The following is a 54,939-nucleotide window of genomic DNA, read 5'->3' as shown; positions in this document are numbered from 1 at the left end:
GGTTGCTGTGCTCGAAGCGCTATCGGGGGCGCTGCGAGTGGCTCATCAAGGATGACGAGATGCTGTGGCGCAAAGGAAGCTACGGCGTGTGCTCACATCGTGGCGAGTTGTTTCGCCAGCGTATCCTGTCGTTGGTGGAGACAGCCAAACGACTGGGACGTTGTCCTCAGGAGTGGCTGCGCGCCATCGTCAAAGCCTGCATCGAGAAAACGGATTACCCCATCCCTGCCGAATTGTGTGCGTCAAGCCCCTGCCGGTGAACGGTTACGAATAAACTAGCGCCGTGTCGACAGAGCACTGTATACAGACCGGCTTTCAGCTTGGGCAGTGGCATGCTTATATGACATTCGATAACCACATGATTGCTGGGCGGGAAAGTGCGTAACCAAAGGGTTGCGAATCACAAAAGCAGTATCATCTTAGAGCAACCGCGTGCAAAACCCCGAGGCAACCTCAATCACCTGCTGGCCGATGCACAAGACGATCGCTCGTTCAACTTGGGTCTTCATAAATTGGCCAATGGTGGGCAGACTCAGGCAAAAGAAACAGAGACGGGCAATAGGCTCAATCTCGGCGGGAGCGGGCCGTTGATTGAGAGAATAGTTGGCATGAATCATCGTCATGACTTCGGGCGTGGCGGTTTTGTTTGGCGGTACAGCCAGATCACAAACAAAGCCGTTTTTATTTCAATATCTTGCTGCTACAAATCCCGAATATGAGCATGCTTGTGCGAGGTGAGACCTGATGAGCGAAACGTCATCAGATGATCGCACCAACTGTCGGCTGACAACCTAGCGTTATCTCTTTTCCAATCACAACCAGACAGCCTGCTAAATAATCGGTGTTCCAATCCATTATTTTCGCGTTTAGCTGAAATAAAAAAGCGCCACTTCACTGACGTTGGTGGCGCGAAACACATTCAGATGACAGACGAAGGCTAAATCGATCCCGATTTAACCTTTTTCCTGTATGACAGGAATACAACACCACGATTCGGAGTATGAAACACACATCCCAGAAACACATCACACGGTAGCGACCGATGACATGAGTCATATGACGACGAGTTGCGGGGCGCATTATGTTTATTCACTGGTCGACCTGCAACCGACAAATTATAATGCGCGTCATTAGAAAAACTCATCATTGGTTGCTGTCATGTCTCGTCGTTTACCGCCGCTTAATGCACTCAAAGCGTTTGAAACTGCGGCTCGTCACTTAAGTTTTACTCGTGCTGCTGAGGAGCTGTTTGTGACGCAGGCAGCCATTAGCCATCAAATCAAAGCGCTTGAGGAGTATCTTGGTATTAAGCTATTTCGTCGCAAAAATCGTTCTTTATTGCTGACGGAAGAGGGGCAAAACTACTTCCTCGATATCAAAGATATTTTTACCTCTATTTCTGAGGCGACCGATAAGCTGCTGGCCCGTAGTGCCAAGGGGGCCTTGACTGTCAGCCTGCAGCCCAGTTTCGCCATCCAGTGGCTAGTACCGCGGCTGGTCAAATTCAGCGAGCGTCACCCCGATATCGATGTACGAATTAAGGCTGTCGATCTGGACGAGGGATCACTTACCGATGATGTGGATGTGGCCATTTATTACGGGCGCGGTAACTGGCCGGGTCTGCGCTCGGACAAGCTACATACCGAATACCTGATCCCAGTCTGTTCCCCCTTGCTGCTGAGCGGGCCCAAACCGCTGCGTACGCCGCAAGATTTGACTCTTCATACCCTGCTGCACGATACCTCCCGCCGTGACTGGAAGGCTTGGTTCCGCCAGCTCGATATCGATGCCCCCAACGTCAATCAGGGGCCCATCTTCAGCCACTCGACCATGGTGATCCAAGCGGCGATCCACGGCCAAGGGGTGGCACTTGGTCACAGCGTGCTGGCACAACCTGAAATTGAAGCGGGCCGCCTTATCTGCCCGTTCGAGCAGGTGTTGGTAAGCAAAAATGCCTTCCATCTGGTGTGCCAAGAGCTGCAATCGGATCAGGGTAAGATAGTGGCCTTCCGCGACTGGATGCTGGCGCTGGTGGAGCAGGAAGAGGCACGCCGCAAGGCCAGGATCGCCGATGCTTGAGGTGATCCGTGAGGGGGCAGTGGATGCCCCCGTTCGTATTTTGCTGGCCCATGGTGCAGGCGCGGGGATGGATCACGCCTTTCTTGCTGAGCTGTCACGCCTGCTAGCTGGCCCCGACATCGAAGTGGTGCGCTTTAACTTTCCCTACATGACCAGGCGGGCACAGGATGGCAAGCGCCGACCGCCGGACAGGGCGCCTGTGCTGCTCGCCCATTGGCACGCCATGATCCGCGCGTTTTCTCATCCACGGCTGTTTTTAGCGGGCAAGTCGATGGGCGGGCGGATGGCGGCGGAGCTCTATCATGACGGCGCGGGTGAGATGAATGCTGCAGGATTGCTCATTCTCGGGTATCCTTTCCGCCCTCCTGCCAAGCCCGACAGTTGGCGAGGCGAGGTACTCAAACATATTGCAGTGCCAACCCTGCTGTTGCAGGGGGAGCGCGATAGCTTCGGTAGTCGCGCCGAACTGGCCGATTTCCCCTTCTCACCCGCCGTATCGGTCCATTGGTTGACCGATGGTGATCATGGTTTCAAACCGCGTAAAGCCAGTGGCGTGAGTGAGCAGGAAAATATGCAGCATGCGGCGGCGGCCATCAGCCACTTTGTCGCCCAGTACGGATAGCAAGAGTGGACTGGCCTAGTTGCCAGCCGCGATGAGAGAGGGAGAGTGAGGATGCAGATCCATCGACATTGGCTGATACTGGCCAGTCTCTTCGGGTTGACGGCCACCATGCTGGGGGCTTATGGCGCCCATGGATTGGCGGCGACCGGCATTACGCCCGAGCGTCTGGCGGCGTTCAATACCGCCGTGCAATATCAGTTTTTTCACGCATTGGCCCTGCTGGTTCTGGGCTGGTGTGGTGTGCACAGCAAGGTGATCCACCTGGCTGGCACCGCTTTTGTGCTGGGGATCATCGGATTCTGCGGCAGTATTTACGCCATGGTGCTGCTTGGCAGCAAGGGGCTGGGGCTGATTACCCCGGCCGGTGGCCTCTGTTTTATGTTGGGATGGGCGGCCCTCTGCTGGGCTGGCTGTCGTCTTGGAGGAAAAAATGAATAATCTGCTGCTTTATTGCCGCCCCGGTTTTGAGAAAGAGGCGGCGGCAGAGATCACCGAGCGTGCCGGTAACATGCAGTGCTACGGTTTCGCCCGGGTCAAGGACGACAGCGGTTATGTGATCTTCGAACTGTATGACGAGGAGCAGGCGGACCTGCTGGCGCGCAAGCTGCCGTTCCGGGAGCTCATCTTCATCCGTCAGATGCTGGTGGTGACCCACGAGCTGAAGGATCTGGATGTCGCGGACAGGATCTCCCCCATCATCGAGGCGGTTCGCGAATACACCATTTGTGGCGATTTGCGAGTCGAGACCGCTGATACCAACGAAGCGAAAGAGCTGTCGGCCTTCTGCCGCAAGTTCACCGTGCCGCTTCGTCAGGCGCTGCGCAGCAACGAGATCCTGACCAAGAAGGAGACGCCGAACCGTCCGGTGTTCCACGCCTTCTTCCTGGCCAATGACCACGTGTTGCTGGGTTACTCCTATTCGTTCAACAACTCCGGATTCCACATGGGGATCCCGCGCCTGCGCTTCCCGGCCGATGCGCCGAGCCGCTCCAGCCTCAAGCTGGAAGAGGCGTTTTACGTGTTCGTGCCGCGTGAAGAGTGGGATGTGCGTCTGTGCTCCGGCATGAAGGCGGTGGATCTGGGCGCCTGCCCGGGTGGCTGGACCTATCAGCTGGTGCGTCGTGGCATGATGGTCACGGCGGTCGACAACGGCATGATGGCCCAATCCCTGATGGATACCGGCCAGGTCAAGCATATCCGGGATGACGGTTTCGTCTGGCGGCCGAGCAAGAAGAACACCTACTGGCTGGTGTGCGACATGGTCGATAAACCAGCACGGGTCGTTCACATGATTGCGGACTGGTTCCGTGAGGGCGACTGTCAAGAGGCGATGTTCAACCTCAAGCTGCCGATGAAGAAGCGGTATGCCGAGTCGGTGCACAATATCGAGGTATTGCGCGAGATGCTCAAGGAGATCGACAACGCGTTCGTGATCCAAGCCAAGCAGCTCTATCACGATCGGGAAGAGATCACCGTGCATGTTTACAACAAGTACTGGGTCTCCAAGCTCGAACCCAAGGCGTGATGTAAGCGTGCAGCCCGTACGATAAATGCCAATACCGACAGGGAAACCTGTCGGTATTGGTTTGCAGGCAACGACAGTATGCCGATCCGAGAGGGTGACCTCACTGCTGCATGGTCAATAAATGGAGGGCACTATGCTAAGAGAGAGCACACTCCAGCAACGTAAACATAAGATGGCTGCGTCCGACGAGGTCGCCCCCTAAGACCACCTCTTGCGTAACATCGCCCCTCATCACCTTGGAGCTTATCCGCGATAAGTGTGCGCTGTTTAGTCGAACCGATAAGCCCCCATATAGAGGCTGCCGCAATCCCAGCTATCGTGTAATCGGGTCGGACTAACCCCATCAGCAGCCCCGAGAGCGACGAACAGAGGGCGCAGATGATCATCATAAGGGTGAGATTCCATCGCTCCCGGTGCTATCTTGCGATAGTTGAGTAACATCTCTTGCTCTCCTGCCGCCATCTTCCCCTCCAACCAGTTGACAAACTGACTGGCCCAACGTGGTACTGATGATCCCTGCGGGCCCAGCTCACGCAGGTTATGAATGATGGCGCCAGAGGCGAGAATGCCAACCCCCTGACTGCGTAGCGGAGCAAGTGCCTCACCAAGCTGCCACAGTTCGAGAGGGGTAAAGCGCGAGGGGATGGATATCTGGACTAACGGGATTTCGCTATCTGGATCTATCAGGGAGAGTGGCGACCACACCCCGTGATCCAGTTCACGCCGTATTGATGCAACCATTAACCCCGCCTGTACCAGTTGATCACTGACCATCTGTTGCAGCCACCGAGGACTGCTGGCTGGCCAGCGCATTTGGTAAAGAGACTCAGGAAAACCGTAAAAATCATACATTAATGATGGATTAGGCTCGACGTTAAGCTCGAGTCGATGACTAAACCAATGAGCTGAAATAACAACCAATCCTTTCACGTCTTGCAAACGTAGGGAACGTAAAAAGTGGGCAGCACTTTGATCGCGCAAGACGAGGTCGGGAGCGCCGTGAGAAATAAACCAGACAGGGGCGGAAGACATAAGACAACACCGAAAGCCACAGGATAATGTGCAGATGATTAAATAAAGGCGAATTATCTGCTGCTGTAACTGAGTTAACAATCTCTGCTTTTGGATAAAAATTATCAACCTATGGTTGGTAATCTAGGTCGGTATTTTGCTGGATAGGCTTTTGTTTAGACTAGCTATAGTGGCCGTAGGGATGACTTGCACTGGATGGGGTCAAGGTGCGTGAAGGGACCAGATAGTTTTGGCTATATTTGCTGCTAGTAAGCCGAATCAACAACTTACAACCTATTGAGCCAATAGTGGTTTGCTGGCCATACATTGGTGGGTATCATTTGGGCTGTTATTAGCGTTGCGATCAACAACAACAGCCAAAGACCTAGCCAGCGCGAATGGGTCATGTTGGCCCCTAATGTGCATATCATGGCCTGATATTTTTATCTGGTGAGATGACAGCAAGATGACAGGGGTTATTAGTTGTCATTTTACAACATCTGTTGCCCGTCACGAGTCATCCCTCTTGTAATGAGGAGGAGGGTTAAAATGATAAAAACCTGCATTTATGACTGAAAAAACGCCTATAAAGAAAACGTTATTCCTAAAAAGAAAACGTTACCGAGCCAAAACGTTGTTTCTGGATCATAAAAAGAATCCAAAAACTGGTGTATATTGCACGACGGAAACTCCTTAACCATGAAGACTGACATGAAAAAGACCAAAATCGTCTGCACCATCGGTCCTAAGACCGAATCCAAAGAAATGCTGGCCAAAATGCTCGATGCTGGCATGAACGTCATGCGCCTTAACTTCTCTCACGGCGATTACGCTGAACATGGTGGCCGGATTAGCAACCTGCGCGCGGTGATGGCAGAGACTGGCCAACAAGCGGCCATTCTGTTGGATACCAAGGGTCCTGAGATCCGCACCATGAAGCTGGAAGGTGGCAATGATGTCACGCTGGTTGCTGGCCAAACTTTCACGTTCACTACCGATCAGACGGTGGTGGGTAACAAGGACCAAGTGGCAGTGACTTACCCTGGGTTTGCTAATGACCTACGAGTTGGCAACCGAGTATTAGTCGATGATGGCCTGATCGGACTAGATGTAGTCGCTATCACCGAGCGCGAAGTAGTTTGCAAAGTATTAAATAACGGTGACTTGGGCGAAAACAAAGGTATCAACCTGCCGGGCGTCTCCATCAAGTTGCCAGCGTTAGCTGAAAAAGATAAGCGCGATTTGATCTTTGGTTGCGAGCAAGGTGTTGATTTTGTTGCAGCCTCTTTCATCCGTAAGAAAGAAGATGTACTGGAAATTCGTGAACACCTCAAAGCCCACGGTGGTGAGAACATCCAGATCATCTCCAAGATCGAAAACCAGGAAGGTTTGGATAACTTCGACGACATCTTAGCTGTTTCCGACGGCATCATGGTTGCTCGTGGCGACATGGGGGTCGAGATCCCAGTTGAAGAGGTGATTTTTGCCCAGAAGATGATCATCGCCAAGTGCAACAAAGCCCGCAAAGTGGTTATCACTGCCACCCAGATGCTGGACTCGATGATCAAGAACCCACGTCCGACCCGCGCCGAAGCTGGCGACGTGGCTAACGCTGTGTTAGATGGCACTGACGCTGTGATGCTGTCTGGTGAGTCTGCTAAGGGCAAATACCCGCTGGAAGCTGTCACCATCATGGCCACCATCTGTGAGCGTACTGACGCCGTCATGCCTTCTAACTTGTCTGCTGCTAACGACAGCAACAAGCTGCGGATCACTGAAGCTGTGTGTAAAGGTGCCGTAGAGACCTCCGAGAAGCTTGATGCTCCGCTCATCGTAGTAGCGACTGAAGGCGGCAAATCTGCCAAGGCGATCCGCAAATACTTCCCGAAGGCCTGGATTTTGGCCATCACTACCAACAAAAAGACCGCTGCTCAGCTGGTATTGACCAAAGGTGTGGTTGCTCATGTGGTTGATAGCATTGCTTCTACCGACGATTTCTATCGCATCGGTAAAGAAGCCGCGCTGGAGATTGGGATGGGTATGAAAGGCGACATCGTGGTGATGGTGTCTGGTGCGCTAGTGCCTAGTGGCACCACCAATACTGCATCGGTTCACGTTCTGTAACTGATGAAATAAAACTGTAAACAGTGTTAACAGCGGCTTTCTTTGGAAAGCCGCTTTATACCGCTGACCGCCCTAAAAGCACCTGACCAAAAACCCATTGCGGCATGGCCAATGAATGGCCAGCATCATGCTCATAGTCCCTGCAATGTCAGGTCGAAGTGGCTACCCTCGACAAACTCCCCTAAGACAACCTCCAGCGTAAAATAAACTCAATCACATCCTTATCTTCATTCATGGCAAGGTGCACCACTGCTATTGCCCCGACAAGGGCTCGGGAGCTCACGCCACGATCGGCCACCATGGTAGTAAATATACCCGCTGGCAGACATGCGTTGAGGTGGATGAGTAAACGATGCTCATGCGCATGACGGCTGTCTTTGAGTAAGGATTTTTGGTGCGTATCCCACCGCAGCGGGGCGTTGCGCTCATGGCTTATTTGTAAGCTGGGTTGCTGCATGCAGTGATTATTCTCATCAAGCTCGGTTCAATCCATGGGGTAGCAAACGAACCAGACTCGATAACCCCTTGAGTAGCATTGGCAGAGAACACATCTGGCATATATGTCGTAACCAACTACGTTATCAATGTGCTGAAGAATAGTGGGCTGGTCGAGTATGCTTGACCATGGTGAAGTATTTGCGTGTCAATGGCGACGCTCTTATCCCAGAAGCTACGCCATCCCTCGCTCATATGGGGGAGCTCTAAGGTTAAGGCCCCCTTAGATCGACACTGGTTTTAACCGCCATCGTGCCAGGGTCATTTAACACAGGGTCTGTGGGATATAAGATTAACGCCTTATCCCTCAATTCATTAGCCTCTTGATGCCTTGCTAGGGCATGTAAGGCTGTCACCATATTGGCGTAGATAGTGGCACGGGGTGTATGCCGAATAAACGCTTCGCCCCAGGCAACATACGCCTCTAATTCTTTTTTATCTTTATGTTGTAAACCCACCATCAGGCGAATCGAGTTGATATTAAATTCCACTCTGGTTAACCACGCTAATGGATTGACAATATCGAGTAATAACCTGGGTTCCTGATATCCTCCTCGCTCATATTTGTTGACGATCCAAGCGGTATGGATCGCCGTTAGCATAAAAGGCACGACACCTAATGGAATAAAAATAGCGATAAAACGTAGTAATAACCCATGCGGGTAGTGGTAAATACGCCACGATGCGATATATCCCAATGCTATTTTGGTCGCCTCCACTTCACAATCTACAATATAGATAAGAATCAGCAGCAGCCACCATATTACGATGGCATGATAAAAAGGATATTCGGTTTGGGTATGCAGTAAAATAGGTGTCAGTAATGCAAGCAGGGTCAGTGCATTAGGTAGTGATAGTTGCATTACACGCCATAATAATATCATTGCAAATAATATAATGCCGATGATGGAGATAAGCCCCCCCTCTACTCCCCAATATAAAATTTCATTATGAGGATGATCAAGGTTGTACTCTATTTGCACCATGGCAGGTTGCAGCATTTTATCTGCCATATATTGCTGTAAAAATACCGATTCAAAACTACCGTATCCCCAACCACTCCATGGTGCTTGGCTAATTAATTTGAGTGCATACGACCAGTAGGTTAAGCGGATTCCTCCTGACTGATAAATTTCTAGGCCCCGAGATACGCCAGCCATGAGATGTTGCGAGACAAGCCCGATGATAATAGCCAGCAGAAGTAGCAATAGCACCGACCATAATTGCCGTTGCTGATAAAGCCGTGGTGCTAAGAAAAAAATAACCAACAGACCACCTAATTGGCCAACTCTAGATTGCAGCACCACTAACAGTATCGTGCAAGCAATGATCACAACCCGACAAAATAGTCGAAGTAGCCCATGAACCGGCTGATGTAACAGTAAAAATATGGCCATCGCCAAGCCGGAGGCCATAAAGGTAGCCATCACATTGGGTTGTTGAAATATACCATATGGGCGATTGACGGTATTGTCATAACCAATCCAATTCCCTTTTGTTAGCAAGTAATATTGCACTAAGCCAAGCAGCGCCTCAATAAAGACGGCCATTAGTATGATATAAAGCCATCGTTCACGCTGTGCACTATTTAATCTAAGCTGATATAGACTAAATAAAAACAGTAATCCTGAAAATAAACCGAGTAAACGTGGTATTGCATAGTCCTTAAGCATAAAACCAGGGTACAACATGGGTAATAATAAGAGCGCCCCTGCAAGCCATAACCCTACTTGTAATGGTGTGCATGTCAGACGTTGTGTCAGTGTTGCTTGCCATAGTCCTAAACAGATCATTAATGAGGCAAAAATCCATCCCCAGGCATTAAATGGTAAATAGAGTCCTGCGCCGCCGGGATTATGCATGAAAAAATGCATACCAATTAACCAGTAGCCTAGGTTAACTCCCCAGAATATCGTTGCCACGCAGCGCCTCCATGCTTTTATAACGTCCGATTATAAGGTCCGATGGGATATATCGACTATCGCCTAGCTTACCCTCATTTTAAAAAGCGTGACGCACAATTATCTCTCTGTTGTGCTGAGATCAGCCTATGGCGATCAAAAAACCATTGGTAAATTTGGCAAAATTTATCACGCTACCGTCACCTCACTAAATATGAGAAAACTGACGAGATCGGGTTTTACAACGCGTTCATGCGAGCTATCGCACGCCGCATGACGCTGATCCAAATCAGGGCATTTTGATACTCAGCGGGTTACCATTGGGCTTTCGTTTAGTTCAAGAGGCCTTTTATCCCATGCCGATGGATTTCACTGGTCTACTGCGCCGTCTGTTGACCGATAGTCATATCTATTTTGCTCTTAAGGTCTTGCTGGCCATGCTTGGCCTACTTGCCTTTACTGTCGCAACCGGTGATATCCAGCTTACCGTTTTACTCTCCCTTGGGGTGGTGGCGGGCGCCATTGCAGAAACCGATGACAATCTGTGGGGGCGAGTGAAAAACCTCGCCATGACGTTAGTCTGTTTTCTGTTTGCCTCTTTGTGTGTGCAATACCTCTATCCAACTCCGTGGCTATTTGCAATTGGGCTGGCCAGCTCGACCTTTATTTTTGTCATGGTGGGAGCGTTTGGTCCTCGCTACGCCACGATCAGTTTTGGTGCCTTATTGAGCGCCATCTACACCATGTTGGGGGCAGCCAAAGCACCGGATCTTTTCTATCAACCGCTGGCACTCAGCGCCGGAGCCCTTTGGTACGGGTTAATCTCTCTGCTTTGGCTCTGGCTGCTGCCTTATAAAACGCTGCATGAGCAGCTGGCTCAGAGCTATTTTGCCCTAGGCCGTTACCTCCTTGAAAAAGCGCGTTTCTTTCCGGCTGATGAGCACGGTGCTCAGGCTATTCGCCACAACTTGGCGCAACTGAATATTGATCTGGTGAATGCCCTGAGTCTCACTAAATCAGCGCTTAACGCACGCTTGGGCCAACGGCGCCATCGGGTTAACCACGAGCTGGCCGGCTTACTACGCATTTACCTATTGGCCCTAGAGATCCATGAACGAGCCACCTCCAGTCATTACCCCTACAGCAAATTGGAAGCAGAACTCAAACAGGGGATGGTATTAGATGGCTTTCAAGAGGTGTTTTTACAACTGTCCGAAGCGTGTCAACGGCTTGGTTACGCGATCTTAGTGCATAAGCCTTATGCTCATAACACCCGTATTCACTGGACCTTAGAGGCATTAGGCGATCAGCTCGCCTTTACCCATCTCAAACAGCACTACCCGAAAAGCTTGCTGACACCGATGAAGTTTTTGCGCCGTAATCTGGCCAATATCAATCAGTTACTGGCCAGTGCCGAAGGGCTACAAAACCCGGCGCAATCCCCGTTACCACTCCCGGAACTGGCAAGCCCTCCCCGCTTACCACTGCTGACCCAGCTCAAGCAGCATCTTAGTTTGCACTCCATGGTGTTTCGCCACGCACTGCGCCTCTCTTTGGGGCTGCTGCTTGGCTATGGCCTGTTGCAGGCATTGAGCTTAGATAAGGGGTATTGGATTTTACTGACCCTGCTGTTTGTCTGTCAGCCAAGTTATAGCGCCACCCGACGGCGGCTAGTGCAGCGGATGCTCGGGACGGTAGTTGGGATATTGGTCGGTATTCCGGTGCTGTGGTTATCCCCCCCACTAGATGTGCAGTTAGTGATCATGGGACTGGCCGCGTTCTTGTTTTTCACTCAGGTCAGGAGCAACTACAGCGCGGCGGTCTGTTTTATCACCCTATACGTACTAATGGCATTCAACCTATTAGATGGCGTCGGGTTTGCTATTTTAGGGCCACGGTTACTGGATACCCTCCTTGGCTGCGCCATCGCTTACGCCTTGGTTGCCTGGCTCTGGCCAGACTGGCAATACAAGCGGCTACCGAGCTTGATTGCCAACTCCCTCTCGGCCAACGCCCGCTACTTGTCCGCCGTGCTAGCTCGTCTTAAGCCACAGCGTGACGAGTCAATTGATTATCGGGTTGCGCGTAAAAGTGCTCATCTTGCTGACAGTGAGCTTGCCACTGCTTGGCAGAGCATGTTGGTGGAACCACAGCAACGGCGGCGCTTCCTTGATCTTTGTTTTACCCTCACATGGCGTAATCATGCCCTGCTCTCCTACATCTCTGCGTTAGGGGCACACCGTGACAAGTTAATCGCAATCAAGGGGCTGGATGAGGTGCGCTATCACATCTGTCATACCTTAGAGCAAGCAGCAAGCCATTTAGCCGGTCATCCCTCTAGTGTGATCAGCGGTCAACCCCCCTTGGCTATCGGTGCCGCAGGCCCCGATAGCAGTGAGGAGCAGTTAATGTTAACCCAGCAGCTGAACCTGATTAGTGAGCTGTCTGATCAACTGCTTACCCTGGCGGATGAGAGTCGGTTGCTGGCAGCCAGCCAAGGCGCTACCATGCCCGCCCAATCGTGATCGGACCATGTGTAAGGAGCCCTTATGGCTGAACAATCTGGCACACATCAGCTGGCATTTAATGGTCAATGGATCAAGACCGATGCCAACGGTTATCTGCTCAATAGCAGTGACTGGAACGAGGCGCTAGCACTGGTGCTGGCAGAACAAGAAGGCCTAGTATTGGACGCGCCACATTGGGAAGTGGTGCGTTTTGTGCGGGCTTTTTATCTCGAATTTAACACCTCACCCGCGATCAGAGCGCTGGTCAAGGCCATGGAAAAACAGTTTGGCCCCGAGAAAGGCAATAGCCGCTATCTCTATAAGCTATTTCCTGAAGGGCCTGCCAAGCAGGCAACCAAGATTGCAGGCCTGCCCAAACCGGTGAAATGTATTTAGACCCAACGAGCCGCTCATATTGAAGCATCATGTGAGTCACAAGCAATGAGACTCTCATGGTGGCGCTTAGATGGTTTCTGATGGCTATCAAGCTCCCCTCGTAGCAAGGTGTGACGGTGGCGTCGGGCCATACGACAAGGTTAACGAGGCGTGGTTATTCGCCGTGTCAGCAACATGGTGCATGGTGCACCCCAGCTGCACGCTCGCTGATAAGAAGAAGCAGCCCGTCTACCCTGCCCCAGCCCCACCCTCAACATTGCCACTCATGGTCAAGCATATTTGACCTCAATAACCTGACGGGTTGCCTCTATCTCTGGTATCGCTAGCCCAAGCGCCGATGAAGGCTCAAGTTCGCTCGCTTGGAAATAAGGCGCTAACTTGCTCTGGGGGGCGGTCATTTTGCTATTGGTGGTGGCAGGGCTACCTACCGTCAGCAATCATGTTGATCTCACGCTCACCCCGCAATCAAGGACGAGCGTCAGGGCATTGACTAGGTCAAGTATTGTGAACTGGTGTAATTGGGCACCGCTTACGCAAACAGCGATTGGCTTCTTAGGAGGCCATTTTTACTTGTGTATAGGCTACAATCGCGGGATAACAGGGTGACCAAGATGTTCGGGTTGAATGTTTAAATAGAAAAAATAGAGTGCAAAATCATATACAAGGATAAATCCAGTGGCTGAAAACAAACCGCGGGTCCTGTTGGTAGAAGATACCCAGAGTCTGGCTGTTGTCTATGAGCAATACCTGCTCCAAGATGGCTATGAAGTGCTACGCGCTGACCGTGGCCAGCAGGCGTTGGCTCAGTTACTGACAAGCCCTCCCCCCGTGGTACTGCTGGATCTCGAACTGCCCGATATGTCGGGCATGACCATTTTGCAACAAATCACCGAACAGCAGTTACCTTGCGCGGTAGTGGTGATTACTGCACATGGCTCCGTTGATATTGCGGTCGAAGCAATGAGGTTAGGTGCCTTTGATTTTTTGACCAAACCCTTTGATAACAAACGACTCTGTGCCACCGTCCGCAATGCCTTGAAACATCAGCAACTCAGCTCACTCGTTGCACAATATAAAGAGAACTTCGACCGCCATTCATTTGCTGGTTTTATCGGTGCATCCATGCCGATGCAAGCGGTCTATCGCATCATCGAGAGCGCAGCCCCGAGTAAAGCAACCGTCTTTATTACTGGTGAGAGCGGCACGGGTAAAGAGGTCTGTGCCGAGGCCATCCATCAGTGCAGCCCACGTCGAGAGCGGCCCTTTATTGCCCTTAACTGCGCCGCGATTCCCCATGATCTGATGGAGAGTGAGATCTTCGGCCATGTCAAAGGATCGTTTACCGGCGCTCATGGCGACCGCAAGGGCGCGGCCAGTCTAGCCGATGGTGGCACCCTTTTTCTGGATGAGATCTGCGAGATGGATCTTGATTTACAAAGCAAGTTACTGCGATTTATCCAAACAGGCACCCTGCAACGGGTGGGAAGCGGCAAGCTCGAAACGGTGGATGTTCGCTTCGTGTGTGCAACCAACCGAGATCCCCTCGCGGAGGTAAAAGCGGGGCGCTTTCGAGAAGATCTTTATTATCGTCTCCACGTTATTCCCCTCCCTTTACCACCGTTGCGCGAGCGCGGTGAAGATATCCTGCTGCTGGCGCGCAACTTATTGCAAAGTTATGCCAAAGAAGAGCACAAGCGTTTTAAAGACTTTGATCCATCGACGGTGCAAGTGATGCTCGATTATCCGTGGCCTGGCAACGTCCGTGAATTACAAAACGTGATCCGCAACATTGTGGTGCTCAATGATCGGGAGTTAGTCAGTACCGATATTCTGCCCCCTCCCCTCAATGGCGGGCGTTTCTTAGCAAGCACGGCGCCAGCCTCACCAGCGCCGACCCCTGATGCGCCTGAATGTGGTGCAGGTAGCGCCATCCGCCCACTTTGGGTAGTAGAAAAAGAGGTCATAGAGCACGCGATAGCACGCTGTGATGGCAACATTCCCAAGGCTGCCGCGCTGCTAGAGATCAGTCCCTCTACCATTTATCGTAAAAAACAGGGATGGGAAGATGCTATCTCTGTGTAGCCACTTGGCGTGCACCAGCGCACCCCACTACACCATGGCCCAGCTCATGAGCATTAACCCCAGTGCGGCAAACGCGCCTTCATGAACGGCAAGCCGTGGCACAAACGCCTTGGGTAAGGCGGGCAATAAACTCAACGCAAATCCAAAACCAGGCATTAGCCAATGAAAAACAGGGTCGCGCGAAGAGGGTTCAACCCCGCTATTGATCACAATCAGTAGCATAAACAAGGTAAACGCCGGCAACAAAAACCAACGAACATGGCCGGAAGCCACCGCCTGCAGCGGCGAAATGCGATACAGCAACATAGCCAACAAGCAGCAGATAAAAGGGGCAAGCAAATAAAGAGGGGCTGGATTCATCGCATCGCTCCTGACCATAACAACCACGACCAAGCCGTGCTCGCACGACCAAGATCCCACCCCATCGGGGTTAAACGCCCAGTTGTGGCATCACCATTGGCAACCATCACCAAGGCACCCAGCCCGGCGGCGGCTTTCACGCCCGAACAACCGCTGATCACTGCAACCATAGCCAAAGCCCCCCAGCCAGCCAACTGAGTACCAGCAAAACCCAGGGCAGCGGATGCTGGCGCGTGACTTCCAGCACCTCTACTGGCTCATCGAGCGCGTCAATCTCCCCATCGAGTGGGGCCGACTTCGCTTTAGCTTGTAACTTTTTCTGGCGACTTGCCTCACGAGCGCGCGCCTTCATCTGTTTTTTATATTCATCAATCCCTTTTTGAATACCCTGTGCGATGAGCTGAGTCTGCTCTTTACTCTGGCCAGGTTTCTGATTGGCTCGCGCAATCTTGAGCGCGTCTTGCTGCGTTTGAGGGGAGATTTTGTGGTACTTGCTCATCGATAAGCTCCTCGGACCAAGTTAGGCGGCGAGTATGCCATAACGGTGCCCGAAATGGGGGTGATACAGCGCAGAACAGACGTAATTGAGCCATTGATTAGCATTACGTTTGGCAAATGAATCGAAAATAAGATGTTGCGTCTAGGATCACAATTAACCAGAAATTATGACTATTCGATCAAAAATCACCGCAGGTTATTGGTATATTCTCCCCTCTGCAGAGGCAGGCAGAGAATAAATAACAATATTATCAAGGTGATATAACATGATACATCGCTTTATCCAAGGTGGCGTTGCCCTCACGGTACTGGCCGCATTGACCGGCTGTAACAGCTCAACCAACGACAACACATCCTGCACTGACAATGTCTGCAAGCTGACGATTTTGCATACCAACGATACCCATGGTCGGTTTTGGCATAACGTCGATGGCGAATATGGCATGGCAGCGCAGAAAACCTTGGTGGAACGGTTGAGGACTGAGGCAAAAGCGGCCGGCAGTGAGGTCTTGGTGCTCTCTGGCGGCGACGTCAATACCGGGGTGCCAGAGTCCGATATGCAAGACGCTGAACCTGACTTCGTTGGCATGAACAGCATACGGTACGATGCCATGGCGGTAGGTAATCACGAGTTTGATAAGCCGCTCAGTGTGTTAGAAAAACAGCGTAAATGGGCGCGTTTCCCGATGTTGTCCGCCAACATCTATGAGAAAGCCAGCGGCAACCACTATTTTGATCCTTACAAAGTATTCAAGCTGGACAATGGCCTCAAGGTTGCGGTGCTGGGCTTAACCACAGAAGACACCGCCCAACTGGTTGATCCTACTCACGTGCAAACCTTGGAGTTTCGTGATCCGACCAACGAAGCGGCCAAACTCGGTCAGCAGATCCGCAATAAAAAAGAGGCCGACCTTATCCTCGCCATCACCCACATGGGCCACTACGCCGATGGCCAGCACGGCAGCAATGCACCAGGCGATGTTGAAATGGCGCGTAACCTGCCCGCTGGCACACTCGATGCCATTATTGGCGGCCACTCCCAAAATCCTGTCTGTATGGAACCTGGGGCAGCCAACCAATATGCCGATTTCAAGCCAGGTGATAACTGCCAACCGGATCAACAAAACGGCACCTGGATCATGCAGGCTCACGAGTGGGGCAAATATGTCGGGCGTGCCCAATTCGATTATCAAAATGGCAAGCTGACCCTGACCTCGTATGAACTGATCCCCGTCAATCTGGTGAAGCGGGATAGTCGAAATACAGTGATTAAAGACGACAGTGGTAAGGCTCAGTTTATCCAAGACGAGATCACCAAAGATCCCGAGTTATATTCCACCTTACAAGTATTTCAAGAGCGGGGCGAAGCGGAGCTCAGTGTCAGAATCGCGGCAACTGATGATCTGTTACTGGGAGAACGGCGCTTTGTGCGATATACCCAAACCAACCTTGGCCGTCTGATTACCACCGCCACTGCCGAGAAATTGGGGGCCGACTTTGCCATCGTCAATTCTGGTGGGGTGCGCGCCTCGATTCGAACCGGTGATATCACCTATCGTGATGTGCTAACCGTCCATCCTTTCGGTAATACCGTGAATAAAGCCACCATGAAAGGAGATGAATTAGTAACCTATCTGGGTAAAGTCGCCAGCCTAACGGGGGGCGGTTATCCGCAATTTGGCGGCATCAGCATGGAAGTAAACTGCAGCGCCCAGCGAGTCACCATCCGTTCGATTGCCGGCAAACCCTTTGATATCAATGCTACCTATAGCTTTGCGTTGCCCAGTTTCAGTGCCGCAGGGGGCGATAACTACCCCGTCATCAATACTATCAATGCCGGCTTGGTCGATGCAGGAGTATTAAAAGAGTACCTAGAGGCACAACAGACCATCAGTGCGGCGGATTATCAACCCACTGGCGAGGTGACCTTTCTCAATAACCAGATCAACCCAGCCAATACCAGTAACTGTGGCAGAGAGATATTAGGTAATTAAATTACCACCTGAGTGAAATAAGGCTGAGCGCTCCTCTCAGCCTTATTTTTATGTGTTAAATTGGGCAATATCACAATAAAGAATAGCAACCCTATTATTTACAAATGGAATCACTCGCCATCCCATCAGTTATTAAGCAAGATGATTTAAACGTTAGCAATAACAATCAGACGATAGGCTGGCAAGCCATCGACAAGTTGCAGAGCGTTAAATCAAACAGGAGCGAGTAGGGTCGATTAGCGAAGCATCATCGGTCGCGAGCAGGCAAAAGAGAAAGGACGTAGGGTGCAATAAGCGAAGCGCATTGCACCGGCAACCTCGCGGGGTCAATCACGGTGCAATTCACCTTGTTCATTGCACCCTACGGTTACCTCCCTTCACCCTAGCCCTCTCCCAAAGGGAGAGGGGAAAAGTGCCTGCCAACCTCGGGCCGTGGTGGTCACGACCATACCACGGTTGCTATGAATGGCTGCGATCCGGGCTCCCTTCTCCCCTTGTGGGAGAAGGGTCGGGGATGAGGGGGCGCAAAAAAATCAGCGACTAAATTGATATCTAAATGATTTTACTACTCGATATGTTATTTTTTGATTATCAGCAGAAATGACTTCAACAACAGCACCTTTATAGCCAATTTCTTGTGATTCACCTAAGTCATATTCAACATCATTATTAAATGCAGGGCGAGCCATGTCATGGCTGGTCTCACGATAGCCGATATTTATTTTATTTCCAACTTTGCCACTATAAATCAAAGTTTGCTGAAATGATGCTGAATTAAAAGAAGAGACTTTCTTTATTTCAAAATTTGCAGCATAGCAAGAATACATACCAAAAACCGTAACAACACATAATTCATTTGGATTGTTTTTCTTCACTCCAAGTGCTTGGTACGGATCGGCGAAAGGATTTTGTATAACAATTTGCCCTTCTCTTGTCGCTGTTTTAAATACATCAGCAGTATTGTTAGACCCTAGCTTGTCGTAAGTTCCACTTGGTATGTCATAGGCTACACCATCTATAGAGTTTTTAAGCACAACGGCTTCACCCTCAACAAGAATTCCTTTTGACATCATACTGTCACCTACATATACCGTACTAACCTGACCAAGCGGAGGAAAATCCACCTGTGTGGCTTTTGATGACGTACTTGGATCATAAGATACAGCACAACCACTAATAAAAGATATTAACATGATAACAAGTAAACATTTTCTCATCTTGTACTTACTCGATTTAATTACAAACCACAAAAATAACACACTTATCAGTTGCGATGTGTGATAAAGATCATTTTATTACCTCAAACGTAGCCGGAAATACTTATCATTAACACCTGTAGGATAAATTATTTAAGTCATAGAATCTCATCATTTAACTATGATAATATTACCAAGGCATATCAAATACATAAATCTAGCTTAGGCATTTTTTATTATTCATGAAAAAACAATTATATTTTTATCAAGTATCGTTCTACTCATCTTCCCTGCCTACGCAAAAAACTGTAAAAAGGGGCAGCTATGTGGAAATTCATGTATCTCATGGAGCAAAACTTGCCATAAAAACACCTATAGCTATCCATCTCCGATACAAGAGCAGATTGCAAACAAAAAACCTGCGCCTGTATCCATAAACGTATTGATAAGGTACGTCATTCCTAAAAAATTGAACGTCCGTACATCACCCACTATCAGAGCTAATATAAACACATCTCTTAAAAAAGGGGACTTTGTTTTATTGCACCATCAAGAAAATAACTGGGTATATATTAGCAATAATGGTGTATATGGATGGGTCAGCAAAAAATATATCTCTTCATCTCCCGTGAAATAATTCAATCTAAATAGAAAGGGCGCTTTCGCGCCCTTCTATATTAATTACCCTTCCTGATTTCCCTCGGCTACCAGCTCAGCACCGGCGGCGGGTTCAATCTCGATACGATCGACCCGCTGCAAACCACGGGGCAGCTTGGCGCCACGGCGGCCACGCTCGCCACGGTAGAAGTCCAGATCAGCGGGTTTCAGCATATGCTTGCGCTTACCAGAGAACAGCGTGACTGACCGCCCTTGGGGAATGATGGCCACCATCACCATAAACTCTTCCCGCGCCTTCACGCGAGCCGACGGTATGCTGATCAGCTTGTTGCCCTTGCCCTTGCCGAGTACCGGCAGGGTGCTCAGCGGGAACAACAGCATGCGCCCTTCGTTGGAGATGGCCATGCAGAGATCGGTCTCTGGCGAGCCGATCTTCTGGGGCGCCATCACCTGTCCCCCTTCCGGCACGGTGAGCAGCGCCTTGCCATTCTTGTTCTTGCCGATCAGATCGTCATAGGTGCAGACAAAGCCGTAACCGGCATCCGAGCAGATCAGATACGGCTCGCCTTCGCTCCCCATCACCAGATGGCGCACCTCTTCCCCTGCCCCCAGCGCAAAGCGGCCAGTGAGCGGCTCGCCCTGACTGCGGGCAGATGGCAGGGTGTGGGATTCGAGGGCATAGGTTCTCCCCAACGTGGAGAGGAACACCGCCTGCTGGTTGCTGCGGCCGCAGGCGTGAGCCAGATAGTTATCCCCGGCCTTGTAGGAGAGGCCCGCCACATCCACGTCGTGGCCCTTGGCGGCGCGCACCCAGCCCGCGCCAGACAAGATCACGGTAACAGGTTCGCTGGGCACCAGCTCTTTCTCGGTCAGCGCCACGGCGGTGGCCCGCTCCACCAGCGGGGTGCGGCGATCGCCGCCGTACTTCTCGGCATCGGCCAGCAGCTCTTTTTTAAGCAGGGTGTTGAGGCGACGCTCGGAGCCCAAAATCAGCTCCAACTTGTCGCGCTCTTCGGCCAATTCGCTTTGTTCGGCACGCAGCTTGAACTCTTCAAGCTTGGCCAGATGGCGCAGTTTCAGCTCCAAAATCGCTTCGGCTTGGGTTTCGCTGATATTGAAACGCGCCACCATCACCTTGCCCGGCTCATCCTCGGTGCGGATGATCTCGATCACCTCGTCGATGTTGAGGTAGGCCACCAGCAAGCCTTCGAGGATGTGCAGGCGAGCTAGCACCTTATCAAGGCGATACTGCAGACGGCGCCGCACTGTCTCGCGACGGAAGATGATCCACTCGGAGAGGATCATCTTAAGGGTCTTCACCTGCGGCCGGTTGTCGAGGCCGAGGATGTTGAGGTTGACCCGATAGTTCTTCTCCAGATCCGTGGTGGCGAACAGGTGGGCCATCAGCCCCTCCACATCCACTCGGTTGGAGCGGGGGATGATCACCAGCCGAGTCGGGTTTTCGTGGTCCGATTCATCGCGCAGATCACTGACCATCGGCAGCTTTTTGGCCACCATCTGGGCGGCGATCTGCTCCATGATCTTGGCGCCGGAGGCCTGATGGGGCAGCGCGGTGATGACGATGTCGCCATCCTCCTCGCTCCAGACCGCCCGCTGTTTAATGGAGCCCTTGCCGGTCTCGTAGATTTTGCGGATATCGTCGCGCGGGGTGATGATCTCGGCGTTGGTCGGGTAGTCCGGCCCCTGAATGTGCTGCATCAACACATCAAGCCCCGCATTGGGGTTGTCGAGCAGCTCGGCACAGGCGTAGGCCACTTCCCGCGCGTTGTGAGGCGGGATGTCGGTTGCCATGCCCACCGCGATGCCGGTAATACCGTTGAGCAGGATATGGGGCAGGCGGGCGGGCAGCACCACCGGCTCTTTCATGGTGCCGTCAAAGTTCGGCGTCCACTCCACCGTGCCTTGCCCCAGTTCGGAGAGCAGCAGCTCGGAGAAGCGCGACAGGCGCGCCTCGGTATAACGCATGGCGGCGAAGGATTTGGGATCATCCGGCGCACCCCAGTTACCCTGACCATCCACCAGCGGGTAGCGGTAGGAGAAGGGCTGGGCCATCAGCACCATGGCTTCATAACAGGCGCTGTCGCCGTGGGGGTGGTACTTACCCAGCACGTCACCCACGGTACGGGCGGACTTCTTGTGCTTGGACAGCGCAGACAGCCCCAGCTCGCTCATGGCGTAGATGATGCGCCGCTGCACCGGTTTGAGGCCATCGCCAATATGCGGCAAGGCCCGATCCATGATGACGTACATGGAGTAGTTCAAGTAAGCCTGTTCGGTAAAGGTGCGCATTGGCTGGCGCTCTACCCCGTCCAGACTCATTAATTGTTCATTCATCATTGCGCCCCCTCTATGGGCTCATCCGATGTAACCAACCAGAAGACTTGTTTGCTCGGGCGAGCCATCGACATAACGATAGGATTGCGATCAATATCTCTAAGCCTTTGCTTTAATGCACTTTTTATGTCTGCCAGATGTTCTGGCGCAGGGCAAAGGTTAGGCGTTTTAATATGAGGCTCGATATGAAACACAGCTCTTTTTTGTGCCTTCGCCAAAACATCTTGTGCAAATAACTGCTGCGCTTGTGGCGCGTTCACTTTTGCAGCATCGAGTAATACCAGTGAATCTTTTATCTTCTTTTCGAACTCATCGACCAAGACACTCGGTTTATTGACTTTGTCGATGGCGCGCTGATTGGCAAAAATACGGTAATCAGTCGCCTCTATCAGCCAGCAACTCTCATGCTCAGGATGTAAAGCAATAAGATCAACCGCCTTAGTGCCCTGATGTTGATTCTGAAAATTTTTAACAAATACCCAGCCGTCAAATTTTTCGACGCTTGCTTCATCTGGAAAATAAAACGTTAAGTTTCGTTCTTTAAAATCTGCCATCAGAGTCTAATCCATTTCCAGATAACGATCCGCTTGCAATATCGACTCATCCAATACAACAATCTGGCTAAGATCGTATATTTCATCTCCTTGCTCAACCTTTACTCCGTCACTGGTAATATTCAAACCAAAGTAACGCGGCGATAAAGTTCTGTATTCCTCATCTTTTTGCAAAATTTCTAGCTCACGTAGTAAAAATAGAGAGTGAGTCGCGATAAAAACCTGAATTCCCTGCTTACACATGTCCAATATGACTTTAGCTAGTGTTTTAATTAGTTTAGGGTTGAGATTAGCCTCTGGTTCATCCCAGAATAGATATCCCTTATCCAGCAGAGAGCCGTTGGCGATAAGGCGTGCCAACATGGCAAATTTGCGCAACCCTTCTGCTACGAGTGGCATCTCGATGCGCTTCTTACCCTGTTGCAGATAAAAACGCCCGTTGCTATCGAGAATAACCTCCCCGCCCATCGCCTCTTCAATTGGCTTTAACAGCTCCTTTGCATATACTTCCCGCTCTCCTTTCAGAGCTGGCAAACCCAATAGCAAGCAGGTATCGCGGTAGGTTTCCTCAAATTCCAGATAGTGGTTGTCATAGGTAGAGACAAACCCGGGATAGAGCGTCAATAGCTCACGAGTCGGGAAAAATACTGGTTTTTCTCGGATCCAGCTTTGTGGTAACGACTCGACCTGAACCCCCGATTGGCTGTTGGCTGAGAAGCTGATGCCAATATCGGTGCGCTCATCATCATTGCTGATAAACAACTTGGCTCGCCGATCATCATCCCCAATCACATGATGTGAGGTTAGATTTCCCAGCCTCTCTGGACGTAGCACATTGTTTAACTTCTCGGCACAGCCTTTTTCTAAAAAAGCTTTTGTTGGTTTATTTATTGACCCTTCAATTTCTTTAATTAAATCTTCTCGTTGCCTTTTAAGGCTAAGGCCATAATTATTTTTTGACTGTTCTAAGTGTTCCTTAGTTGAGAGGCTGTCTGCTATCGGTAGCGAAGAAACTATTTGTTCAAACTCCATGATTTGAAAAAATTTTAATTTTGCATCAATTATGTTTATTTTTTCTGCAAGATTATGGTCTGTTATTTTTCGCCCCTGATCCGCACTCACTGCTACTAAGGAATAAAGCGCCTTTAATAGATGTGACTTGCCACAACCATTTTCACCGATGATGACATTCAGATTGGGAGAAAGATGCAGTTCCTCCTCGCGGAACAGCGTAAAGTTTTTTAAGCGAAAACTTTTAATCATCTCATCTCCCCCCATTAATTAATAAAGTTAACATCTTAAAGCACCTGGGCTAGGTTGCCCTTCTCTTCCAGCCACTCACGGCGATCACCAGAGCGTTTCTTGGCCAGCAGCATGTCCATCAGTTGCAGGGTCTCGTCCCCCTCCTCCATCTCGCCCATGGTGAGCTGCACCAAACGGCGGGTATTGGGGTCCATGGTGGTTTCCCGCAGCTGTTTCGGGTTCATCTCACCCAAGCCCTTGAATCGGGTCACCATCACCTTGCCCTTCTTCTTCTCGGCCTCGACCCGCTGCAGCACGCCGTTCTTCTCATCCTCATCGAGGGCGTAGTAGACCTCTTTACCAATATCGATCCGGTAGAGCGGCGGCATGGCCACATAGACGTGGCCCTTGTTGACCAGGGTGCGGAAGTGCCTCACGAACAGGGCACAGAGCAGGGTGGCGATGTGCAGACCGTCTGAGTCCGCATCCGCGAGAATGCACACCTTGCCGTAGCGCAGGCCGCTGAGATCCTCGGAATCGGGATCGAGCCCGATGGCCACCGAGATATCGTGCACCTCCTGGGAGGCGAGCACCTGACCGGCTTCCACTTCCCAGGTGTTCAGGATCTTGCCGCGCAGCGGCATGATGGCCTGAAACTCGCGATCCCGCGCCTGCTTGGCGCTGCCGCCCGCAGAATCCCCCTCCACCAGAAACAGTTCACCCTGCATGGGGTCGGCGCAGTTACAGTCGGTCAGCTTGCCGGGCAGGGCGGGGCCTTGGGTGATCTTCTTGCGCACCACCGTTTTGGCGGCCCGCATCCGGCGCTGGGCGCTGGCAATACAAAGCTCGGCTAGCTGCTCCGCCAGTTCGGTGTTGCTGTTTAAGTAAAGGCTGAAGGCATCTTTTACTACGCCGGAGACAAACGCCGAGCTCTGACGCGACGAGAGCCGCTCCTTGGTCTGCCCAGCAAACTGCGGGTCTTGCATCTTGACCGAGAGGATGTAGGCGCAGCGATCCCAGATATCTTCTGGGGTCAGCTTGACCCCGCGCGGCAGCAGGTTGCGGAACTCGCAGAACTCGCGCATGGCGTCGAGCAGGCCCTGACGCAGACCGTTGACGTGAGTACCGCCCTGGGCAGTGGGGATGAGGTTGACATAGGATTCGGCGAGGCATTCGCCCCCTTCCGGCAGCCAACACAGTGCCCAGTCCACCGCCGACTGTTCGGTGCTAAACGCGCCGATAAAGGGCTGCTCCGGCAGGCAGGTGAACTGCTTGACGGCGTCGATCAGGTAATCCTTGAGGCCGTCTTCGTAGCACCACTCCAGCTTGATGCCGGTGTTCTTGTCGAGGAATTTGATGGTGAGGCCGGGGCAGAGCACCGCCTTGGCTTTGAGCAGGTGCTCCAGCTTGGTGACCGAGAAGCGGGGCGAGTCAAAGTAGCTCGCCTGCGGCCAGAAGCGCACCCGGGTGCCGGTGTTGCGACGGCCACAAGTGCCAGTGATGGTCAGCTCCTGCACCTTGTCGCCCCGCTCGAAGGCGATGTCATAGACCTGGCCGTCCCGGCGCACCGTCACCTCGACCCGATCGGAGAGGGCGTTTACTACCGAAATACCCACCCCGTGCAGACCGCCGGAGAACTGGTAGTTCTTGTTGGAGAATTTGCCGCCTGCGTGCAACTTGCAGAGGATCAGTTCCACCCCGCACACCCCTTCCTCTGGGTGGATATCGACCGGCATGCCGCGGCCGTCATCGATCACTTCGAGGGACTGGTCTTCATGGAGGATCACGTCCAAGGTGCGAGCGTGGCCCGCCAGCGCTTCATCGACACTGTTATCGATGACCTCCTGGCCGAGGTGATTAGGCCGAGTGGTGTCGGTATACATGCCGGGGCGACGACGCACCGGTTCAAGGCCATTGAGGACCTCAATGGCATCCGCATTGTATTGAGTAGACATGGGGGGCCTTGCGAATTGACGTTTGGGGAGAATCTTAACTGCTAGGCGGGGGTAGAACAAACTCCCCGCACCGAAAGCTTGATCTGGAGAAGAACAAGCAGGGCGAGACCACCCTTATTGACTCAAACCTGACTATAACCCGAGAAACCGGACGATCTGGGCGGGGTAGCGCTCGAACGCCACAAAGGCGTGGTTGCCGCCGCACTCCAGCGAGAGGTGGGCGAAGCAGTATTCATCGCGCGCCTTGCGATAGTCGAGCACCTCATCCCCTTGCTGCTGTAAGACCCAAAGCCGCTCGGGGGCCGTCACCGGCACGGCCAGCATCGTTAGCTCCTCAATATGCTCAGGCAGCAGATCGTACTGTTCGCCGCTGTAGGGATTGGTTTGGGGGCCAAGGTAGTCGCAGAGCAGCTCGTGCGGACGCACTGCCGGATTGATCAACACAGCGCGACAACCGTACCGCTCACTGACCCTCGTCGCCATAAACCCGCCGAGGGAGCTGCCCACAGCGCCGAGTTTGAACCCGCTGCTATAACGTTCTTGCAGATTGGCAATGGTCTGCTCGATGGCCGCCCAGGTCGCCGCTGGCGTATTGGGCTGGGCGGGAATGATCGCCTCGATATCGGGCCGATTAGCCGCCACCCAAGCCGCCATCTGCTGCGCCTTGGCGGAGCCCGGTGAAGAGTTGAAACCGTGCAGATAAAGGAGAACCGACGTCATGCAATGCGCTCCTCAATACCCGGTGGCGTTGGGGTCGGGCACAAACTGCCCCACTGGCAGTCGCCATACCTCGCTGGCGATCCGGCCATCGGGATGAAGCGTGAGATAACGCCAGCCGGGACCTGACTCATCCAAGGTGAAACCGTCACACAGCGGTTTGAACTGGATGCAAGTGGAGGGGCTGGCAATCAGTCTTACCCCTTGATGTACCTCGTCAAATTCCTGATGAACGTGACCAAACAGGATGGTCTTCTGTTGCGGATGGCGCGCCAGCACCGCAAACAGCTCATCGGCATTCTTGAGATTGTGTTGATCGAGCCAAGCACACCCCACCGGCACCGCCTGATGGTGCAACGCGATCAGTACATGGCGATCCGGATACTGGCGTAGCGCCTGATCCAGTGCTGCTAATTGATGGTCACCCAGCACGCCATGGGGCTTACCGCGCACTTGGGTATCAAGCAGCAACACTTGCCAGTGATCTCCCACCAGTTGCTTGGCTTCGCTGATCCCCACCGCATGCATAGAGGCTGTCATCAAGGGGGCATCGTCGTGATTACCGGGTAACCAATAGATGGAGCGAGCCAGTGGCAACATCATGCTGGCAAAACGCTGATAAGACTCTGCGCTGTGATCCTGCGACAGATCACCGGTCGCCAAGATCAAGTCATACGGATGATCGTTAATCTGCACCTGCGCTAAGACGGCCGCCAAGCTATCGGCAGTACGGACAGCCAGCAGTTGCCCATCGGCACTGGCGAAGAGGTGGGTATCGGTTATTTGTAACAGGCGCACACTGCCGTCTTGCGCCTGAGGGAGCTTTGTTTCCAAAATCACGCTTCTTTATATCTAGTTAGCCGGAGATATTGATGGGACTGGTGCCATGCCTGAGACAAAATTTCAGCCACTCGGCTAAGAACAAGTTGACCTGCTCTTTTTCATCTCGCTGATGCATCTCTTTATTGGGGTAATCATACCTTGGTTTCAAACGGGAAATCTGTTGCGCCGCACACACTTCCGCCATTCGCACATCATGGTATAGGCGAATCTCTATCCTTGTTTGCAGGTAATCCGGTAACTCAGGATTGTGCTGACTTAACAACACTTGGCTGGTGAAACGGCTATCTGCACTGATCGTCAGTTCAAACTGCAACTCATTACCTACCCGATAACGACGAACCGCCCCCACGTCCCCCTCAGGCGGTAACAACTTCATCAGCGTCATATAGTTGACCTCACAGGTACGCTGCAAGGAGAGCAGGTTGGGAACATAGCGTTTGCTGTAAGGCAGCGACATCGCCATGTTAGCGGTTCGCCAACCAGCGGGCCCGTAGCTCACCTTGATTGAGCGCCAGCCACTGCAGGGCAATCACCGAGGCGGCATTGTCGATGCGCCCCTCTTTGAGCCAAGTGAACGCCTGCTCGCGGCTCACCACGTGTACTCGAATATCCTCCCCCTCTTCCGCTAGACCGTGTAGCCCGTGGGCTAAGCTGGCATCGACTTCGCCGACATAGACCTCGATCCGCTCGGTGCTGCCACCCGGGCTCACCAGATAGCTGATAGCGTGTTCACAGCGACCGACCACAATCCCAGCCTCCTCGACGGCCTCACGGCGCACCACCGTTTCAGCTGTTTCACCAGCATCAATGATGCCAGCCACTAGCTCCAGTAACCACGGGGTCGCGCTGGTTTCGATGGCACCAATACGAAACTGTTCCACCAGCACGATCTGGTCGCGCACCGGATCATAAGGCAGCAGCGCGGCCGCATGACCGCGTTCGAACAGCTCCCGCACGATCGGTCCATTCCAGCCACCGGCAAATAGTTTATGCTGCAAGCGATACCGATTAACTTTGAAAAAACCGTCATATCCAACTGACTTTTCGATGATTTTTACATCATCAGCGGTATAGTGCCGATCATCTGGCAAAGGGGAATGCGACATATTGCGACTCCTGTCTGTTGGCCTTGACGCAGCGAGATAGTCAACGCGAAGAAACACCGACTGGCACGTGATGTGACTGGGCACCAGCTGATAACAAGGGGGGGATTTTAGCAGCCAGTGGCCATTTAGCTAGGCAGAGAGGGAGAAAACTGCACCTAGTTCTTGACCTTCCTCTTGCATCACCAGAGACTCTTAGCGGTAAATTTTTCTTATAGTAGCGCGATTAAGCTGCAATCAAGCTTGGTCGGTGACAATACTTGCCCTCTTCATTTTGTAACAATATGTTGGGTCACTACATAAGGTTAAAACGATCTATGAACAGAACTCTTTTGTCCGTCCTCGTGTTAGTGGGCGTCAGCACACATAGCCAAGCCGAAAACCTGCTTGAAATTTATCAACAGGCTCAGCTTAAAGACCCACAGTTGCAGCAAGCCAAGGCCGTTCGTGATCAAGCGTTTGAGAAGATCAATGAGTCGCGTGCCGCCTTGCTGCCCCAGATCAATCTGGGCGCGGGCCTGAACTATCTTGCCAATAAAAATGACACGCAAACGGGCACCACGGCCAGCGGTAACCTCTCGTTAGATCAGTCCATTTACCGCCGCAGTAACTGGCTCAATCTGGATATTACCGAGAAACAGGCCACTCAATCAGATGTGACCTACAACCTTGAACAACAGAGCTTAATGCTGCGCAGTGCTCAGGCTTATTTCAACGTGCTCAAAGCGATGGACACCTTGGCGTTTGTCCGTGCCAATAAAGTGGCCGTAGAGCGGCAGTTGGAGCAAACCCAACAGCGCTTTGAAGTGGGCTTGACCGCTATCACCGATGTTCATGAAGCGGAAGCTTCGCGGGATCAAGCGCTGGCCGATGAAATCAATGCCGAAAACACCCTAGATAACAGTTATGAGCTGCTGCGCGAACTCACTGGCATCGACCATCGTCAGCTGGATATTTTGAATACCGACCGCTTCAGCCCGCAAAAGACCACGTTTGGTTCCGACAAGTGGTTGGAGCTGGCGCTGGATAAAAACCTGCAGCTGCACAGTGCTCGCATCGCTAAAGATATCGCCAAAGAGCAGATCGATCTGGCCAAGACCGGCCACGAGCCGACCCTGGATCTGGGGGCCGGCTTATCGACCAGTAACACCGATTACAAAAATGATAATGGGCTAGAGAGCAATGCCAACCAAGGCAACATTGGTCTGAATTTAAGACTGCCGCTCTACAGCGGTGGTGCCACCAGCTCACGGGTCAAGCAGTCACAGTTCAACTATGTGGCCGCCAGCGAGCAGTTGGAAAAAAGCTTTCGCTCGGTGCAAAGCGCCGTTCGTTCCTCTTACAATAACGTGAATGCCAACATTGGCTCAGTACGCGCCTACAGCCAATCAGTGATCTCCGCCGACAGCGCACTCAAAGCCACCGAGGCGGGTTATGAAGTGGGCACCCGCACTATCGTCGATGTGTTGGACTCCACCCGCAAGCTCTATGATGCCAAACAAAAACTCTCGGAAGCACGCTACAACTACATTCTCAGCATTCTTAGCCTAAAACAGGCGGCAGGGGTGTTGGAGCAGCAAGATCTGGTTGAAGTCAACCAAGGGCTGACCGCCGCCAGTGGTCAGAGCAACAGCTAACCGTTATCGATAGCTCAGGGTTAAGTGGCCACGCTTATCCCGACCAAAAGCCCCGCTTGCTTTGCAAGCGGGGCTTTTTACTTAAGACATGCACCGCCGTTGACTTGGCAGGCCCGCAGCAGATGAGGCACAACCGTGACGGCTGGTGCGCCACGGGTGAGCTGGGTATTATCGAGACACATTTGCCACCAACGTAGGATGCTGAGGATGCCAACCCAAAAGCAGCAAGCCCGTCAAGAGCACACCGCCTCATATTACGCGGCGACCCGTAACGACTTACAGCAATGGCCTGCCCTGAGCGGCGAACTGCGCGCCGATGTGTGTATCATCGGCGGCGGCTTTACTGGCCTTAACTGCGCCATCAATCTAGCCGATGCGGGTTATCGGGTGATCGTGTTGGAGGCCAACCGCATCGGTTGGGGCGCCTCGGGCCGCAATGGCGGCCAGCTGATTCGAGGCATTGGTCACGACACCGCTCAGTTTGCGCGCTGGATAGGCGAGCAGGGAGTCCGTGAACTGGATCTGATGGGGATCGAGGCGGTGCAACTGGTGCGCGAGCGGATCGAGCGCTTTCAGATCGATTGTGACCTTACGTGGGGTTATTGCGACCTGGCGACCCGCCCCCGCCATCTGGCCGACTTCGAGACTGAACTCACCCATCTAACACACCTTGGCTATCAGCATGAACTGAGGCAAGTCGCGCGGGAGGATATCCATACCGTGGTCGGTTCGGATCGCTACCTCGGCGGGTTGATCGACATGGGCTCCGGCCACCTGCATCCCCTCAATCTGGCACTGGGAGAAGCCCGAGCAGCAGCCAGTCTTGGTGTGGCGCTGTTCGAGCACTCCCAGGTCACCCACATCAACTATGGCAAACAGGTGGATGTCACCACCGCCCATGGTCGGGTTAGCTGCGACTATCTGGTGATCGGCTGTAATGCCCATCTCAATGATCTCAATCCCGAGCTTGGCGGCAAGGTGCTACCGGCTGGCTCCTATATCTTGGCGACAGAGGTACTCGATAGGCGACTACGTCAGCGCCTATTGCCGCAAAACATGGCGGTGTGCGACCAGAATGTAGCGCTCGACTACTATCGGCTCTCTGCCGATGGTCGCCTGCTGTTTGGCGGCGCCTGTAACTACTCGGGGCGCGATCCCAAAGACATTAAAGCCTTTATGTTGCCCAAGCTGCTGCGGGTATTTCCCGAATTGGCACACACAGCCATCGAATTTCAATGGGGCGGCATGATTGGCATTGGTGCCAACCGCTTGCCACAAATTGGCCGCCTCGCCGCCCATCCGAATGTGCTGTATGCCCAGGCTTACTCCGGCCATGGCCTCAACGCCACTCACCTAGCTGGCAAGTTAGTCGCAGAGGCGATCGTCGGCGAGAGCCGGGGCTTTGATCTGTTCAACCAAGTGCCTCACCTCACCTTCCCAGGAGGCCCCACCCTGCGCTCGCCCCTGCTGGCATTGGGGATGCTCTGGTATCGGATGAAAGACCTGCTGTAACGGCAGGTATTAGCAACCCGCTGGCTTTTTACTCACGCGCAATGGCGGCGTAATGCCCGATCGTTTGCCCCGTGCTGGCCAATGCTTGCCACGCATACCGCTGTCTATCGCACTAACATGAATCGCTGAAAAGCACGGCTAAATCCCCCTATTACACTGGCCTTGATGCTGATATTAGCGGGTTAGCCTATATCGATATTTATGCACAGAATTATCAAGCAAAGGCTTGCCTGTGCATTTTTTTAGCGTATTCTTGCGCCCGTTTAGACGGGCATCGGCATGAATATGCAGGTTGACCGGGTTGGGAAATGTCATGTTAAGGCTGTTACATCATGTTGGAAAAAAGTCTGGCCACACCTGCGGTGCATACCCGCCGTAACCTGTTGATGTTCTTGGTCCCGTCTCTGATCGGGATCTTGTTGTTTATGACTCCAGTACTCTATGACGGCAATATCACCATTCCCGTCGCCGTGTTGGCCAAGTTAGTGCAAGTGGTGTTTGCCGACTATTTGGTCGCCGCCGTCACCGCCATCATTACCACCACCATGCTGATGACGCTGGTGGCTTGGCTGTTCAAGCCCGCGCTGCTCGTTCGCCGCCCTTTCCTCAATAGCCTGTTTAATGTCTCCCCTTTTTGGGCCTGCGTGCGGGTGTTGGGCGGCTTTTTCGTGCTGCTGACCTTCTTTCGGGTCGGGCCTGAAGCGCTGTTTTCGGGCGCCACCGGGGGGTTAGTGCTCAATGACCTGCTGCCAGTGCTGTTTTCGGTGTTTATTTTTGCCGGTCTGCTGCTGCCTTTGTTACTCGATTTTGGCCTGCTGGAGTTTGTCGGCACCATGATGACGCGGATCATGCGGCCCGTGTTTCAGTTACCCGGACGCTCTGCGGTTGACTGTTTTGCCTCCTGGCTGGGGGATGGCAGTGTCGGCATCCTGCTGACCAGCAAGCAGTATGAAGGCAAGTTTTACACCCAGCGGGAAGCTGCGGTGATCGGCACCACCTTCTCGGCGGTCTCCATCACCTTCTGTCTGGTGGTGATCTCTCAGGTCAAACTGGAGCACATGTTTGTTCCCTTCTACCTGACCGTCTGCCTAGCTGGCGTAGTCGCCGCTATCGTGGTGCCACGTTTGCCCCCCCTGAGTTGGAAGCAAGATGTCTATCTCGATGGCACCCCCCTGTGTCGCCAGCAAGAAGCGGTGCCAGACCAGCACAGTGTGCTGAGCTATGGCTATCAGCGCGCACTGGCCAAAGCCGATACCATGACTGATTTGGGTGCAGTCGCCCGCGAAGGGGTAAAAAATGCGCTGGATATGGTATTTGGCGTATTGCCGGTGGTAATGGCAATTGGTACCTGCGCCTTGATGTTGGCCGAACACACTCCCGTGTTCAACTGGCTAGGTGCCCCCTTTGTTCCCTTGCTGGAGCTGCTGCAACTGCCTGAAGCCGACGCTGCAGCCAAGACCATCATGGTCGGCTTTGCCGATATGTTTATCCCTGCGGTGCTGGCCTCGACCATCGAGAGCGAGATGACCCGTTTTGTGATTGCCGCCATGTCGGTGACCCAGCTGATCTATATGTCGGAAGTGGGCGCCCTGCTACTGGGCAGCAAGATCCCAGTCAAACTGTGGGAACTGTTCGTGATCTTCCTGCTGCGCACGCTGGTCACCTTGCCGGTTATCGCGGGGGTTGCCCACTTGCTGTTCTGATCACGCCGTCATACTGAACAAGGCCATCCCGCTTGCGGGGTGGCCTTGTTACATTTGAAACCCTTTAACCCGAGCTCTACCCCATTGAAAAATCGGGATATTCCGAGCGCCTGCCCCCATGATAGAGTGCTCCTCTGTTAGCAAATGGTGATGCAATGGAGCGTCTTTATGTCTGCCATCCCCTATTCCGTGCTCGATTTGGTGCCTGTTGCCGAAGGTTCTGTGCCTGCCGAGTCGTTTCGCCGTTCGCGGGATCTTGCCCGCCATGCCGAGGGCTGGGGTTACCAGCGCTACTGGCTGGCCGAGCATCACAACATGCCGGGCATTGCCAGTGCCGCCACCTCGGTGCTGATCGGCCATCTGGCCGAAGCCACCACCACTCTGCGGATCGGGGCCGGTGGCATCATGTTGCCGAACCACTCGCCGCTGGTGATTGCCGAGCAGTTTGGCACGTTAGCTTCTCTCTATCCCGACCGCATCGACCTGGGCCTTGGCCGGGCGCCCGGGACCGATCAGCGCACCATGCGGGCGCTGCGGCGTATGCGCAGTGGCGAGGTGGATGATTTCCCGGCCGATGTGCGCGAGCTGATGAGCTACTTTGGCGACGAGATCGGCGCGGTGCAGGCGGTGCCCGGTCAGGGGCTACATCTGCCCATCTGGCTGCTCGGCTCCAGCCTCTACAGTGCACAACTGGCGGCAGCAATGGGCTTGCCGTTCGGCTTTGCCTCCCATTTCGCCCCTGCCATGTTGCTGCAAGCGCTGGAGATCTACCGCAGCCAGTATCGCCCCTCCGCTCACTGGCCCAAGCCCTATGCGGTGGTCTGCATCAACATGATCGTCGCCGACAGCGAGCGGGAGGCCCGCTTCCAGTTTACCACCGTGCAGCAGCAGTTCTTGCGGCTGCATCGCGGTGATGCGGGCAAACTGCCCGCGCCGGTCGTCCAGCTTGGCGATGAGTGGGCACCCCGTGAGCTGATGGCAATGGAGCAGACCCTTGCCCGCTCTCTGGTGGGTGACCCGGATCAGGTTCGTCACGGTCTCAAGACGCTACTGGCGCAAACCCGTGCCGATGAGCTGATGTTCAACGGCCCTATCGTCGATCATCAGGCCCGGCTGCGCTCTTTCGAGATTGCCGCCGAGCTGATGCAGAGCCTGTAAGCCATGACGAAGCCAACTGTTGCGGTGGATGAGGTGTATTGGAATCCCATGGTACCGGAGCTGTCGGTTACCGATCTGGCTCGATCTCTGGTTTTCTATACCGGTTTGTTGGGCTTCTCGGTCCGCTATCAGCGCGATGACCCTCCTTTTGCTTATCTTGAGCAGCAACAGGTACAACTGATGCTGGAGCAGGTACATCCGGCGGGTTGGCAGGTCGGGGCGCTGGAGCCACCGTTCGGCCGGGGAATCAATCTGCAGATGGAGCTGACCGAGATCCAGCCGCTACTAGACCGCTTGCAGGCCGCCGAGATTGCACTTTTCCGGCAGCCCACTGAGGTCTGGTATCCAGTGGGCGAGATGCTGGCTGGGCAGCGTGAATGCTTGCTGCAAGACCCTGACGGTTATCTGCTACGGTTTGTGCAATATCTGGGGGAACGACCCGCGGATTGATCACGCTGGCGAGCACGACGTAGGATCACGCTAGCAAGTAAAATAGCGTTCATGGGATAGGCTGTTAACCGTACGCAAATAAAGAGGCCCAGCACTTTGCTGGGCCTCTTTATTTGCGGAGCGGGGTAAACCGCTCAATCACGACGCTCTATCTAGCAGGCATAAGTGGGGCAAGGGGTGGCGATCAGGGCATCATCCTCGAAACGCCACAGGGTGAGGCTATTACCCCAGACGCAGCCGGTGTCGAGCCCCTTGATGTCGCTACGCCCCGTATTTCCCATCAATGCTGCCCAGTGACCGAACACCAAGATAGGATCACCTCGATGGTGCTCCCGTTGTTCGAACCAAGGTCGCAACCCTGGGGTCGACTCTTTTGGGCTCTTTTTGCATTTAAAATCAAGCCGACCATCGAAATAACAGAAACGCATTCGGGTGAAGGTGTTGATGATGTAGCGGTAACGCTCAATGCCCATCAAATCATCGCGCCAGCCATCAGGTTGATCGCCATACATGTTATGGAGCAGCCAGCTGTATTGATCACTGCGCAGCAGGCTCTCTACCTCACGGGCGCAATTGCGGGCAGTGCGGGCGTCCCACGCGGGTGAAATGCCAGCATGGATCATCATGATGGGCAGTTCAGGGTGCTCCGCCAGAAGTGGGCGATGGCGCAGCCACTCCAACAGCTCATCTCGATCTGGCGCATCCATTAGCGCCTGCAACCGATCTTTCTTTTTCAGTGGGGCAACCCCGTCGGCAACCGCTAATAGGTGCAGATCGTGGTTACCAAGCACCGTGACGGCGCGATCCCCTAACCCTTTAATAAAACGCAACGTATTCAACGAATCTGGGCCGCGCGCGACCAAATCGCCACAGAGCCAGAGTTGGTCGTGTTCAGGGTTGAACTCGGCAAGATCGAGCAGACGGCGCAGGTCGTCGTAACAGCCCTGGATGTCACCGACAAAACAGTTCGCCATGAAACCTCAGTTGATAATATTGGGAATGGCCAGTGTGAAGGGGGCGATAGGTGCCTCAAACTGCTGGCCTGACTCATGTTGCAGGATATAACACCCTTCCATCACCCCGAGCGGGGTAGCCAATGGCACACCACTTTGGTAGCGAAAGGTCTCTCCTGGCGCAATGACAGGCTGCTCGCCCAGCACACCGGGTCCTTCAACTTCCAGCATCTTGCCGTTGGCATCGGTAATGAGCCAGCGCCGACGCAGCAGCTGTACTGACCCCGGTCCCAGATTCTCAATCTCAATCAGATAGTGAAACAGGTATGGATTTTGGGAGCCCGTCATATAGCTGGGGTATGCTCGGATGAGGATTTGCCGGGATGACACCACCATCAAGCCTGCTGTTGATCTGCCAACCAGTTCGCAATCAGCACGAACTGAGCAAGAGAGAGGTTCTCTGGACGCAAGTTGCCATCAATGCCAAGCGCCGTGAGCTGCGCATCGGTAATAAAGTTGGCAAAGCTATTACGGATGGTTTTGCGACGTTGGCCAAAGCCTTCGGTGCAGACCCGGTTTAGGCAACGAATATCTTTGGCAACGAGGGTCGGGTTCTTGTGCGGGATCAAACGCACCACGGCGGAATCCACTTTCGGCGCGGGTTTGAAAGCCCCCGGCCCCACTTCCAGCACAGGGACAACTTGGCAGTAGTACTGAGTCATCACGCTCAAACGGCCATAGGCTTTGCTACCCGGCCCCGCCGCCAGCCGCAATACCACCTCTTTTTGTAGCATAAAGTGCATGTCGTCGACTCGATCGGCAAACTCGCACAGGTGAAAAATCAGCGGGGTAGAGATGTTGTAAGGCAGGTTGCCGAAGATCCGCAGTGGGCCTTTGCCCTCGCCCATTAGGGTGCCAAAGTCAAAGCGCATGGCATCCGCTTCGATGACGGTCAGTTTATCCTTGAGGGTCGGGTGCTCACGCAGGCGTGCGGCCAGATCACGATCCAGCTCGACCACGGTCATTTTGTCCATCTGCGATGCGACCGGCTCGGTCAATGCGGCCAGACCTGGGCCGATTTCAACCAGATTTTGTCCTGGCTGCGGATTGATCGCCGCGACGATTTGGTCGATCACATAGCGATCATGCAAGAAGTTCTGTCCGAAACGCTTACGGGCCGTGTGGCCCATATGCACCTTGCTGTTTTGTGCCTTACTGCTCATGTCTTTTTTTCTCTACCATCTGGATGGCGTGGTTAATCGCGGTGAACAAGCTGCCCGGATCAGCGAGGCCCTGGCCAGCCAGATCCAGTGCGGTGCCGTGATCCACCGAAGTGCGGATAAAGGGAAGCCCCAGGGTAATATTGACCGAACGACCGAAACCCTTGTATTTGAGCACCGGCAGCCCCTGGTCGTGGTACATGGCCAGTACCGCATCCGCATCCTTGAGGTATTTTTCCTGAAACAGGGTATCAGCCGGTAACGGGCCTACTAGATCGATCCCCTCTTGCCGTAACGCGGCGAGGGCTGGCTCGATGACGTCAAGCTCCTCGCGTCCAAGATGCCCCCCTTCCCCGGCATGGGGATTGAGGCCACAAACGTAAATGCGAGGCTGGGCAATCGCAAACTTAGTACGCAGATCCGCATTCAAAATACGGATCACTTTGCCCAAGCGATCCTCGGTGATAGCCATCGCCACATAGGCCAGCGGGATGTGAGTGGTCGCCAGCGCGACCCGCAGCCCCTCGGTGGCCAGCAGCATCACCACATCGGCAGTGCCCGACTGCTGGGCAAAGAACTCGGTGTGGCCGCTGAACGAGACACCGGCCTGATTGATGATCCCCTTATGCACCGGCCCGGTCACCACGGCAGCAAATTCGCCACTGAGGTTACCGTCACAGGCCCGTTGCAGGGTTGCCAGCACATAGGCGCCATTGCCTTCATTGAGCTCACCGGGCACCACGGGGGCGCCGAGCGTGACTGGACAGAGGGTGAGGGTGCCCGCTCGCTGCGGATAGGCTGGCGCCTTAGCATCATAGGGCTCCAGTGCAATGGTGAGCCCCAGCAGGGCGGCACGCTCGCGCAGCAGCACTGGGTCTGCGATCACCACCAACTGGTGTGGCCAATCCTGCTGGGCAATTTGCAGCACCAGATCCGGGCCGATCCCAGCCGGTTCGCCCGGGGTGATGGCAAGGCGACGGCAGCTCATTAGCTACCTGCTCCTTCGATCTGGATGTAGGCCTCGTCACGCAGCTCATCTAGCCATGTTTGCGACTCTTCCACAAAGCGGCGGTTGTAGATCAGCTGGTAAGCGCGCTGCTCTTGGGCCTTGTCGGTGGCATCTTGGCTACGGCGATCTTCTAACTGGACAATGTGCCAACCGTGAGTGGTGCGGAACGGGGCACTGATCTGACCCGGTTGCAGACGATTGACCATGTCGCGAAACTCCGGCACATAGGCGTTGGGGTCAGACCAACCCAGCTCACCCCCCTGCACCGCTGAACCGGGATCTTCCGAGTGTTTCTCCGCCATGCTGGCAAAGCTGGCCTTGCCACTCTTGATCTCTTGCAAAATGCCATCCAGCATCCCCTTGGCTTTATCTTCGCTGAGGATGATGGAGGGTTTGATCAAAATGTGGCGCGCCTTGACCTCGGTTTGCATCACCTGCTGCTGGCCCTTGGTATCGAATACCTTGATGATGTGCAAGCCAGCCCCAGAGCGCAGCGGACCAATAATGTCATCTTTATTGGCGCCTTGTACGGCCTCCGCCATCAGGGTTGGCATCTCTTGCGGGCTCATCCAGCCCCAATCCCCCCCTTCCAGCGCTTTCGGACCATTACTCTCGGCAATGGCCAGCTGACGAAAGTCTGCACCTTGCTTCAAGGCAGCAAGGATGCGCTCAATTTTAGCTTTGGCTTCATTCAGTTGAGCGGCATTGGGATTGTCAGGCAGTGAGATTTGAATATGACCAATGTGGTACTCGTTCTGCTGTTGTCCCTGCTTTTGCAGCAGTTCGACCACCTGTTTTACCTCCTGCTCAGAGATATTGATGCGGCGACGAACCTGATTGCGGCGCACTTCATTCATCAAGATTTCGCGGCGGATCTCTTCGCGGTATTGGGCATAGGTCAGCCCTTCACTGGCTAATTGAGCTCTTAACTGCTCTACCGTCATCCGGTTATCCGCAGCAATCCCCTGAATGGCTTGCTCTAGTTGGTTATCACTGATTTTTAGGCCTTGACGGTCAGCCAGCTGCAGTTGCAGGCTCTCTTGGATCAGGCGATCCAGTGCTTGCCTGCGCAAAGTGGCATCGTCTGGGAGCGATTGACCGCTTTGCTGAGCAGAGAGTTTGACTTTGTTGACCAAGGCGTCCTGCTGGCTGGCCAGCACGACATCCTTGTTGACCACCGCTAATACCTTGTCCATCAACTCCGGTGCGGCCATCGCTGCGTGGCTCATGGCACCGAACATTCCCGCCGTCAGCAGGGCAATCAGGGTCTTTTTCATATCCATCTCTCAAGGCTGAACCAGTGTCATTACTGGTCTTTCAGATTAAACGGGCGAACATAGGGTAACAGCTCGGTATCCAATGTGACGTTACGGCCACCGGTCCCCACGCTGCCAAGCCCTTTCATCTCAAACTGCAAGCCAATGATCTTCTCAGAAGTGGGGGCCAACGTGACGTTGTCTGGCTGGTTATGCCACTCTAGGCTTAGGTTAATGCTCCAGCAGCAGGAGTCATATTTGACACCGACTTTACGGTCGATGTTCACATCTTGTCTGATATCGCGATAATACCCCGCGTACATCAGCCACTGATCGGCCAACGGCGCCATCATCACCAAGCCTGCTTGGCTGAGGTTTTGTGCCAAGGCAACGTTAGTTGGATTGCGATAATCCAGATTGCCATCCTCGATATAGCGGTAATTCAGCTGGGTAATCAGCTTATCCTTCCGATACTCCACCGCGCCATTGCCTGAACTAAAAGAGCCTGCAGCGGTATCGAATTGAGTGCCCGCATGAGCAAACCACTGATCCGTAATACGGGTATCCCCTTCAAACGAGAGCAAAGAACGCGAGTTAGTATTGGCAGAGTCAGAAGGGTATAAACGAGTCTTTGGTGGGGTTACCTCAAAGGCTTGTGCCAACGCCAGCCGTAACCGTTCATCGCCCACATTGTCGTAAACTCGGCTGGTTAACCCTAAGGTCACTCGATTCGCATCACTGATCCGATCAAGACCGGCAAAACGGCGATCGCTGAACAGGCTGTAGTAGTCTTGACGGGTAGTGGTGGCGTCATAAATACCAATATCATCCTGATTTTTATAAGGAATGTAGAGATATTGAAACTCAGGCTCAAGGGTCTGAGTTCCTTTACCATCATACCAACCCACCGCGCGATCAAAATTGACGCCACCTTTTAACCGAAACGAAGGTAAAACCCGATTAATGGTGCCCTCTTTGAGGGATAAACGACCACTACCTTGGTCGGTAAAACGCACTTCATCGGTTCTCACCAAATTGGTGGGTACCTCTTGGTTGTAGGTGGTCGCCATCAACTTGTATTGGCTGGTGAGATAGTAAGCGGGCGTGTCTACTAGCGGCACCGTTAGAATGGGGGTCATATGTAAGCGGGTGGCCGTGTAGCGCTCCCCTTGCTGAAACCGCGTTGCATTCGCACTGTCATAACCAAACTTGATCAGCTCGCCATGCCAAGCCAGATCAAACCAGTTACCTTGCTGATAGAAGTTGTAGTTGATGCGCGGCAACATCTGATGGGGCAGCAAGGCGTATGGGCTTAAGATCTGGTAACGACGCATCTCAGCGCTGAGGTTCCAGTCCGTTTGGTAGTAACCTGCGGTCAGTGATTGCTGTAACTGGCTATCGACTTGCGTGCCTACCGTGGGGCTAAAATCGTTGAAATAGTTGTAATCGTTGTCGCGCACATGGGTGTAGTCGATGCCAAAGCGCAGTGCGCCGTCCAGCAACGTCGAGCCATGGCGCAAGTTTACTAGGTAGCGATGACCATCTGACAGATAGGGTGAACCTGTCCCCGGGTTGTTGAAACTGGGATTACCCGCATCAAATTGCTTATCGTTGGCCAGATTCTCAAGGTAGAAGGTGCCGACATGGGCGGGGTCCGGCATATAGCGGAACTCCACCTGCTCCATCAACCCACGGCGGTCCATGAACCGAGACGTGATGGTGGCATCGTAATTGGGGGCAATATTCCAGTAAAAGGGCTGGAAAATCTCCATGCCATTGCTGGAACTTTGTTGATACCCGGGATAAAGCAGGCCGGTTTTACGCTCATCTTTAATCGGAAAGTTGATATAGGGGAAATAAAACACCGGATAGTCATAGAGCCACAGGCTGGCGTTCCATGCCTCACCAAAGATCTCTTTTTGGTCGATGTCGATACTGCCTGCTTTGAGGGTCCACACTTCCTGACCGGGGGGACACGTGGTGTATTGGGCGCCTTCCAAGGTAATGTTCTGATTATTGTTGGTCATGGTGACCCGCTCGGCAGAGCCACGCACCGGTGAACCATGTACCTGATAGCGCCCCTCTTCTAGCTCGGAGTCTTTGGTCTTGAGGTTAGACTTGAGGGTCTTGTCACTGGTCACCGTGACTTGGCCGTCATTGTAATAGATGTTGCCAATGGCAATCACATCACGGCTCTTTTGATCAAGCTGCGCATAGTCGGAATCAAATTTACGCACCCCTTGGCGTACCTTCACATCCCCTTCATAAGTGGCCGTTCCACCTTGGCTTGCTTCCAAACGCTTAGCACCCACTTCGATAGGGGCAGCATTGGCATCGGGTGCTGACGCTTCCACTTTGGGTACGTAGTCATAGCAGAGGCTATCGAGAATACCGGTAGCTGGCGGCGGATTGAATGGGGCCGCCTGTGCCATGGTAGAGGTCAGTGCGGGAACCAAGCTGATAGTCAGGGCGATAGGATAGCGGTATCCCAGAGACCATTTTGTCATGTGAAAGACTCGTGCAATCCGTAATAGAGAGGGTTGGCTCAAAGCATGCATTTTACGACAGCTTTCATCGAGTTGACATTGCATATTCGGAAATAGAGAAGGCATCGCTTTGATAGTCAATAGCTTCATTTTTATTCAACTGGCATGGCAGGCCGTGCATGACCATTCACAATTGCCAGCGGGCGAGCCTACCACACTCAAGCTGGCTTGTCGCTGATAGCTAGGCGTTGGATTAGCCAAGCAGGATGGCGTGAGGCTAATCGATAGGGGGTTGGACATCATGGTCACTGCTGGGCGTTGCACACGGGTGCTGGCGTGCGATGGTGCCTTAGCGTTGGTGAGTTGAGGCAACACACACCACCGACCCGCGTTAGATGGGGCTCTCCTTGTGGAGCTCGCCGACACAGTCGGCCAGCGCCAGCACCAGAGCGGATCGCACCATCTGCTCGAGCCGATTGAGCTGCATCTGGTAGCAGGCCCAATCCTCTTCGCTGGCAGGGGGCTCCAGCTTCATCATGCCGCCCAGATTAACCCCGTGCAGGCGGTCGAGCAGATCGCGGACTGGCTTGTCGCTGAAGCGGTAATCCTTGGGGTCGCGCACCAGAAAGTCACGGATCTTGATAGAGGCTTCGATATCCTGATAGCGCTCGACGGAGATGAGGCCGAGGGCGAAGATGAGCTTGAGGCGCACCTCTAGCTGGCCGAGGGGGCCGCTCTGGTTGAGCAGGGGTTCGATGGCGTATTTGACGGCATACTCCTCCTGACGAAACGCGCGTCGCATCAGGGAGTCGACCGCCTCTTCCAGGATGGTCACGGCTTCGAGAAAGAAGCCGCGGGGGCCATCCTGCTCGTTCAGTCGTTCCAGTACTTCATCTTCCTGGTGTGTGGTCATAGGTGCATTGGGTCCAGCTGACAGGGAGAGAGCGGGCCTCTCTCCCGGTTTTTATCATATGGGGCATATTCCCTTGCCATTCAAGCGCTTGGCGCGCTCTCAGTGGTGGCTGAATGCGCCGCAAGCAGGGTCATTACAGGGTTTCGTAACGGGCGACGATGGCGCGAACCACCTCGCTCTCTTCATCCAGTCCGGTGACGTGTGCCAGCGCTTTGGCCGGGCCCAGCTCCGCCAGCAGGGCTTGCAGCTCCACCGCCTGCGGGTCATCGGCATTGCGATAGTGGAGCGCTGCAGCGATCCCCTCCTGCAACTGCTCGTTTGGCAGGCCGTATTCCAGGGTGCCGAGCAGCGGCTTCACCAGCCGATCTCCCGCCGCCAGTTTGCGCAGCGGCTGACGACCGACCCGGTCAATCTCGTCCACCAGATAGGGGTTGGCGAAGCGGGAGAGGATCTTCTCGATATAGGCGGCGTGCAGACGCGGATCGAAACCGTAGCGTTTTACCAGCACGGCACCGCTCTCCTCCATGGCGCAGCGCACCTTGCTGCGGATCACCGGATCCTCGATCGCCTCGCGCACTGTGCGGTAGCCCCGCAACTTGCCGAGATAGGCGGTGACGATGTGGCCGGTGTTGAGGGTGAACAGCTTGCGCTCGACGAAGGCCATCAGGTTGTCGGTGGGCTCCATGCCCGCCACCTGTGGCAGCTCCCCCTTGAACTGGGTCTGGTCGACGATCCACTCGCTGAAGCTCTCTACCGTCACTTCCAGCGGATCATCGTTGGCAGCCACGGCGGGCGGCACGATGCGATCCACCGCCGAGTCGACGAAGCCGATACAGGATTCGAGCGTGGCATGATACGCGACTGGCAGGTACTTGAGTACCTCCTGCTTGAGGTGGCTGGTGCCGCGCACCATGTTTTCGCAGGCGATGACGTTGAGCGGGGTCAGGTTGCCGGCATCGAAGCGGGCTTGCAGCCCCTTGGCCAGGGTGCTGGCAATCTTGTCCAGAATGTTGGGGCCTACTGCCGTGGTGACCAGATCGGCGGTGATGATACGGGCGATCACCTCGTGACCGGCGGAACTGACCGCCGCCACGTTGCGCACCACGTCCAGCTTCTGATCCGCCCCCACCACATGGACCTTGTACTCCTGACGGTGGTTGAGCTGATCGATAAGAGTGTCGTTGACGTCGGCGAAAGTGACCTGATGGCTGGCATCTGCCAGCAGTTTGCCGATAAAGCCGCGACCGATGTTACCAGCACCAAAATGCAATGTTTTCATGATATTAACCTCTTGAACCAAAGACGATGAAAGATGATTACGCAGCCTGTTCGGCACCCAGCAGATCCAGGAAGGCTTGGGGATCCGTGGTGCTGGCCAGCCGGTCGATGAGACCGGGTTCATCCAGTGCATTGGTCAGGCGGGTTATCACCTGCATGTGTTCGTCGTTGCACGCGGCGATGCCGATCACCAGCCGCGCCACCTCATCGGCGGCCTCGCCAAAGGCGACTCCGGCCGGGTACTGGCAGATGACGATACCGGTACGCTTCACGAACTTCTTGGCGGCGATGGTGCCGTGGGGCACGGCGATGGACTCGCCGAGGTAGGTGGAGACCAGCTGCTCGCGCTCCAGCATGGCGTTGACGTAGTCGGGCGCCACGTAGCCACGCTCTGCCAGCAGTCGGCCTGCGGTCAGGATGGCGGCCTCCTTGTTATCCGCTTTCAGCCCCAGATGCACGTCATGACGGCTCAGGATAAAGACCTCGGCTGCTTGCGGCTCGTAGCTGTCGTCGTTAGCCGCCACCAGCAGTTGCGGGTTGGCGACGTCATCGTTGGCGGCGCGGGTCAGGCTTTGAACCAGCTCCTGATAGAGACCGTTGTCGAGGAAGTTGGTGAGCGAGATATGGTGAGCATTCGGCGCATGGCGACGGGCCCGCTCGGTCAGATCCTTGTGGGTGATGACCCAGTCCACCTGATCGTCGAGCTGATCGATGGCGCGGTTGGTGACGCTGATGTCGAGGCCAGCGGCCTGTACCCGCTTGCGCAGCAGGCCGGCGCCCATGGCGCTGGAACCCATCCCCGCATCGCAGGCGACCACAATATTGCGCACTGCCATCAGCTCGCCGCCCGGCTTCTTGGCCGCTGCGGTTTCGGGCTTGCCGCCCTTCATGGCTTTCATCTTACGGGTGGCTTCACCAAGGGCATCGGCCTCGTCGGCTTCCGGCTGCTGGGCACGCACGAACACGGCGGCGACCAGGAAGGAGACCAGAGTAGCGCTGATGATGGAGAGGGCGACCCCGATCAGGGAGGCTTTCGGTGTCATCAGCAGCACGGCGAAAATGGAGCCCGGCGACGCGGGGGAGACCAGACCGGCGTTGAACAGGGTCAGGGTAAAGACCCCGGTCATGCCGCCGGCGATCACCGCCAGAATGAGGCGCGGGTTCATCAGCACATACGGAAAGTAGATCTCGTGGATGCCGCCGAAGAAGTGAATGATGGAGGCGCCAGCCGCAGACTGCTTGGCCGCACCACGACCGAACACCATGTAGGCCAGCAGCACGCCCATGCCCGGGCCCGGGTTTGCTTCAATCAGGAAGAAGATGGAGCTGCCGTGCTCGGTCGCCTGCTGGATCCCCAGCGGCGAGAAGATGCCGTGGTTGATGGCGTTGTTGAGGAACAGGATCTTGGCCGGTTCGACAAAGATGGAGGTGAGCGGCAGCATGTGGTTTTCCACCAGGAAGCCGACGCCACCGGCCAGCACGCCGGAGAGCACCTTGACGAAGGGACCAATCACGAAGAAAGCGAGGATCGCCAGCAGCATGCCGATAAGCCCGGCGGAGAAGTTGTTGACCAGCATCTCGAAGCCGCTCTTGACGCGCCCTTCCATCACTTTGTCGAAGCGCTTGATGACCCAGCCACCGAGCGGGCCGACCATCATGGCGCCCATGAACATGGGGATATCGGTTCCCACGATGACACCCATGGTGGTGATGGCACCGACCACGCCGCCGCGCTCACCGCCCATCAGTTTGCCGCCGGTGTAGCCAATCAGCAGCGGCAGCAGGTAGGTGATCATGGGGCCGACCAGCTTGGCCAAGGTTTCATTGGGTAGCCAGCCGGTGGGGATGAAGAGGGCGGTAATGAAGCCCCAGGCGATAAAGGCGCCTATGTTGGGCATGACCATATTGGACAGGAAGCGTCCAAAATTCTGTATCTTGACTTTGGTATCCGGTGATAACATGTCGGGACCCCGTTTTAAGCCTGTTTGATTAAAAGTGGTAGTTGGCATGGTTGGTTTTGCAGAACCGCCATCCCAGTCGTCTAAGCAACTTCAATCTACCAGTTTGCGATCGAATTGGGCTGAAAACGGGGCATCTTGTGATCTTAATCTCGGTTTACCCCCTTATCCCCCACTATAAGTGGTGATCTCAATCACATTAATCATTCCGGATTTGGCGAAAACAGCACGAAATTGTGTCTCAATGCTATTTTTTTGTGACAAAAATCACTCTTTTGGGTTTCCGGTTACCGTCAAAAAATAAAACATTCGTCACAAAATTTACTTTTGGTATTATTTCGCCCTCATAATGAGGCCGAAATAAAACGCTCATCACTGCCCAATCCCAGATAGGTCGTTGAGCAATAGGCACGCCGTTGATGCTTAGGGGACCTGCGACAGAATGCTGGCCATAGCCAGTGTTGCAACAACACACTGCGCTCACCATCACCGATTAGCCTTACTCACTAAATAGCAGGCGTTTGCAACGCTATAGTATGAGTCGCTCTATCGGGTGCTGGCCGCGACGGCCGCAGTGAGGAACAAAGGCAATAACCTCTACTGTGGAATGCCCCAAAGTAGACAGAATAACCTGCCAGCTTGGATGCTTTGTATAGCGGGTAGACACTAAAGCGGTTCAGTTATCGGTTCGCAGGTTCTTATCAACCCTGCTACTGTCCTAAGACGAATCTCCTATTTGTATTTGAGTTGGTGGGTGTTCTGTGCATCGCTCTGCTCCCCTGTTGAATTGTCTGCTTCTGCTGCTAATCCCCATATTGGTAGCACTTCCGCTCAGTCAGCTACTCGGCAGGCCGCTCGCCCATTACCTGCTAGAGCAGAAGATGGAAGATATCCAGCAGGCGTTGTTAACTCGTCAAATCGAGCTGAATACCGCCCTGCGTGAACAACTCCCCAAATTGACGTTTGATTGCGGTAAGGGGGATATGGCACTGCTCCGAGAGCCACGCTTTTATAACAGCCATTTTCGTTTGTTAGGGATTGAACTGGCCTCCGGTGGGGGTTGTTCAAGCCTAGGGCCTGCCATACCGGCTGCCGCTATCGCTTTTCCTACCACCGCAGAGGATCGCCATTACGGACTAACCGCAACGGCGGCCGGATTTCATACCGAACAGGAACTGGTTGCCTACTTTCAAGTCGGCGGCAATACCATCTATTGGGTGCTTAATAACAGTTGGGTCCATCATCAGCTGAAAGACGCCTGCGCTAACTGCTTTTTTATAGAGTTCATTCCCAAAGATCCCCAGCTGCACACCCCCTATTTAACGAGGGGAGATCGAAATATTAAACATGAATTGTCCCATCAGAGCCTTAGCCTGACATTTGAGCATCCAGGTAGTGAATTTAAACAGACCCTGTGGGGGGGGATCGCGCTGCAGCGACATGCGGAGCAACAAGCTCATAAGTACGCGGTTTACGCTGGTAGCGCACTGGGTCTCGTGATGCTGACTGGCTACTTGCTGCGGCGGCATTATCGGCGCTCGCTAAAGGGCCTATTACAAACAGGCATAGCCCAACAAGAATTTACCCCGTTCTACCAACCGATCATTGATAGCCGTGATCAACGCGTGGTGGGGTTTGAGGCGCTGCTCCGTTGGCAGTGCATGGGGAATCATGTTCCTCCTGCAGTGTTTATTCGCTATTCAGAAGAGCAGGGCTTGATCCTACCGATAACAGAACAAGTGCTAGAGCAAGTCATCATCGACCTTCAGAAACTGCCTTCGACGCTGTGGGTCAGTGTCAATATTGTGGCTGCACATATTGAACAGCCATTACTGCGTCATCTGCTGCAAAAACACCACTGGCCTTCTCCTGAACGGCTCAATTTTGAGTTAACTGAGCGTAGCCCGATCACTAAGATTGATACTGCGATGAGAGAGATCACTGCATTACAGCAACAGGGTTATCACTTCAAACTTGATGATTTTGGCACCGGCTACGGTGGCTTTTCCTATCTACAACGCTTAGGTATTCGCCAGATCAAAATCGATAAGATGTTCGTTGATACCGTCGGTACCGATGATCTCAAGCGTACCGTATTGGATGCGATCATCGCCTCGGGTCGAGAGTCGGGGATGGAGATGATTGCCGAGGGGGTCGAGACTCAAGAGCAGGTCAAGTATCTGAATCAAAATGGGGTATATCTGCTCCAAGGTTATGTTTACGCTAAGCCCATGCCATTAAGCCAAGCGCTCCATTGGCTCAAACAGCAAGGCAGCTGAGTCGGTCGGCACTGAACCACCATTAACATTTTGCAACAAAATCATCAGCCACTAATGACCCAACACGTTTTATCATAAGGCGTTGCGCCATGGCGCTTAGCTGTTGTGCATGGTATCTATCCCCCACCCAACGATGAGAACCGCTGCCTATGATCTCCTTTATTCGGCAAGAGATTGCCCTGCCCATTGGCCTGCTCAGCTTGCTATTTTTCAAAACGTGGGGGAGTGAACTGCTCACAGAGAGCACCCCATTGGGGATCTATATACCGGTCGCATTGACTCTATTAGCCATCGTGACTTGGGCTATTTTCTCGGTCGTCCGCCACTCAGATGCCCTAGCCATCAAACTGGGTGAACCTTTTGGTACCCTTATCTTGACGCTGTCGGTCATCTCATTAGAGGTGGTGATGATCTCATCGGTCATGTTAACCGGCGAGCCAAATCCGGTGATGGCTCGTGACACCATGTTTGCCGTCGTGATGCTCGTCACTAATGGACTGGTAGGATTTACGCTGCTCTTTGGTGGCTGGCGTTATCACACGCAAAATTTCAATCTCGATGGGGTCAAATCTTATTTAGTCGCCATCATACCGCTGGCATTGCTGTGCTTGGTGTTACCCAATTTTACCGAAGGGGGAAGTATTGGTGGGATGTCTCGCGCCATGTCGTGGATGTTGATTATTATCTCTATCCTCCTCTACGGGGTCTTCTTGCTAATCCAAACCCGCAGCCACAGCCACTTTTTTGTGGATAGTGACCATGAAGACATAGCAGAACATCATGGTCCATTACAGAGCAACGTCTACCACACCTTGCTCCTGCTTGCATATCTGGTTGTGGTGATCTTACTGGCTAAAACCCTAGCTATTCCAATTAATTATGGTGTACAGGCGTTGGCAGCCCCCGCCGCTCTCGGTGGCTTTATCGTCGCCTCTATCGTGCTAGCACCTGAAGCGGTTGGCGCCATCAAAGCCGCATTCAATAACCAGCTGCAACGAGCCATGAATCTCTATTTTGGTTCCGTATTAGCCACTATCGCACTGACGGTCCCTTCAGTGCTGTTCATTGGCGCCATACTTGGGCAAGAAGTACGCCTTGGTCTTTCCAGCGCGGATATGGTGCTCCTCATCACCACATTAATGGTATGCAAAGTCACCTTTAGCAGTGGCCGTACCCATGCACTACACGGCGCCACTCATCTGGTACTGTTTGTGGTCTACCTGTTCTTGATGTTCGAACATCCCTAACATGACAAGGCCCGTGTCGAGCATGGGCCTTGGTTCAGCTTAACTATGGCGCGCGATCTCGCTCCTGTGCCCGCTCCACCAGCGGTTCGGGCAAGCTCTTGGTCACCTCCACCCCCAGCTCGCGGAAACGCTCGACCTGAGCGATCAGGTTGCCACGGCCATTGACCAGCCGCCCCATCGCCTTGTCGTAGCTCTCCTGAGCCTTGTGCAGGCTGCCACCCATCTGCTGCATCTCCTCGACAAACAGCCGCAGCTTCTCGTAGAGACGAGCGGCCCGCTCGGCGATCTGGCGGGCATTCTGGTTCTGCCGCTCGTAGCGCCACAGGTTTTCGATGGTACGCAGCGCCACCATAAGATTGGTAGGGCTCACCAGCAGGATGTTGTGGTCAAGACCATAACGCACCAGCGAGGGATCCGCCTCCAGCGCGGTGAAGAAGGCGGGCTCCACCGCCACAAACATCAGCACATAGTCGAGGGTGCGTACCCCGGGCAGCTGTTGGTAATCCTTGCGGCCCAGCTCGCGGATGTGGTTGCGCACCGAAGCGACGTGCTCCTTGAGCGCCACCGCCCTCTCCAGTTCGTCATCGCTGTTATACCAGCGCTCGTAGGCGGTCAGCGACACCTTGGCGTCGATGATGATGTCCTTCTCCTGCGGCAGGTGAACGATCACGTCAGGCTGATAGCGTTTGCCCTTATCCACCTCGATATTGACCTGGGTGTGGTACTCGTGGCCCTCACGCAGGCCGCATTCACTCAGGATCCGCGCCAGCACCACTTCACCCCAATTGCCCTGCTGCTTGCTGTCCCCCTTGAGGGCGCGGGTCAACGCCGCAGCCTCTTCGGTCATGCGGGCATTGAGCTCGGCAAGGCGCTCCAGCTCGAACTTGAGGCTGTGGCGCTGGGCCGTCTCCTGGGCGTGGGTCTCCCCCACCTGACGGCGAAAGCCCTCCAGCTGCTCCTTGAGCGGAGTGAGCAGCAGATCGAGACTGTTCTGATTTAACTCACGGAAGTTGCCCGAGTTTTTCTCGAAAATCCGATTGGCTAGGTTTTCAAACTGCTGACTAAGGCGCCGCTCCGTCTCCTGCTGCAATTGCAGTTTTTCTGCAGCGGCCAACCGTTCACTACGCAGGGTCGCTTCCGCATCCTTGAGACGGGCGGTGAGCTTGATGAGCAGGGTCTGCTGCTGATCAAGCTTCTGCTGGCTCTGCATCCGCTCATGCTGCAGCTCCTCAACACGCTCTTGCAACGCCTGATAGCGCTCTTGCACGAGCAGCAGATCCTGCGCTTGCGCCGTGCTGTTGCGCCGCCCGATCAACCAGCCGATACCAAGCAGCAGCAACAAGGCTGGCAACAAGATGACCCACAGCCTCGGGTCAATCATTTACGGCCTCGTTGGCGCAAGAACAGCACAAGGTAGCGGTTAGCCAGCAGCCAAAGCAGCACGTACACAAGGTAAGCAGCCAGCACCAGCCACTTGTGGCTGTTGACCCCAGTATCGAGCTCGACAAACGCAATACCTTGAATACGACAGTAGCCCCACATCAGCAGGGGGAAGATATACAGCAGGGATGCCCGCCAGAGAAATAGCCACATATGTTTATTTCAACCACCAGAAAGGACCCGCCTAGCTTACACAAGGGCGACAGCCCTTGCGATCCTGACGGCTAGGATTCTCCGGCTGACCGGCAAAAATATCGGGTAGCTAGCTGCTTTTGGCCGACCCAGCCCCACCGACCATGACGGTCAATTCGATAAAGCGGCCACCGCTTCGTGCTCAATGCCTAGCAGATGACACAAACGAGTTGGGTCTCGTACTGCATCCGCTAGGGTATATTCACCCAGCACCTCCAAAAAACCATTCATGGCGCGCCGCAAAATCCCCTGAATACGACAGCCACCAGACAGGCAGCACTGCTCGCGTTTGCAATCGACTGGGCACAGCACATGCTCCATATCCATCACGACATCTCGCAAATTGATCGACACGGCTGAGCGCCCGAGTCTTATCCCGCCATGCTTGCCACGTATTGTCTCGATGTATCCTTTGATACCGAGCTGATGCACCACTTTCACCACGTGGTTACGGGAAATGGCAAACGTGTCGGCCACTTCGGTGATAGTAGACAGGCGATCAGCTGGCTGAACAGCCAAAAAAGTCAGGGTACGCAGGGCATAGTCGGTAAATCGTGTCAGTTGCATGGTCGTACTTGCCTCTATGACGACAAATCAGGATTCAGAGCGACAACACTGAGCCAAGCGACGGGAACACCACAGGATGACGACTGCAGGCCGCCGCTTAAATAGCGTTGGGTAGGGCAAGGTTAAAAGCAGTCCCACTGGGTGTCGATGCAGAGACGCATAAATCGACACTTTCTTTGATTGATCGCAAAATAGCGGAGAGATTGTCGCGCCGTTAAGCCTCATTGAGGGGAAAAGAGCTGGCCCCCGGCTTCATCAGCAAGATAAAGGAGGGCAACCATGGCGACGACGGCCAGCTGCCACCCTCATGTATCGCAAGGCTGCGCAGCTGCGTCGAAAATAGCAGAAGACCTCAATAAATCGGCAGTTCTACCCCAACCAGTAGCTCGTCGATACGCGCCTGGCTAGGCTGCTGCATCACGTTCTGAATCACCTCTTTGGTAAGGTGGGGCGAGAAGGAGCTGATGAAGTCATACATGTAGTTTTGCAGCAGAATGCTCTTGCTAAAACAGATCTGCGCTGGGCAGGGTTTGAACAGGTGCTCCAGATTAATAGAGACCAGCCCCGGCGTATCGTTGTCGTTGGCCACTAGCGAAGCGATGATCCCGATGCCAAAACCGAGCTCAACATATCGTTTGATCACGCCTGCATCCATTACCGTCATGTAGTAGCTCGGCGTCAGGCCCGCTGCTTGAAATACCTCATCTTGCACCTGACGGCCGGTGGCGCCGCTTTCGTAACTGAGGATCGGATACTGGCAGAGCTGCGCCAGCGTTGGCTTGCTGACCTTAGCCAACGGGTGATCCTGCGGCACCACCAGCGAGAGAGTCCAGAGGTAAGCAGGCAGGGCAATCAGCTCTTTATCGAAACCAATTTCATGAGCCACGATAGAAAAATCGGAGTACCCCTTACTGATTTGATCTTTACTCGCCGACATCACCGGATGGAGGTGGAACGAGATTTTAGGGTATTTCTTGGTGAAGTAGGTGACCGACTTGGGCAACAGATAGCGAGCAATGGTGTGGGTCGTATGGATATTTAGGGTGCCCACAGTAGGATCGAGATACTCGCGAGAAATCGCCTTGATCTTGCTCTCTATATTGAGCATCGCTTCGGCGCATTTGATGATCTCTTCGCCGACGGGGGTGATGCGGTGCAGATGTTTGCCACGACGCTCGAAGATCCGCACCCCTAACTCACTCTCCAGCAGGCCGATTTGCTTACTGACCCCTGGCTGGCTGGTATAGAGGGCATCGGACGCCATCGAGACATTCAGGTTATGGTCTCGGATCGCGATCAAATACTTCAATTGCTGTAGTTTCACGAGGTCACTCTCTCAGGCTTAGTGTGCTCCAACCTCGGTGGCTCAGACAGCATTGGCTCGAGCAGATAGGGCATGCAAACCAGATAAACGGGCCACCACAGAGGGTGGCCAGTGTAACACCTGAACCCAACATTGCAGCGCTTAATCCTTAATTTCGTTACAAAATTTAGCATTTGACAGACGCACTGACTATCAGGATAAGGCCTCATCAATAGGCACAGGCAAAATGCCGAGAAACTGTAACAGCCACTGCATCATGGTGGCTGAATCCACCTCCCCCGCTAACGAAGAGAGGCTGCTCTGGTAACGCTCGACAGGCAGCAAGGCTCGCCGTCGTTCAATCAGAGCCCGATTGTATTCCACGGTAAACTCAGGATGTCCTTGGATAGCAACAATGTGATTTCCCTGTAAAAACATAAAATTGGGACAAAAATCATTGCCCGCCAAACGGGTTGCTCCCGGCGGCAACTGAGTCACTTGATCCTGATGGCTGGCTAAAATACGGATCTGCGCCAACCCGGGCTGCATCCAATCATCGCTTGCTAGCATGGGATGCACTGCCACGCCCAACCCCCAGCCCTTGGTCGACTTCACTACCTCGCCACCCAACGCCTGGGCAATGACCTGATGGCCAAAACAGACACCGGCCAGTTTGACATCGGCATCATGTGCTTGGCGGATCCAACCGCGCAGCGCTTCAATCCATGGAATATCGCTATAGGCATCGTGGCGCGAACCGGTGATAAGCCAAGCGTCGCACTCATTTAAATGCTCTGGCAATTCACCATCAAGAGCTGACCACACCCGAAATTCCAGCTCGGGGGCGAGGGCCGCAAAACCCCTGATAAACATCTCGGAGTAAACAGGGCCAAAGCGCGCCGCTAGGTCGGAGTCGAGCCGATCACAATCGAGAATTCCCAGTCGCATCTGTTGTTCCTTCACAACATTGCCCCCGCCGATCAGCATGAGCGGCGGGGGCGAGGGTTAAGCCATGATAGTGAACCGAGGGATCACTTCATGGTCGGCATCGCGAACTCGGGCCCGCTGCGCGCACTCTGCGGCCAACGCGCGGTCACCGTTTTCATCTTGGTATAGAAGCGTACCCCGTCCGGCCCGTGCATGTTAAGCGGCCCGAAGATTGAGCGTTTCCAGCCACCAAAGCTGTGAAAAGCCATCGGCACCGGAATAGGCACGTTCACCCCTACCATACCGACCTGCACCCGTGTCGTGAAGTCCCGCGCGGTATCACCATCACGGGTAAAGATGGCGGTGCCATTACCATATTCGTGCTCGTTGATGAGGCGCAATGCAGTCTCATAGTCGGGCACTCGCACAATCGACAGCACTGGGCCGAAAATTTCCTCACGGTAAATCCGCATCTGTGGGGTCACCTCGTCAAACAGACAGCCACCGATAAAGAATCCGCCCTCGTGCTGCAGCGTCCGGCCATCGACCCGCAGCCTAGCCCCTTCCGCAACCCCTTGATCCACATAGCCACGTACCTTGGCCAAGTGCGCTTGGCTGACCAGCGGCCCCATCTCATGCTCTGGCGTGTGGCCAAGACCGGGGCCGACTCGCAGTGCCGCCACCCGTGGTGTCAGCTTGGCCACCAAGGCATCGGCGGTGGCCTCCCCCACCACCACCGCAACCGAGACCGCCATGCAGCGTTCACCCGCCGCGCCATAAGCTGCCCCCATCAAGGCTTCTATCGCCTGATCAAGATCCGCATCCGGCATCACCACCATGTGGTTCTTGGCGCCGCCCAGCGCCTGCACCCGCTTACCATGAGCAGAGGCGGTGGCATAGATGTACTCTGCGATAGGGGTCGAGCCGACAAAAGAGACCGCGCCAATGCGAGGATCGGTCAGCAGCACATCGACGACCTCTTTATCGCCGTTCACGACGTTAAAGACCCCATCTGGTAGGCCCGCTTCTTTGAGTAACTCAGCCATTCGCAAAGAGAGTGACGGGTTCTTTTCAGAGGGCTTGAGAATAAAGCAGTTACCGCAGGCAAGCGCGACCGGAAACATCCACAGCGGCACCATGGCAGGAAAATTGAACGGGGTGATCCCCGCGCAGACCCCCACCGGTTGCATCACCGAGTAGCAATCAACCCCGCGCCCCACGTTGAGAGAGTGCTCGCCTTTTTGCAGATGAGGAATACCACAGGCAAACTCCAC

Annotated in this window: 46 protein-coding genes and 1 pseudogene; 18 read left to right on the top strand and 29 right to left on the bottom strand. The window is 54.0% G+C overall.

Annotated features, from left to right (window positions below):
* Positions 1 to 260 (top strand): annotated as a pseudogene (locus tag CUC53_RS04255) (IS66 family transposase); the annotation flags it as partial.
* A gap of 159 nt (positions 261 to 419) precedes the next feature.
* On the opposite strand, the gene CUC53_RS04250 reads toward CUC53_RS04255, so the two are convergent.
* A complete protein-coding gene (locus tag CUC53_RS04250; protein WP_157798196.1) occupies positions 420 to 623 on the bottom strand; it encodes a hypothetical protein in 204 nt (67 codons plus the stop codon).
* A gap of 535 nt (positions 624 to 1,158) precedes the next feature.
* Between CUC53_RS04250 and CUC53_RS04245 the strand changes: the two genes are divergently transcribed.
* From CUC53_RS04245 to rlmM, 4 genes are read left to right on the top strand one after another with little or no spacing between them, the layout of a single operon-like run.
* On the top strand, positions 1,159 to 2,079 hold the full coding sequence (locus CUC53_RS04245; protein ID WP_100292996.1) for a transcriptional regulator GcvA: 921 nt from the start codon (positions 1,159 to 1,161) through the stop codon (positions 2,077 to 2,079).
* A complete protein-coding gene (locus CUC53_RS04240) occupies positions 2,072 to 2,701 on the top strand; it encodes an alpha/beta family hydrolase (RefSeq protein WP_100292995.1) in 630 nt (209 codons plus the stop codon). Before CUC53_RS04245 ends, CUC53_RS04240 begins: the two co-directional genes overlap by 8 nt.
* Before the next feature lie 51 nt (positions 2,702 to 2,752).
* Positions 2,753 to 3,139: a DUF423 domain-containing protein gene (locus tag CUC53_RS04235; protein WP_100292994.1), complete on the top strand. Its 387-nt coding sequence runs from the start codon at positions 2,753 to 2,755 to the stop codon at positions 3,137 to 3,139.
* Entirely contained in the window at positions 3,132 to 4,226 is a 1,095-nt protein-coding gene (gene rlmM / locus CUC53_RS04230) for a 23S rRNA (cytidine(2498)-2'-O)-methyltransferase RlmM (RefSeq protein ID WP_100292993.1), read from the top strand. Before CUC53_RS04235 ends, rlmM begins: the two co-directional genes overlap by 8 nt.
* A gap of 267 nt (positions 4,227 to 4,493) precedes the next feature.
* Here the strand turns inward: rlmM and CUC53_RS04225 are convergent, their stop codons facing one another.
* Complete coding sequence (locus CUC53_RS04225) at positions 4,494 to 5,258, bottom strand: DODA-type extradiol aromatic ring-opening family dioxygenase (RefSeq protein ID WP_100292992.1); 765 nt, start codon at positions 5,256 to 5,258, stop codon at positions 4,494 to 4,496.
* A 690-nt stretch (positions 5,259 to 5,948) separates the two neighbouring features.
* Between CUC53_RS04225 and pykF the strand changes: the two genes are divergently transcribed.
* Complete coding sequence (pykF, locus tag CUC53_RS04220) at positions 5,949 to 7,361, top strand: pyruvate kinase PykF (protein ID WP_100292991.1); 1,413 nt, start codon at positions 5,949 to 5,951, stop codon at positions 7,359 to 7,361.
* Between the two features lie 707 nt (positions 7,362 to 8,068).
* On the opposite strand, the gene CUC53_RS04210 is transcribed toward pykF, so the two are convergent.
* Positions 8,069 to 9,730, bottom strand: coding sequence for a PglL family O-oligosaccharyltransferase (locus CUC53_RS04210; RefSeq protein WP_100293002.1), 1,662 nt, complete (start codon positions 9,728 to 9,730; stop codon positions 8,069 to 8,071).
* Between the two features lie 383 nt (positions 9,731 to 10,113).
* Between CUC53_RS04210 and yccS the strand changes: the two genes are divergently transcribed.
* From yccS to CUC53_RS04195, 3 genes are all read left to right on the top strand, one after another.
* Positions 10,114 to 12,282 carry a YccS family putative transporter gene (yccS, locus tag CUC53_RS04205; RefSeq protein WP_100292989.1) on the top strand — a complete coding sequence of 723 codons (2,169 nt, stop codon included), beginning with the start codon at positions 10,114 to 10,116 and terminating at the stop codon, positions 12,280 to 12,282.
* A 24-nt stretch (positions 12,283 to 12,306) separates the two neighbouring features.
* Positions 12,307 to 12,660 carry a TusE/DsrC/DsvC family sulfur relay protein gene (locus tag CUC53_RS04200; RefSeq protein WP_100292988.1) on the top strand — a complete coding sequence of 118 codons (354 nt, stop codon included), beginning with the start codon at positions 12,307 to 12,309 and terminating at the stop codon, positions 12,658 to 12,660.
* Positions 12,661 to 13,335: 675 nt separating this feature from the next.
* Positions 13,336 to 14,742 carry a sigma-54-dependent transcriptional regulator gene (locus tag CUC53_RS04195; protein WP_100292987.1) on the top strand — a complete coding sequence of 469 codons (1,407 nt, stop codon included), beginning with the start codon at positions 13,336 to 13,338 and terminating at the stop codon, positions 14,740 to 14,742.
* A 27-nt stretch (positions 14,743 to 14,769) separates the two neighbouring features.
* Here CUC53_RS04195 and CUC53_RS04190 read toward each other — a convergent pair whose 3' ends face one another.
* Together CUC53_RS04190 and CUC53_RS04185 are read right to left on the bottom strand one after the other, a co-directional pair.
* Positions 14,770 to 15,102: a hypothetical protein gene (locus CUC53_RS04190; protein ID WP_100292986.1), complete on the bottom strand. Its 333-nt coding sequence runs from the start codon at positions 15,100 to 15,102 to the stop codon at positions 14,770 to 14,772.
* A 157-nt stretch (positions 15,103 to 15,259) separates the two neighbouring features.
* Positions 15,260 to 15,601 carry a DUF2956 domain-containing protein gene (locus tag CUC53_RS04185; RefSeq protein ID WP_100292985.1) on the bottom strand — a complete coding sequence of 114 codons (342 nt, stop codon included), beginning with the start codon at positions 15,599 to 15,601 and terminating at the stop codon, positions 15,260 to 15,262.
* A 265-nt stretch (positions 15,602 to 15,866) separates the two neighbouring features.
* Between CUC53_RS04185 and ushA the strand changes: the two genes are divergently transcribed.
* A complete protein-coding gene (ushA, locus tag CUC53_RS04180) occupies positions 15,867 to 17,594 on the top strand; it encodes a bifunctional UDP-sugar hydrolase/5'-nucleotidase UshA (RefSeq protein ID WP_100292984.1) in 1,728 nt (575 codons plus the stop codon).
* 533 nt (positions 17,595 to 18,127) lie between these two features.
* On the opposite strand, the gene CUC53_RS04175 is transcribed toward ushA, so the two are convergent.
* Complete coding sequence (locus tag CUC53_RS04175; protein ID WP_100292983.1) at positions 18,128 to 18,811, bottom strand: hypothetical protein; 684 nt, start codon at positions 18,809 to 18,811, stop codon at positions 18,128 to 18,130.
* Positions 18,812 to 19,232: 421 nt separating this feature from the next.
* Here CUC53_RS04175 and CUC53_RS19540 point away from each other — a divergent pair, with 421 nt between their 5' ends.
* Positions 19,233 to 19,427, top strand: coding sequence for an SH3 domain-containing protein (locus tag CUC53_RS19540; protein WP_420808041.1), 195 nt, complete (start codon positions 19,233 to 19,235; stop codon positions 19,425 to 19,427).
* A gap of 44 nt (positions 19,428 to 19,471) precedes the next feature.
* On the opposite strand, the gene parC is transcribed toward CUC53_RS19540, so the two are convergent.
* The 8 genes from parC to nudF form a co-directional block, all read right to left on the bottom strand.
* Entirely contained in the window at positions 19,472 to 21,763 is a 2,292-nt protein-coding gene (parC, locus tag CUC53_RS04165; protein ID WP_100293001.1) for a DNA topoisomerase IV subunit A, read from the bottom strand.
* Positions 21,763 to 22,317, bottom strand: a complete 555-nt coding sequence (locus CUC53_RS04160; protein WP_100292982.1) for a hypothetical protein — start codon at positions 22,315 to 22,317, stop codon at positions 21,763 to 21,765. Before CUC53_RS04160 ends, parC begins: the two co-directional genes overlap by 1 nt.
* A 6-nt stretch (positions 22,318 to 22,323) precedes the next feature.
* The gene (locus CUC53_RS04155) at positions 22,324 to 23,580 is read right to left on the bottom strand and encodes an AAA family ATPase (protein WP_100293000.1); all 1,257 of its coding nucleotides are present in this window, start codon (positions 23,578 to 23,580) and stop codon (positions 22,324 to 22,326) included.
* A 35-nt stretch (positions 23,581 to 23,615) separates the two neighbouring features.
* Positions 23,616 to 25,514 (bottom strand): DNA topoisomerase IV subunit B, encoded by a 1,899-nt coding sequence (parE, locus tag CUC53_RS04150; protein WP_100292981.1) that lies wholly within the window; start codon positions 25,512 to 25,514, stop codon positions 23,616 to 23,618.
* A gap of 132 nt (positions 25,515 to 25,646) precedes the next feature.
* Positions 25,647 to 26,234: a YqiA/YcfP family alpha/beta fold hydrolase gene (locus tag CUC53_RS04145; RefSeq protein ID WP_100292980.1), complete on the bottom strand. Its 588-nt coding sequence runs from the start codon at positions 26,232 to 26,234 to the stop codon at positions 25,647 to 25,649.
* Positions 26,235 to 26,246: 12 nt separating this feature from the next.
* Positions 26,247 to 27,065 carry a 3',5'-cyclic-AMP phosphodiesterase gene (gene cpdA / locus CUC53_RS04140; protein WP_100292979.1) on the bottom strand — a complete coding sequence of 273 codons (819 nt, stop codon included), beginning with the start codon at positions 27,063 to 27,065 and terminating at the stop codon, positions 26,247 to 26,249.
* A gap of 22 nt (positions 27,066 to 27,087) precedes the next feature.
* Positions 27,088 to 27,531, bottom strand: a complete 444-nt coding sequence (locus tag CUC53_RS04135; protein WP_420808042.1) for a DUF1249 domain-containing protein — start codon at positions 27,529 to 27,531, stop codon at positions 27,088 to 27,090.
* Between the two features lie 7 nt (positions 27,532 to 27,538).
* Positions 27,539 to 28,180, bottom strand: coding sequence for an ADP-ribose diphosphatase (nudF, locus tag CUC53_RS04130; protein WP_100292977.1), 642 nt, complete (start codon positions 28,178 to 28,180; stop codon positions 27,539 to 27,541).
* Positions 28,181 to 28,494: 314 nt separating this feature from the next.
* Between nudF and tolC the strand changes: the two genes are divergently transcribed.
* The 5 genes from tolC (at position 28,495) to CUC53_RS04105 (ending at position 34,637) form a co-directional block, all read left to right on the top strand.
* A complete protein-coding gene (tolC, locus tag CUC53_RS04125) occupies positions 28,495 to 29,814 on the top strand; it encodes an outer membrane channel protein TolC (RefSeq protein WP_100292976.1) in 1,320 nt (439 codons plus the stop codon).
* Positions 29,815 to 30,021: 207 nt separating this feature from the next.
* Positions 30,022 to 31,326, top strand: coding sequence for an NAD(P)/FAD-dependent oxidoreductase (locus CUC53_RS04120; RefSeq protein ID WP_100292975.1), 1,305 nt, complete (start codon positions 30,022 to 30,024; stop codon positions 31,324 to 31,326).
* 332 nt (positions 31,327 to 31,658) lie between these two features.
* On the top strand, positions 31,659 to 33,029 hold the full coding sequence (locus CUC53_RS04115) for a YjiH family protein (RefSeq protein WP_100292974.1): 1,371 nt from the start codon (positions 31,659 to 31,661) through the stop codon (positions 33,027 to 33,029).
* A 168-nt stretch (positions 33,030 to 33,197) separates the two neighbouring features.
* Positions 33,198 to 34,187: a luciferase-like monooxygenase gene (locus CUC53_RS04110; protein ID WP_100292973.1), complete on the top strand. Its 990-nt coding sequence runs from the start codon at positions 33,198 to 33,200 to the stop codon at positions 34,185 to 34,187.
* 3 nt (positions 34,188 to 34,190) lie between these two features.
* Complete coding sequence (locus CUC53_RS04105; RefSeq protein ID WP_201796714.1) at positions 34,191 to 34,637, top strand: bleomycin resistance protein; 447 nt, start codon at positions 34,191 to 34,193, stop codon at positions 34,635 to 34,637.
* Positions 34,638 to 34,789: 152 nt separating this feature from the next.
* Here the strand turns inward: CUC53_RS04105 and CUC53_RS04100 are convergent, their stop codons facing one another.
* From CUC53_RS04100 to CUC53_RS04060, 9 genes are all read right to left on the bottom strand, one after another.
* Positions 34,790 to 35,611, bottom strand: coding sequence for a symmetrical bis(5'-nucleosyl)-tetraphosphatase (locus tag CUC53_RS04100; RefSeq protein WP_100292972.1), 822 nt, complete (start codon positions 35,609 to 35,611; stop codon positions 34,790 to 34,792).
* 6 nt (positions 35,612 to 35,617) lie between these two features.
* Entirely contained in the window at positions 35,618 to 35,986 is a 369-nt protein-coding gene (gene apaG / locus CUC53_RS04095) for a Co2+/Mg2+ efflux protein ApaG (RefSeq protein WP_420808040.1), read from the bottom strand.
* Positions 35,986 to 36,813 carry a 16S rRNA (adenine(1518)-N(6)/adenine(1519)-N(6))-dimethyltransferase RsmA gene (gene rsmA / locus CUC53_RS04090; RefSeq protein ID WP_100292971.1) on the bottom strand — a complete coding sequence of 276 codons (828 nt, stop codon included), beginning with the start codon at positions 36,811 to 36,813 and terminating at the stop codon, positions 35,986 to 35,988. The genes apaG and rsmA overlap by 1 nt, the downstream gene beginning before the upstream one ends.
* A complete protein-coding gene (pdxA, locus tag CUC53_RS04085) occupies positions 36,803 to 37,798 on the bottom strand; it encodes a 4-hydroxythreonine-4-phosphate dehydrogenase PdxA (protein ID WP_100292970.1) in 996 nt (331 codons plus the stop codon). The genes rsmA and pdxA overlap by 11 nt, the downstream gene beginning before the upstream one ends.
* The gene (surA, locus tag CUC53_RS04080; RefSeq protein ID WP_100292969.1) at positions 37,798 to 39,096 is read right to left on the bottom strand and encodes a peptidylprolyl isomerase SurA; all 1,299 of its coding nucleotides are present in this window, start codon (positions 39,094 to 39,096) and stop codon (positions 37,798 to 37,800) included. Before surA ends, pdxA begins: the two co-directional genes overlap by 1 nt.
* 29 nt (positions 39,097 to 39,125) lie before the next feature.
* Positions 39,126 to 41,582: an LPS assembly protein LptD gene (gene lptD / locus CUC53_RS04075; protein WP_100292968.1), complete on the bottom strand. Its 2,457-nt coding sequence runs from the start codon at positions 41,580 to 41,582 to the stop codon at positions 39,126 to 39,128.
* Positions 41,583 to 41,952: 370 nt separating this feature from the next.
* Complete coding sequence (locus CUC53_RS04070) at positions 41,953 to 42,474, bottom strand: MltR family transcriptional regulator (protein ID WP_100292967.1); 522 nt, start codon at positions 42,472 to 42,474, stop codon at positions 41,953 to 41,955.
* Positions 42,475 to 42,607: 133 nt separating this feature from the next.
* Positions 42,608 to 43,753, bottom strand: a complete 1,146-nt coding sequence (locus CUC53_RS04065) for a mannitol-1-phosphate 5-dehydrogenase (RefSeq protein ID WP_167386682.1) — start codon at positions 43,751 to 43,753, stop codon at positions 42,608 to 42,610.
* Between the two features lie 37 nt (positions 43,754 to 43,790).
* The gene (locus tag CUC53_RS04060; RefSeq protein ID WP_100292965.1) at positions 43,791 to 45,713 is read right to left on the bottom strand and encodes a PTS mannitol transporter subunit IICBA; all 1,923 of its coding nucleotides are present in this window, start codon (positions 45,711 to 45,713) and stop codon (positions 43,791 to 43,793) included.
* Between the two features lie 758 nt (positions 45,714 to 46,471).
* Between CUC53_RS04060 and CUC53_RS04055 the strand changes: the two genes are divergently transcribed.
* Positions 46,472 to 47,989 carry an EAL domain-containing protein gene (locus CUC53_RS04055; RefSeq protein WP_100292964.1) on the top strand — a complete coding sequence of 506 codons (1,518 nt, stop codon included), beginning with the start codon at positions 46,472 to 46,474 and terminating at the stop codon, positions 47,987 to 47,989.
* 149 nt (positions 47,990 to 48,138) lie between these two features.
* Positions 48,139 to 49,236 (top strand): calcium:cation antiporter, encoded by a 1,098-nt coding sequence (locus tag CUC53_RS04050; protein ID WP_100292963.1) that lies wholly within the window; start codon positions 48,139 to 48,141, stop codon positions 49,234 to 49,236.
* Positions 49,237 to 49,279: 43 nt separating this feature from the next.
* Here CUC53_RS04050 and rmuC read toward each other — a convergent pair whose 3' ends face one another.
* The 6 genes from rmuC to CUC53_RS04020 form a co-directional block, all read right to left on the bottom strand.
* The gene (rmuC, locus tag CUC53_RS04045; RefSeq protein ID WP_100292962.1) at positions 49,280 to 50,617 is read right to left on the bottom strand and encodes a DNA recombination protein RmuC; all 1,338 of its coding nucleotides are present in this window, start codon (positions 50,615 to 50,617) and stop codon (positions 49,280 to 49,282) included.
* Positions 50,614 to 50,829 (bottom strand): hypothetical protein, encoded by a 216-nt coding sequence (locus CUC53_RS04040; RefSeq protein ID WP_100292961.1) that lies wholly within the window; start codon positions 50,827 to 50,829, stop codon positions 50,614 to 50,616. Before CUC53_RS04040 ends, rmuC begins: the two co-directional genes overlap by 4 nt.
* A 150-nt stretch (positions 50,830 to 50,979) precedes the next feature.
* Positions 50,980 to 51,435: an Rrf2 family transcriptional regulator gene (locus CUC53_RS04035; protein WP_100292960.1), complete on the bottom strand. Its 456-nt coding sequence runs from the start codon at positions 51,433 to 51,435 to the stop codon at positions 50,980 to 50,982.
* A gap of 352 nt (positions 51,436 to 51,787) precedes the next feature.
* Positions 51,788 to 52,759: a LysR substrate-binding domain-containing protein gene (locus CUC53_RS04030; protein ID WP_100292959.1), complete on the bottom strand. Its 972-nt coding sequence runs from the start codon at positions 52,757 to 52,759 to the stop codon at positions 51,788 to 51,790.
* 192 nt (positions 52,760 to 52,951) lie between these two features.
* The gene (locus CUC53_RS04025; protein WP_100292958.1) at positions 52,952 to 53,686 is read right to left on the bottom strand and encodes a glutamine amidotransferase-related protein; all 735 of its coding nucleotides are present in this window, start codon (positions 53,684 to 53,686) and stop codon (positions 52,952 to 52,954) included.
* Positions 53,687 to 53,769: 83 nt separating this feature from the next.
* Positions 53,770 to 54,939: CoA-acylating methylmalonate-semialdehyde dehydrogenase (locus CUC53_RS04020; protein ID WP_100292957.1), on the bottom strand; the 1,170-nt coding region annotated here is incomplete at its 5' end.

Source organism: Aeromonas cavernicola, assembly GCF_002795305.1.
Classification (GTDB): Bacteria; Pseudomonadota; Gammaproteobacteria; order Enterobacterales; family Aeromonadaceae; genus Aeromonas; species Aeromonas cavernicola.
Note: the sequence above shows the minus strand (reverse complement) of the source record. Positions and strands in the feature narration are given on the sequence as shown.

Coding starts and splice junctions, on each gene's coding strand:
- CUC53_RS04250 (WP_157798196.1), bottom strand. CDS start 623: ATGACGATGATTCATGCCAACTATTCTCTCAATCAACGGCCCGCTCCC.
- CUC53_RS04245 (WP_100292996.1), top strand. CDS start 1,159: ATGTCTCGTCGTTTACCGCCGCTTAATGCACTCAAAGCGTTTGAAACT.
- CUC53_RS04240 (WP_100292995.1), top strand. CDS start 2,072: ATGCTTGAGGTGATCCGTGAGGGGGCAGTGGATGCCCCCGTTCGTATT.
- CUC53_RS04235 (WP_100292994.1), top strand. CDS start 2,753: ATGCAGATCCATCGACATTGGCTGATACTGGCCAGTCTCTTCGGGTTG.
- rlmM (WP_100292993.1), top strand. CDS start 3,132: ATGAATAATCTGCTGCTTTATTGCCGCCCCGGTTTTGAGAAAGAGGCG.
- CUC53_RS04225 (WP_100292992.1), bottom strand. CDS start 5,258: ATGTCTTCCGCCCCTGTCTGGTTTATTTCTCACGGCGCTCCCGACCTC.
- pykF (WP_100292991.1), top strand. CDS start 5,949: ATGAAAAAGACCAAAATCGTCTGCACCATCGGTCCTAAGACCGAATCC.
- CUC53_RS04210 (WP_100293002.1), bottom strand. CDS start 9,730: ATGCATTTTTTCATGCATAATCCCGGCGGCGCAGGACTCTATTTACCA.
- yccS (WP_100292989.1), top strand. CDS start 10,114: ATGCCGATGGATTTCACTGGTCTACTGCGCCGTCTGTTGACCGATAGT.
- CUC53_RS04200 (WP_100292988.1), top strand. CDS start 12,307: ATGGCTGAACAATCTGGCACACATCAGCTGGCATTTAATGGTCAATGG.
- CUC53_RS04190 (WP_100292986.1), bottom strand. CDS start 15,102: ATGAATCCAGCCCCTCTTTATTTGCTTGCCCCTTTTATCTGCTGCTTG.
- CUC53_RS04185 (WP_100292985.1), bottom strand. CDS start 15,601: ATGAGCAAGTACCACAAAATCTCCCCTCAAACGCAGCAAGACGCGCTC.
- ushA (WP_100292984.1), top strand. CDS start 15,867: ATGATACATCGCTTTATCCAAGGTGGCGTTGCCCTCACGGTACTGGCC.
- CUC53_RS04175 (WP_100292983.1), bottom strand. CDS start 18,811: ATGAGAAAATGTTTACTTGTTATCATGTTAATATCTTTTATTAGTGGT.
- parC (WP_100293001.1), bottom strand. CDS start 21,763: ATGAATGAACAATTAATGAGTCTGGACGGGGTAGAGCGCCAGCCAATG.
- CUC53_RS04160 (WP_100292982.1), bottom strand. CDS start 22,317: ATGGCAGATTTTAAAGAACGAAACTTAACGTTTTATTTTCCAGATGAA.
- CUC53_RS04155 (WP_100293000.1), bottom strand. CDS start 23,580: ATGATTAAAAGTTTTCGCTTAAAAAACTTTACGCTGTTCCGCGAGGAG.
- parE (WP_100292981.1), bottom strand. CDS start 25,514: ATGTCTACTCAATACAATGCGGATGCCATTGAGGTCCTCAATGGCCTT.
- CUC53_RS04145 (WP_100292980.1), bottom strand. CDS start 26,234: ATGACGTCGGTTCTCCTTTATCTGCACGGTTTCAACTCTTCACCGGGC.
- CUC53_RS04135 (WP_420808042.1), bottom strand. CDS start 27,531: ATGTCGCTGCCTTACAGCAAACGCTATGTTCCCAACCTGCTCTCCTTG.
- nudF (WP_100292977.1), bottom strand. CDS start 28,180: ATGTCGCATTCCCCTTTGCCAGATGATCGGCACTATACCGCTGATGAT.
- tolC (WP_100292976.1), top strand. CDS start 28,495: ATGAACAGAACTCTTTTGTCCGTCCTCGTGTTAGTGGGCGTCAGCACA.
- CUC53_RS04120 (WP_100292975.1), top strand. CDS start 30,022: ATGCCAACCCAAAAGCAGCAAGCCCGTCAAGAGCACACCGCCTCATAT.
- CUC53_RS04115 (WP_100292974.1), top strand. CDS start 31,659: ATGTTGGAAAAAAGTCTGGCCACACCTGCGGTGCATACCCGCCGTAAC.
- CUC53_RS04110 (WP_100292973.1), top strand. CDS start 33,198: ATGTCTGCCATCCCCTATTCCGTGCTCGATTTGGTGCCTGTTGCCGAA.
- CUC53_RS04105 (WP_201796714.1), top strand. CDS start 34,191: ATGACGAAGCCAACTGTTGCGGTGGATGAGGTGTATTGGAATCCCATG.
- CUC53_RS04100 (WP_100292972.1), bottom strand. CDS start 35,611: ATGGCGAACTGTTTTGTCGGTGACATCCAGGGCTGTTACGACGACCTG.
- apaG (WP_420808040.1), bottom strand. CDS start 35,986: ATGGTGGTGTCATCCCGGCAAATCCTCATCCGAGCATACCCCAGCTAT.
- rsmA (WP_100292971.1), bottom strand. CDS start 36,813: ATGAGCAGTAAGGCACAAAACAGCAAGGTGCATATGGGCCACACGGCC.
- pdxA (WP_100292970.1), bottom strand. CDS start 37,798: ATGAGCTGCCGTCGCCTTGCCATCACCCCGGGCGAACCGGCTGGGATC.
- surA (WP_100292969.1), bottom strand. CDS start 39,096: ATGAAAAAGACCCTGATTGCCCTGCTGACGGCGGGAATGTTCGGTGCC.
- lptD (WP_100292968.1), bottom strand. CDS start 41,582: ATGACAAAATGGTCTCTGGGATACCGCTATCCTATCGCCCTGACTATC.
- CUC53_RS04070 (WP_100292967.1), bottom strand. CDS start 42,474: ATGACCACACACCAGGAAGATGAAGTACTGGAACGACTGAACGAGCAG.
- CUC53_RS04065 (WP_167386682.1), bottom strand. CDS start 43,753: ATGAAAACATTGCATTTTGGTGCTGGTAACATCGGTCGCGGCTTTATC.
- CUC53_RS04060 (WP_100292965.1), bottom strand. CDS start 45,713: ATGTTATCACCGGATACCAAAGTCAAGATACAGAATTTTGGACGCTTC.
- CUC53_RS04050 (WP_100292963.1), top strand. CDS start 48,139: ATGATCTCCTTTATTCGGCAAGAGATTGCCCTGCCCATTGGCCTGCTC.
- rmuC (WP_100292962.1), bottom strand. CDS start 50,617: ATGATTGACCCGAGGCTGTGGGTCATCTTGTTGCCAGCCTTGTTGCTG.
- CUC53_RS04040 (WP_100292961.1), bottom strand. CDS start 50,829: ATGTGGCTATTTCTCTGGCGGGCATCCCTGCTGTATATCTTCCCCCTG.
- CUC53_RS04035 (WP_100292960.1), bottom strand. CDS start 51,435: ATGCAACTGACACGATTTACCGACTATGCCCTGCGTACCCTGACTTTT.
- CUC53_RS04025 (WP_100292958.1), bottom strand. CDS start 53,686: ATGCGACTGGGAATTCTCGATTGTGATCGGCTCGACTCCGACCTAGCG.